At 70.2% G+C, this 56002-nt stretch carries 55 protein-coding genes and 1 tRNA gene (1 of these 56 cut by a window edge); 42 read left to right on the forward strand and 14 right to left on the reverse strand.

Features of this window, described 5'->3' with window-relative positions:
- Both galK and galT read right to left on the reverse strand, forming a co-directional pair.
- Positions 1-1017, reverse strand: a 1017-nt coding sequence (gene galK / locus ACTIE9_RS02755; protein WP_439564041.1) for a galactokinase, incomplete at its 3' end; no start/stop codon positions are given.
- On the reverse strand, positions 1010-2119 hold the full coding sequence (gene galT / locus ACTIE9_RS02760) for a galactose-1-phosphate uridylyltransferase (protein WP_439564042.1): 1110 nt from the start codon (positions 2117-2119) through the stop codon (positions 1010-1012). The genes galT and galK, both read right to left, overlap by 8 nt.
- A gap of 80 nt (positions 2120-2199) precedes the next feature.
- Here galT and ACTIE9_RS02765 point away from each other — a divergent pair, with 80 nt between their 5' ends.
- From ACTIE9_RS02765 to ACTIE9_RS02775, 3 genes are all read left to right on the forward strand, one after another.
- Complete coding sequence (locus tag ACTIE9_RS02765) at positions 2200-2997, forward strand: DeoR/GlpR family DNA-binding transcription regulator (RefSeq protein WP_439564043.1); 798 nt, start codon at positions 2200-2202, stop codon at positions 2995-2997.
- A gap of 4 nt (positions 2998-3001) precedes the next feature.
- Positions 3002-3925, forward strand: coding sequence for an aldose 1-epimerase family protein (locus ACTIE9_RS02770; RefSeq protein WP_439564044.1), 924 nt, complete (start codon positions 3002-3004; stop codon positions 3923-3925).
- Between the two features lie 162 nt (positions 3926-4087).
- Entirely contained in the window at positions 4088-4495 is a 408-nt protein-coding gene (locus ACTIE9_RS02775) for a hypothetical protein (RefSeq protein ID WP_439564045.1), read from the forward strand.
- A gap of 115 nt (positions 4496-4610) precedes the next feature.
- Here the strand turns inward: ACTIE9_RS02775 and ACTIE9_RS02780 are convergent.
- Positions 4611-4683: transfer RNA gene (locus tag ACTIE9_RS02780), tRNA-Lys, on the reverse strand.
- Positions 4684-4738: 55 nt separating this feature from the next.
- Between ACTIE9_RS02780 and ACTIE9_RS02785 the strand changes: the two genes are divergently transcribed.
- The 7 genes from ACTIE9_RS02785 (at position 4739) to ACTIE9_RS02815 (ending at position 9054) form a co-directional block, all read left to right on the forward strand.
- Positions 4739-5371 (forward strand): DNA-directed RNA polymerase subunit beta, encoded by a 633-nt coding sequence (locus tag ACTIE9_RS02785; protein ID WP_439564046.1) that lies wholly within the window; start codon positions 4739-4741, stop codon positions 5369-5371.
- Positions 5372-5598: 227 nt separating this feature from the next.
- A complete protein-coding gene (locus ACTIE9_RS02790; RefSeq protein WP_439564047.1) occupies positions 5599-6063 on the forward strand; it encodes a cupredoxin domain-containing protein in 465 nt (154 codons plus the stop codon).
- Between the two features lie 57 nt (positions 6064-6120).
- Positions 6121-6783 carry a hypothetical protein gene (locus ACTIE9_RS02795; protein WP_439564048.1) on the forward strand — a complete coding sequence of 221 codons (663 nt, stop codon included), beginning with the start codon at positions 6121-6123 and terminating at the stop codon, positions 6781-6783.
- Between the two features lie 134 nt (positions 6784-6917).
- On the forward strand, positions 6918-7337 hold the full coding sequence (locus ACTIE9_RS02800) for a hypothetical protein (RefSeq protein WP_439564049.1): 420 nt from the start codon (positions 6918-6920) through the stop codon (positions 7335-7337).
- Positions 7338-7355: 18 nt separating this feature from the next.
- A complete protein-coding gene (sigK, locus tag ACTIE9_RS02805) occupies positions 7356-7964 on the forward strand; it encodes an ECF RNA polymerase sigma factor SigK (protein ID WP_439564050.1) in 609 nt (202 codons plus the stop codon).
- Positions 7961-8683: an anti-sigma factor gene (locus ACTIE9_RS02810; protein ID WP_439564051.1), complete on the forward strand. Its 723-nt coding sequence runs from the start codon at positions 7961-7963 to the stop codon at positions 8681-8683. The genes sigK and ACTIE9_RS02810 overlap by 4 nt, the downstream gene beginning before the upstream one ends.
- 110 nt (positions 8684-8793) lie before the next feature.
- Entirely contained in the window at positions 8794-9054 is a 261-nt protein-coding gene (locus tag ACTIE9_RS02815; RefSeq protein WP_439564052.1) for a helix-turn-helix transcriptional regulator, read from the forward strand.
- 512 nt (positions 9055-9566) lie between these two features.
- Here ACTIE9_RS02815 and ACTIE9_RS02820 read toward each other — a convergent pair.
- Together ACTIE9_RS02820 and ACTIE9_RS02825 are read right to left on the reverse strand one after the other, a co-directional pair.
- Positions 9567-9992 (reverse strand): arsenate reductase ArsC, encoded by a 426-nt coding sequence (locus ACTIE9_RS02820; RefSeq protein ID WP_439564053.1) that lies wholly within the window; start codon positions 9990-9992, stop codon positions 9567-9569.
- A gap of 22 nt (positions 9993-10014) precedes the next feature.
- On the reverse strand, positions 10015-10926 hold the full coding sequence (locus ACTIE9_RS02825) for a metalloregulator ArsR/SmtB family transcription factor (protein WP_439564054.1): 912 nt from the start codon (positions 10924-10926) through the stop codon (positions 10015-10017).
- A gap of 35 nt (positions 10927-10961) precedes the next feature.
- On the opposite strand from ACTIE9_RS02825, the gene ACTIE9_RS02830 reads away from it, so the two are divergent.
- Positions 10962-11660, forward strand: a complete 699-nt coding sequence (locus tag ACTIE9_RS02830; RefSeq protein ID WP_439564055.1) for an aquaporin — start codon at positions 10962-10964, stop codon at positions 11658-11660.
- 10 nt (positions 11661-11670) lie between these two features.
- Here ACTIE9_RS02830 and ACTIE9_RS02835 read toward each other — a convergent pair whose 3' ends face one another.
- Positions 11671-12306 (reverse strand): low molecular weight phosphatase family protein, encoded by a 636-nt coding sequence (locus ACTIE9_RS02835; protein ID WP_439564056.1) that lies wholly within the window; start codon positions 12304-12306, stop codon positions 11671-11673.
- A 131-nt stretch (positions 12307-12437) separates the two neighbouring features.
- Here ACTIE9_RS02835 and ACTIE9_RS02840 point away from each other — a divergent pair, with 131 nt between their 5' ends.
- The 6 genes from ACTIE9_RS02840 (at position 12438) to pstB (ending at position 19817) form a co-directional block, all read left to right on the forward strand.
- A complete protein-coding gene (locus ACTIE9_RS02840; RefSeq protein ID WP_439564057.1) occupies positions 12438-14633 on the forward strand; it encodes an RNA degradosome polyphosphate kinase in 2196 nt (731 codons plus the stop codon).
- Positions 14630-15601: an NUDIX hydrolase gene (locus ACTIE9_RS02845; RefSeq protein WP_439564058.1), complete on the forward strand. Its 972-nt coding sequence runs from the start codon at positions 14630-14632 to the stop codon at positions 15599-15601. Before ACTIE9_RS02840 ends, ACTIE9_RS02845 begins: the two co-directional genes overlap by 4 nt.
- A 133-nt stretch (positions 15602-15734) precedes the next feature.
- A complete protein-coding gene (locus tag ACTIE9_RS02850) occupies positions 15735-16817 on the forward strand; it encodes a phosphate ABC transporter substrate-binding protein PstS (RefSeq protein WP_439564059.1) in 1083 nt (360 codons plus the stop codon).
- Positions 16818-16966: 149 nt separating this feature from the next.
- Positions 16967-17926: a phosphate ABC transporter permease subunit PstC gene (gene pstC, locus ACTIE9_RS02855; RefSeq protein WP_439564060.1), complete on the forward strand. Its 960-nt coding sequence runs from the start codon at positions 16967-16969 to the stop codon at positions 17924-17926.
- A gap of 1 nt (position 17927) precedes the next feature.
- Positions 17928-19007 carry a phosphate ABC transporter permease PstA gene (pstA, locus tag ACTIE9_RS02860; RefSeq protein WP_439564061.1) on the forward strand — a complete coding sequence of 360 codons (1080 nt, stop codon included), beginning with the start codon at positions 17928-17930 and terminating at the stop codon, positions 19005-19007.
- A 30-nt stretch (positions 19008-19037) separates the two neighbouring features.
- Complete coding sequence (gene pstB / locus ACTIE9_RS02865) at positions 19038-19817, forward strand: phosphate ABC transporter ATP-binding protein PstB (protein WP_409647277.1); 780 nt, start codon at positions 19038-19040, stop codon at positions 19815-19817.
- 11 nt (positions 19818-19828) lie between these two features.
- Here the strand turns inward: pstB and ACTIE9_RS02870 are convergent, their stop codons facing one another.
- Entirely contained in the window at positions 19829-20521 is a 693-nt protein-coding gene (locus tag ACTIE9_RS02870; protein ID WP_439564062.1) for a response regulator transcription factor, read from the reverse strand.
- A 50-nt stretch (positions 20522-20571) separates the two neighbouring features.
- On the opposite strand from ACTIE9_RS02870, the gene ACTIE9_RS02875 reads away from it, so the two are divergent.
- The 5 genes from ACTIE9_RS02875 (at position 20572) to ACTIE9_RS02895 (ending at position 24983) form a co-directional block, all read left to right on the forward strand.
- Positions 20572-20835, forward strand: a complete 264-nt coding sequence (locus ACTIE9_RS02875) for a hypothetical protein (protein ID WP_439564063.1) — start codon at positions 20572-20574, stop codon at positions 20833-20835.
- Between the two features lie 161 nt (positions 20836-20996).
- Positions 20997-21593 (forward strand): FABP family protein, encoded by a 597-nt coding sequence (locus ACTIE9_RS02880; RefSeq protein ID WP_439564064.1) that lies wholly within the window; start codon positions 20997-20999, stop codon positions 21591-21593.
- The gene (gene ygfZ, locus ACTIE9_RS02885; RefSeq protein ID WP_439564065.1) at positions 21586-22755 is read left to right on the forward strand and encodes a CAF17-like 4Fe-4S cluster assembly/insertion protein YgfZ; all 1170 of its coding nucleotides are present in this window, start codon (positions 21586-21588) and stop codon (positions 22753-22755) included. Before ACTIE9_RS02880 ends, ygfZ begins: the two co-directional genes overlap by 8 nt.
- A 23-nt stretch (positions 22756-22778) precedes the next feature.
- Positions 22779-23879, forward strand: a complete 1101-nt coding sequence (locus ACTIE9_RS02890; protein WP_439564066.1) for an FUSC family protein — start codon at positions 22779-22781, stop codon at positions 23877-23879.
- Between the two features lie 396 nt (positions 23880-24275).
- On the forward strand, positions 24276-24983 hold the full coding sequence (locus tag ACTIE9_RS02895; RefSeq protein WP_439564101.1) for an endonuclease domain-containing protein: 708 nt from the start codon (positions 24276-24278) through the stop codon (positions 24981-24983).
- A gap of 84 nt (positions 24984-25067) precedes the next feature.
- Here ACTIE9_RS02895 and ACTIE9_RS02900 read toward each other — a convergent pair whose 3' ends face one another.
- Complete coding sequence (locus ACTIE9_RS02900; protein WP_439564067.1) at positions 25068-25853, reverse strand: class I SAM-dependent methyltransferase; 786 nt, start codon at positions 25851-25853, stop codon at positions 25068-25070.
- A 44-nt stretch (positions 25854-25897) separates the two neighbouring features.
- Here ACTIE9_RS02900 and ACTIE9_RS02905 point away from each other — a divergent pair, with 44 nt between their 5' ends.
- The gene (locus ACTIE9_RS02905) at positions 25898-26641 is read left to right on the forward strand and encodes a phosphoglyceromutase (protein WP_439564068.1); all 744 of its coding nucleotides are present in this window, start codon (positions 25898-25900) and stop codon (positions 26639-26641) included.
- Between the two features lie 11 nt (positions 26642-26652).
- Here ACTIE9_RS02905 and phoU read toward each other — a convergent pair whose 3' ends face one another.
- A complete protein-coding gene (gene phoU, locus ACTIE9_RS02910) occupies positions 26653-27303 on the reverse strand; it encodes a phosphate signaling complex protein PhoU (protein ID WP_439564069.1) in 651 nt (216 codons plus the stop codon).
- 160 nt (positions 27304-27463) lie between these two features.
- On the opposite strand from phoU, the gene ACTIE9_RS02915 reads away from it, so the two are divergent.
- Positions 27464-28618, forward strand: a complete 1155-nt coding sequence (locus ACTIE9_RS02915; protein WP_439564070.1) for a sensor histidine kinase — start codon at positions 27464-27466, stop codon at positions 28616-28618.
- Positions 28615-29295 carry a winged helix-turn-helix domain-containing protein gene (locus ACTIE9_RS02920; protein WP_439564071.1) on the forward strand — a complete coding sequence of 227 codons (681 nt, stop codon included), beginning with the start codon at positions 28615-28617 and terminating at the stop codon, positions 29293-29295. The genes ACTIE9_RS02915 and ACTIE9_RS02920 overlap by 4 nt, the downstream gene beginning before the upstream one ends.
- A gap of 121 nt (positions 29296-29416) precedes the next feature.
- Here ACTIE9_RS02920 and ACTIE9_RS02925 read toward each other — a convergent pair whose 3' ends face one another.
- The 3 genes from ACTIE9_RS02925 to ACTIE9_RS02935 form a co-directional block, all read right to left on the reverse strand.
- The gene (locus tag ACTIE9_RS02925; RefSeq protein ID WP_439564072.1) at positions 29417-31393 is read right to left on the reverse strand and encodes a cell wall-binding repeat-containing protein; all 1977 of its coding nucleotides are present in this window, start codon (positions 31391-31393) and stop codon (positions 29417-29419) included.
- A 50-nt stretch (positions 31394-31443) separates the two neighbouring features.
- A complete protein-coding gene (locus tag ACTIE9_RS02930; protein ID WP_439564073.1) occupies positions 31444-33321 on the reverse strand; it encodes a cell wall-binding repeat-containing protein in 1878 nt (625 codons plus the stop codon).
- Between the two features lie 160 nt (positions 33322-33481).
- A complete protein-coding gene (locus tag ACTIE9_RS02935) occupies positions 33482-33952 on the reverse strand; it encodes a hypothetical protein (RefSeq protein ID WP_439564074.1) in 471 nt (156 codons plus the stop codon).
- A 186-nt stretch (positions 33953-34138) separates the two neighbouring features.
- Here ACTIE9_RS02935 and ACTIE9_RS02940 point away from each other — a divergent pair, with 186 nt between their 5' ends.
- The 8 genes from ACTIE9_RS02940 (at position 34139) to ACTIE9_RS02975 (ending at position 42632) form a co-directional block, all read left to right on the forward strand.
- Positions 34139-34621: a CarD family transcriptional regulator gene (locus ACTIE9_RS02940; RefSeq protein WP_047565183.1), complete on the forward strand. Its 483-nt coding sequence runs from the start codon at positions 34139-34141 to the stop codon at positions 34619-34621.
- Positions 34622-34629: 8 nt separating this feature from the next.
- Positions 34630-35799 (forward strand): 2-C-methyl-D-erythritol 4-phosphate cytidylyltransferase, encoded by a 1170-nt coding sequence (gene ispD, locus ACTIE9_RS02945; RefSeq protein WP_439564075.1) that lies wholly within the window; start codon positions 34630-34632, stop codon positions 35797-35799.
- A 21-nt stretch (positions 35800-35820) separates the two neighbouring features.
- Positions 35821-37227: a cysteine--tRNA ligase gene (gene cysS, locus ACTIE9_RS02950; RefSeq protein WP_439564076.1), complete on the forward strand. Its 1407-nt coding sequence runs from the start codon at positions 35821-35823 to the stop codon at positions 37225-37227.
- The gene (gene rlmB / locus ACTIE9_RS02955) at positions 37220-38212 is read left to right on the forward strand and encodes a 23S rRNA (guanosine(2251)-2'-O)-methyltransferase RlmB (RefSeq protein WP_439564077.1); all 993 of its coding nucleotides are present in this window, start codon (positions 37220-37222) and stop codon (positions 38210-38212) included. The genes cysS and rlmB overlap by 8 nt, the downstream gene beginning before the upstream one ends.
- Positions 38213-38275: 63 nt before the next feature.
- Positions 38276-39319 carry a ketopantoate reductase family protein gene (locus ACTIE9_RS02960; protein ID WP_439564078.1) on the forward strand — a complete coding sequence of 348 codons (1044 nt, stop codon included), beginning with the start codon at positions 38276-38278 and terminating at the stop codon, positions 39317-39319.
- A 111-nt stretch (positions 39320-39430) separates the two neighbouring features.
- Entirely contained in the window at positions 39431-40324 is an 894-nt protein-coding gene (locus tag ACTIE9_RS02965) for a cupin domain-containing protein (RefSeq protein WP_439564079.1), read from the forward strand.
- Positions 40325-40366: 42 nt separating this feature from the next.
- On the forward strand, positions 40367-41071 hold the full coding sequence (locus ACTIE9_RS02970) for an SDR family NAD(P)-dependent oxidoreductase (protein ID WP_439564080.1): 705 nt from the start codon (positions 40367-40369) through the stop codon (positions 41069-41071).
- A gap of 112 nt (positions 41072-41183) precedes the next feature.
- The gene (locus ACTIE9_RS02975; RefSeq protein ID WP_439564081.1) at positions 41184-42632 is read left to right on the forward strand and encodes an amidohydrolase family protein; all 1449 of its coding nucleotides are present in this window, start codon (positions 41184-41186) and stop codon (positions 42630-42632) included.
- 66 nt (positions 42633-42698) lie between these two features.
- Here the strand turns inward: ACTIE9_RS02975 and ACTIE9_RS02980 are convergent, their stop codons facing one another.
- Positions 42699-43148 (reverse strand): VOC family protein, encoded by a 450-nt coding sequence (locus tag ACTIE9_RS02980; protein ID WP_439564082.1) that lies wholly within the window; start codon positions 43146-43148, stop codon positions 42699-42701.
- A gap of 333 nt (positions 43149-43481) precedes the next feature.
- On the opposite strand from ACTIE9_RS02980, the gene ACTIE9_RS02985 reads away from it, so the two are divergent.
- From ACTIE9_RS02985 to ACTIE9_RS03005, 5 genes are read left to right on the forward strand one after another with little or no spacing between them, the layout of a single operon-like run.
- The gene (locus tag ACTIE9_RS02985) at positions 43482-44261 is read left to right on the forward strand and encodes an SDR family NAD(P)-dependent oxidoreductase (protein ID WP_439564083.1); all 780 of its coding nucleotides are present in this window, start codon (positions 43482-43484) and stop codon (positions 44259-44261) included.
- A gap of 40 nt (positions 44262-44301) precedes the next feature.
- Positions 44302-45684, forward strand: a complete 1383-nt coding sequence (locus ACTIE9_RS02990) for a M24 family metallopeptidase (RefSeq protein ID WP_439564084.1) — start codon at positions 44302-44304, stop codon at positions 45682-45684.
- Positions 45685-45694: 10 nt separating this feature from the next.
- Complete coding sequence (locus ACTIE9_RS02995; RefSeq protein ID WP_439564085.1) at positions 45695-46777, forward strand: zinc-dependent alcohol dehydrogenase; 1083 nt, start codon at positions 45695-45697, stop codon at positions 46775-46777.
- A gap of 47 nt (positions 46778-46824) precedes the next feature.
- Complete coding sequence (locus tag ACTIE9_RS03000) at positions 46825-47883, forward strand: 2,3-butanediol dehydrogenase (RefSeq protein ID WP_439564086.1); 1059 nt, start codon at positions 46825-46827, stop codon at positions 47881-47883.
- A 32-nt stretch (positions 47884-47915) separates the two neighbouring features.
- Positions 47916-48890 (forward strand): zinc-dependent alcohol dehydrogenase, encoded by a 975-nt coding sequence (locus ACTIE9_RS03005; RefSeq protein ID WP_439564087.1) that lies wholly within the window; start codon positions 47916-47918, stop codon positions 48888-48890.
- A gap of 93 nt (positions 48891-48983) precedes the next feature.
- On the opposite strand, the gene ACTIE9_RS03010 is transcribed toward ACTIE9_RS03005, so the two are convergent.
- Positions 48984-50063, reverse strand: a complete 1080-nt coding sequence (locus ACTIE9_RS03010) for an SDR family oxidoreductase (RefSeq protein ID WP_439564088.1) — start codon at positions 50061-50063, stop codon at positions 48984-48986.
- Positions 50064-50538: 475 nt separating this feature from the next.
- Between ACTIE9_RS03010 and ACTIE9_RS03015 the strand changes: the two genes are divergently transcribed.
- The 4 genes from ACTIE9_RS03015 to ACTIE9_RS03030 all read left to right on the forward strand — a co-directional run.
- The gene (locus ACTIE9_RS03015) at positions 50539-51558 is read left to right on the forward strand and encodes an ABC transporter permease (RefSeq protein WP_439564089.1); all 1020 of its coding nucleotides are present in this window, start codon (positions 50539-50541) and stop codon (positions 51556-51558) included.
- A 93-nt stretch (positions 51559-51651) separates the two neighbouring features.
- Positions 51652-52746, forward strand: coding sequence for a substrate-binding domain-containing protein (locus tag ACTIE9_RS03020; protein ID WP_255160242.1), 1095 nt, complete (start codon positions 51652-51654; stop codon positions 52744-52746).
- Positions 52747-52850: 104 nt separating this feature from the next.
- Positions 52851-55382, forward strand: a complete 2532-nt coding sequence (locus ACTIE9_RS03025) for an ATP-binding cassette domain-containing protein (protein ID WP_439564090.1) — start codon at positions 52851-52853, stop codon at positions 55380-55382.
- A gap of 31 nt (positions 55383-55413) precedes the next feature.
- A protein-coding gene (locus tag ACTIE9_RS03030; protein ID WP_439564091.1) for a ketopantoate reductase family protein crosses the window boundary here: on the forward strand, positions 55414-56002 show its 5' portion. It continues 434 nt past the right edge of the window; the window shows 589 of its 1023 coding nt (coding positions 1-589); it begins with the start codon at positions 55414-55416; its stop codon lies off the right edge, out of view.

Raw genomic sequence — 56002 nt, forward strand, 5'->3', positions numbered from 1 at the left:
GAATCCGCCCCCCGTCATGCGGGCACCGATCGCGCCCGCGCCGACGGCCGTCTCGACCGCGAGGTCGAGCTCAGGCACCGAGATCTCGAAGTCGTCGCGCATGCTGCGGTGCGAGGCATCCAGCAGGTCACCGATCGCCGAAGCGCCCTGCGCCTTCAGCACCGCGACGGTGTCGAGCACACGCTGGTTCTCGGTGATGACGTGGCGGATGCGCCGGAAGGTCACATCGTCGAGGAGTTGTTGCGCGCGCGGCAGGTCGTCGACCGTCAGGTCGCGCAGTGAGGATGCGCCCATCGCCGCGGCCCCGCGCTCGCACGCGGCACGGCGCTCGCCGTACCCACCCGTGGCGTGGCTGTGCTTGACCCCGGTGTCGATCACAAGAATCGCGAGTCCGGCCTCGGCGAGCCCGAGCGGCACGAGCTCGCTCTCGAGCGTGCGGCAGTCGAGGAAGACCGCGTGGTCGACCTGGCCGAGCAGTGATGCCGACTGGTCCATGATGCCCGTGGGTGCGCCGACGGCGACGTTCTCGGCGCGCTGGCCGACGCGAGCGAGGGTGCGGCGGTCGAGGCCCAGACGCCAGACGTCGTTGAGCGCGAGCGCGACCGCGCTCTCGATCGCGGCCGAGCTCGACAGCCCGGCCCCGACGGGAACGTCGGAGTCGATGAACAGGTCGACGCCGGGCACAGCCGCGAGGTCGGCGCCGAACTCGCTGAACGCCCATGCGACACCCAGGGGGTAGGCCGACCAGCCGCCGAGGGCGTCGGGGGCGAGCGCATCGAGGTCGATCTCGGCGAGCTCGTCGGCGAAGGTGCTCGCCACGCGCACGCGGCGGTCGTCGCGCACCCCGAGGGCCACGACCGTGCGGCGGTCGATCGCGAACGGCAGAACGAAACCCTCGTTGTAGTCCGTGTGCTCGCCAATGAGGTTGACGCGGCCGGGGGCCGACCAGAGACCGTCGGGCGCGTGTCCGAAGACAGCTTCGAAGCCGTCGCGCGCGTCGTCACGGATGTCAGTCATTGCCGGTCTTCTCGATTCCCTCGCGGATGAATGCGGCCTGGGCTTCGGGGGCGACGTCGCCGATGAAGGCGCCCATCGCGGCCTCCGAGCCGGCCAGGTACTTCAGTCTGTCAGCGCCGCGGCGCGGGCTCGTCACCTGCAGCATGAGGCGCACGGTCTCGCGCCCGACGTGCACGGGGGCCTGGTGCCAGGCGGCGATGTACGGCGTCGGCGTCGGGTAGAGCGCGTCGATGCCGCGCAGCAGGCGGCGGTAGAACGGCGCCAGTTCGTCCTTCTCCGCCTCGGTGAGCCCGGCGAAGTCGGGCACGTGGCGGTGGGGCAGCACGTGCACCTCGATGGGCCAGCGGGCGGCGAAGGGCACGAAGGCCGTGAAGTGCTCGCCGCGCAGCACGACCCGGTCGCTCGCCCGCTCGTGCTCGAGCACGCGCGCGAAGAGGTCGGGGCCGACCGCGTCGATCGACCGCAGCAGCGTGTTCGTGCGCGGGGTGACGAAGGGGTAGGCGTAGATCTGCCCGTGCGGGTGCGGCAGGGTCACGCCGATCTCGGCACCGCGGTTCTCGAAGGGGAAGACCTGCTGGATTCCCGGCAGCGCGCTCAGCGCGGCCGTGCGGTGGGCCCACGTCTCGATGACGGTGCGCGCACGGCTCACGGTCTGCGAGCCGAACGAGCCCTCGTGGTCGGGGGAGAAGCACACGACCTCGCAGCGGCCCACGCTCGTTCGGCTGCGCCCGATGCCGATCTCGGCGAGGTCGTCGAGCCCGGCGGGCGCGTTCTCGTGCTCGAGGGCCGGGCCGAAGCTCGGGGAGCGGTTCTCGAAGACCGCGACGTCGTAGGTGCTGGGGATCTCGCTGGGGTTGTTCTCGCTCGCCGGCGCGAGCGGGTCTTGATCTGGCGGCGGCATGAAGACGCGGTTCTGCCGGTTGCTCGCGATCGAGACCCACTCGCCGGTCAAGACGTCTTGCCGCATGCTGGCGGTCTCGGGTCGCGGGTCGAGAACGCGACGGTCGATCGAGCGCTCGGGCCCGAGCGTGGTGTCGGCGTCGTCGACGTAGATGAGCTCGCGGCCGTCGGCGAGCGTCGTGGAATGGAAGCGGATCGTCACCTCACGATGCTACGGCCGGATGCTTGCGGAAACGCAAGCAGTACTCTTTCGATATCGACAGATTGCGAAAGGGGCCGATCATGGACGCCGCGCCCGTCCGCCGCGACCGCATGGCGGCATCCGTCGCTCGACGCGGGTTCGCCCGCGTCGCCGATCTCGCCCGCGAGCTCGGGGTGAGCGAGGTGACGGTGCGCACCGACCTCGCGGCCCTCGAGAGCGAGGAGCGCGTGACGCGCGTGCACGGCGGCGCCATGCCGCGCGGCCTCGTGGGCGAGCGGGAGAGCAGTCTCGAGCAGTCGCGCACGCGGCTCACGCGGGCCAAGCGCGCGATCGCGGCCGAGACGGCGACGCGCGTGCGGTCGGGGGAGAGCATCCTGCTCGATGTCGGCTCGACGACGCTCGCCGTCGCCCAGGCCCTCGTCGATCGCACCGATCTCGACGAGGTCGTCATCGTGACGAACGGCCTCGCGATCGCTCTCGCGCTCGAGCCGGCCATTCCGCGCTTCACGGTCGTCGTCACGGGCGGCACGGTGCGCTCGCTGCAGCACTCGCTCGTCAACCCGCTCGCGACCACCCTGCTCGACGACGTGCGCGTCGACCTCGCCATCCTCGGCGCGACGGGCATCGACGTCGCTGCGGGGGCCACCAACGTCAACCTGCCTGAGGCCGAGGTCAAGCGCCGCATGGTCGCGAGCGCGGCTCGGCGCGTGCTCGCCGCCGACTCGAGCAAGATCGGCCAGGTGCACCTCGGTCGTGTCGCGACGCTCGCTGAGCTCGACGAGCTGATCACCGATGAGGCGGCGACGGATGCTGTGCTCGCGCCCCTGCGCGCAGCCGGTCTTTCGGTCACAACGGTGGCCCTCTCGCGCGTACAGTGACGGCATGAGCACTCCCCCCACGGGCCATCAGTACGCCCTGCACCACGACGGCGCGCACGGCCGGGTCGAGGCCGTCATCACCTCGGTGGCCGCCGCGCTGCGGCACCTGACCGTCGACGGGCACGATCTCGTGCAGGGCTTCGACGAGACCGTGTCGCCGCCGTTCGGGTGCGGCATCGTGCTCGTGCCCTGGCCCAACCGCGTGCGCGACGGGCGATGGGTTCACGAGGGCACCGCCCTGCAGCTCGATCTCACCGAGGTCGACCGCATGAACGCCATCCACGGCCTGCTGCGCAACACCGCGTACCAGCTCGTCGAGAAGAGCGACGATGCCGTCACGCTCGGGGCCGCGGTCGTTCCCCAGCACGGCTATCCCTTCCACCTCTGGACGACGGTCGAGTACCGGCTCACCGGCAACGGCATCACCACGACGCACGCCGTCACGAACCTCGGTGATCGGCCCGCGCCGTACGCCGTCGGCACGCACCCCTTCATCCGCGTCGGCGCGCATCACGTCGACGAGCTCACGATCACGGCGCGCACGGTCGAGCACGTCATGGTCGACGACCGCCTCAACCCGGTCGGGTTCGAGCCGGCGGTCGGCCCGTGGGATCTCCGGGAGGGCCGCGTCGTGGGCGAGCTCGCGCTCGACGACGCGTTCCGGGTCGAGCCCGACGATGACGGCATCGTGCGCACGGTGCTGTCAGCCGCCGACGGCAGCGAGACCGAGGTCTGGCAGAACGGCGACTGGCAGTGGCTGCAGCTCTTCATCACGCGCAGCTTCCCGACCGCCGACGGGCCCGTCACGGCCATCGCCGTCGAGCCCATGACCGCGCCCGCCGATGCCCTCAACTCGGGGCTCGGCCTGCGCTGGATCGAGCCCGGCGCCTCGTGGTCGGGCAGCTGGGGAATCTGCCGGCCGGCCTGAGCGCGGCATCCGGATCGCCGTCGCTGTTCGCGGAGCGAACGCCCGCGAACGGGGGGTGGCGGGTGGTCTAGGCGACGCCTGATTCTGCTGGTTTGATGGCAGAGGGGGCTGGGTTGCACGCCCCGCGTGCGAGTCGCACGGCAGTCGACGGGGGAGTCGAGCATGGCCATTGCACCGAAGACCATCGCCATGATCGTCGGCGGGGTGGTCCTCGTCGGGGGAGGCTTCGTCGCCGCGCCGGTTCTGGGCGATCTCTTCACCCAGTCGGTGGCGCCCTCGACGGCGATCATCGGCGAGCCGGTGGAGTTCGCGGTGAACGAGAACGGTGAGACGTACGGCAGCCCGATCAACGACCGGGTTCCCGAGCTGATCGTCACGCGTGCCGAGGGCGGCAAGACCGGCTATGTGCGCGTCAGCGAGCTCGATCTCGCCCGAAACGCCAGCCGCTCCAACCCCGACCCCAACGCCGTCTACAACATCGACGTCTACGAGTCCGACGGCACGACGACGGTCGGAACCTTCCGGGTGACGGACGACACCCCCGGCCCGCGCGACGGCTTCAATAACTAGGGAGTAGGCCCCCGCGAGAGCACGGTGTGCTCTCGCGCCAGACCGAGCACGAGTAGGCCCCGTCGGGCTCGAACCCCGCGAGCGTGCAGCGCACGGTCGCGCGTGTGCGTGGAAGTAGGCCCCGTGGGGCTCGAACCCACGACCCGCGGATTAAAAGTCCGCTGCTCTACCAACTGAGCTAGAGGCCCGTGCCCCTAATCTATCGCGCCTCGGCGATCGGCGCGCCGGGCTAGCGTGGAGCCCATGGCCGATCGCCCCCGCCGCCCCGTGCGTCTGCCGAGCGACGCCTTCGACATCCACGAGGGCGGGCTCGACCCCGCCGTCACCCTGCGCATCGCGCACGATTCGGCCCGAGCGCTCGTGCACCGCGTGCGCGCGAGCGACGACCCCGACCTCGTCGAGCGCATGGTCGCGTACACCGACGAGCACGGGCTCGAGACGCTCGCCGAGCTCTGGTCGCGCGCGGGAGCCCGCACGCTCCCCGGCGCTCTGTGGCGCCTCTCGCTGCTGCGCGCGCTCATCCGCACCGACCCGGCGGGTGTCGCCCTGCTGTTCCAGCGCGGCAGCGAGGTGCTGTCGACGGCCGACGTGGTCGTGGCGGGCGCCGAGAGACCGACCGGGCCTGACGAGATCCGCGTGCTCGCCGACGCCGTGCTGCGCGGTGCCTATGTGGGCGACGTGGCGGTCGCGCTCGACCGTGCGGCCGCGTTCTGCCGTACGGCTGCGGCGGGTGCCGCCGATCTCGCCGACGACGCGGATGCCGCAGCCGACGACGCCCGCGCCGGCGAGCTCACCGCGCGCGCCGCCCGCCTCGCGTCGAGCGCCCGCGACTTCACGGCCTGCGCCGCCCTCGAGCGCGCGGGGTCCCTCGACTGAGCGCGAGCATCCCGAACCCCGGGGAATGCCGCGCGGGGTGACCCGGTTACACTGCTGTAGCCGGGCCGCAGTAACCCCGGGCTCCATTTTTCGCCGCTACGAGCGGCCACTCGCCGAGAGGCGTTCTGCGGCCCGGCTTCCTCGTTCGCGGGTGCCCTCACCCTGAGAGTCCGCTGGGCAGAACAGCCCGGGCCAAACCTCGCGCGGGGGTGCGCCGAACACGAGGCATGTCACCGACCGCACGCACTCTCCGCTCGAGCATCGCGCTCGCGGCTCTTCCGGCACTGCTCGCCGTTCTCGTGGGATGCACCGGCAACACGCCGGCCATCATCGCGACCTCGACGGGGCTGCCGCAGACCGACGAGCAGTCGACGGAGGCGGGCCCGAACGAGGTCATCACGATCGGACTCCGGTTCATGCCGGAGGACATCACGGTGCCCGTCGGAACCACCGTGACCTGGCGCAACGGCGAGACCATCGGGCACACGATCACTTCGGGTGCCTGGGGCGACGTCAACGAGAGCACCGGGTTGCGCGGAACGCAGTCGGCCGACGGCCTGTTCGATCACGCGCTCGCGCCGATGGGGCAGGAGGGGGACACGTTCTCGTTCACCTTCACCGAGCCGGGGGAGTACCTGTACTTCTGCATGCCGCACCTCACGATGAACGCTCGCGTCATCGTCGAGGGCTAGGCCGCGCCCGGTACCGCTTCACACACCGCACCATCACCAACAAAGGGGAATCACATCATGCGCAAGACCTTCGCATTCGCCGGCCTCGGCCTGGCTGCCGCTCTCGTCCTTTCGGGATGCTCGACCGCCGCTGAGGCGGAGGCTCCCATGGAGGAGGCCGTCGTCATCGACACCGTCAACAGCGACGGAGCGGGCCTCCGCGCCCAGCTCACCGCACTGCTCGCCGACCACGTGTACCTCGCCGGTGCCGCGATCGACCAGGCGCTGCAGGATGGCGGCGACCTGACCACCGCCAACGTGCAGGCCGCTGTCGCCGCTCTCGACGAGAACTCCGTCGAGGTCGCCGCCCTCGTGGGCTCGGCGTACCCCGACGCGGAGCAGCCGTTCCTCGACTCGTGGCGCTCGCACATCCCGTTCTTCGTCAACTACACGCTCGGCAAGGCGACCGGCGACCAGGCTCTGGCCGACCAGGCTGTCGCCGACCTCGGCGCCTACGCGGTGTCGTTCGGTCAGCTCATCAACTCGGTCGTTCCCGAGCTGCCCGCCGAGGCGGTTCAGGGCGAGCTCGAGATGCACGCCACGACTCTGCTCGCGGCGATCGACGCGAACATCGCGAACGACCCGGCGTACTTCGACCTCCTCAAGGAGGCCGCGAGCCACATGCCGATGACCGCGACCGCGCTCGCCGGCGGCATCGCGACCAACCTGGGTATCCAGTAGTCGCCAGCATGATCCAGCGTGCAGCTCGATGAGCGAGCGCTGACCACCGGCCGGTGGGGAGGGGACCCGAGCCCCACCCCACCGGCCGTACTCGTTGCCCCGCACCGTCACCGCCCCTCGAGAGGATCCGGCTCATGCGCGCACTCCGCATCGCCCTGCTGCTGCTGACCGCCGCCGCGCTCGTCGTCAACGCCGTCATCCACCTCCGGCTCGCCGGCCCGTTCGATGGCATCGCGGGAGCGCTCGTGAGCCAGGGAACGCTGTTCCGCATCCAGGCCGCCGCGAACCTCGCCGCCGCCGCGCTGCTGCTCACCCGCACCCGCTGGGCGGTCGCTCTCGCCGCGATCATCGCCGCCGGCGGCCTCGCCCTGGTCGTCATCACGACGCTCGTGCCGCTCGATCTCTCGCCGATCGGTCTGCCGTTCCTCTTCGAGCCCGTCTGGTACGCCGACAAGGTCGTCTCGGCCGTCGCGCAGGCCGTCGCGCTGGTCGCGGCGCTCTCTGCCGCCGCCGCCGCGCTGCGCCGACGACCCGCAGAGCCCGTTCAGCCGTAGATCAGCCCGAGTCCTGCGATGCTTGTACTCGTGCCCCCAGAGATAGCGCTCGACGACGTCGCCCCTGCCGCCGACGTGACCGTCGAGACCACGAACGCCCTGCTGCTGCGCGTCGCCACGGGCGACCAGCGCGCCTTCAGCGAGCTGTACGACCTCATCGCCCCGCGCATGCTCGGTCTCGTGCGCCACGTGCTGAAAGACCACGCCCAGTCGGAGGAGGTGGTTCAGGAGGTGCTTCTCGAGGTGTGGCAAACCGCTCCCCGCTTCGATCCGAATAAGGGGAAAGCGGTGACCTGGATGCTGACCATGGCCCACCGGAGAGCGATCGATCGCGTACGCAGTGCGCAGTCGTCCCGCGATCGGGACACCAGGATCGGCATCCGCGATCTCGACCGGGAGTACGACTCGGTCGCGGAGAGCGTCGAGATCCGCATCGAACACGATCGAGTGGAGAAGGCCTTGAGCCGGTTGACCGAGCTGCAGAGACAAGCGGTGGAGCTCGCCTACTACGGCGGCTACAGCCACAGCGAGGTCTCGGAGATGCTCGGGGTTCCGATGGGCACGGTCAAGACTCGACTGCGCGACGGCATGATGCGGTTGCGCGAAGAACTGGGGGTGGCGTCATGAGTCGATACGACGATGACGTGAACGGCGATGCCATTAACGACACCGATGAGATGAGCGACGAGCGGTTCGCTGACGTGCGCGCGGCTCTGGGCCTCGCGGTGGCGCCGGTGGTGCCGTCGGCGGGCATGAAGGACGCGGTCATGGTGGCGATCGCCGCAACGCCGCAGCTCGCGCCGCTGACGGCGGTCGCTCCGGTCGCCGCTGATCAGGATGCGGTGGCCGAGGCCCCGCGCGGTGCCGCGCAGACGCGCGCCGAGGCCCGCTGGTTCTCGCGGCCCGCGCTGATCGTCACGGCGGCCGCCGCCGCGGTCGCCCTGTTCTTCGGGGGCGTGGCCGCCGCGGGGCTCGTGAACCCGACCGCGCCGACCGCGTCGGACCAGCTGGCCGCGATCGTCGCCGCGCCGGATGTCTCGACCGTCGTCGCACCCGTCGCGGGCGGCGCCACGGCGACGCTCGTCTCGAGCGAGTCGGTGGGCCTCTCGGCCATGGTCTTCGACGGTCTGCAGCCGTTGAGCGACGACGAGCGCTACGCCCTCTGGTACATCACCGACGGTGTGCCGACTCCGGCCGGGCTGTTCGCGGTCGACGGTGACGGCGCGGTCGTGCAGGTGCTCGAGGGCACGTTCGAGGCGGGAACGATCGTCGGGGTGTCGGTCGAGCCGGCCTCGGGCAGCCCTGCGCCCACGACGGAGCCGATCGTGGCGATCGCCACCGCCTGACCTCGTCTCGTCCGAAGGGGCTTCGCGCGTGCGCGGAGCCCCTTCGGCGTTCCCGCGCCCTGGGTCCGCATCCTGTTGCATTATTACTATGTAGTAGTTATGCTACGAGCATGGGACGCAAACCGAAGTCGGAAGACCCGGTCTACACCCGCATCGAGGAGCACCGGATGCGGGCCGGGCTGAGCCGGCAAGAACTCGCCGATGCCGTCGGCGTGCACTACCAGACCGTCGGGTACCTCGAGCGGGGCGAGTACGCGCCCTCGCTCGCTCTCGCGCTGCGCATCGCGCAGCTCGTCGGGGTGCCCGTCGAGCAGCTGTTCTCTCTCACGCCGTTCGCCGGCGCCGACACCCCCGAGGAGGAATCCGCATGACCGAGAGGAAGCTCTCCGCCCGCGAGCGCAACGAGCGGGCCGTCGCCGAGATGGCCGACGCCGTGATGCGCGACACGCGATGGGACGTGATGCGCACGCGCCGGGCGCGGCGCGGCATCGTCGCGCTCATGATCGCCCTGCTCGTCGCGGTGCCGATCGCCTGGCTCACGCTGCCCGCTCTCGCCGCGCTCGGCGTGATCGGCCTCGCCGCGATCGTGTGGTGGGCGTTGCGCATGTCGGTGCGCGTCGTGGCCGACCTGCCCGACGAGTACCTCGATGAGCGGCAGTCCCGCTTACGCGACCGCGCCTACGTGGAGGCGTACCGCTGGTTCGCGGGTCTCACTCTGCTCGCCGCGACGATCGCGCTCATCGCGTTCGTCGTCGTGAGCGACGACGACCTCGTGACCATCGAGCTCAGCTGGGGCGCCGTGATGGCGATCTTCTGGGCTTTCGAGGGCCTCGCGCTCGCGCTGCCCTCGATTGTGCTCGCCCTGCGCGAGCCCGACCGCACCCTAGCGGGCGGGCGCGATCTCGGCGACGAGCGCCTCGACGCGGCTCTTGATGTCGTCGCGGATCACGCGCACCGACTCGATGCCCTGACCAGCCGGGTCTTCGAGCTCCCAGTCCTCGTAGCGCTTGCCCGGGAAGATCGGGCACGCGTCGCCGCAGCCCATCGTGATGACGACGTCGGAGTCGACCACCGACTGCACGGTGAGGATCTTCGGCACGTTGTTCGCGATATCGATGCCCTCCTCGGCCATGGCCTCGATCGCGACGGGGTTGATCTGATCCTTCGGCTCCGAGCCGGCGGAGAGCACGGTCACGCGGTCGCCCGCGAGGTGCTGCAGATAGCCGGCGGCCATCTGCGAGCGGCCGGCATTGTGCACGCACACGAAGAGCACGGTGGGCTTGGGGGTGGTCTCGACTGACTTCCTCATGGCCCTAAGTATAGACACACATCTATATATTGCGCGAGGTGATCTCATCGAGCAGGCCGCGAACCCGCCCGTCGATGTCGTCGCGGATCTCGCGCACACGGGTGAGCGGCTGACCCGCCGGATCGGCGACCGACCAGTCGAGATACCGCCGACCGGGGAACACGGGGCATGCGTCGCCGCAGCCCATCGTCACGACGACGTCGGCGGCGCGCACGACGTCGTCGGTGAGCGGCTTGGGGAACTCGCCGCCGAGCGGCACCCCGATCTCGTCGAGGGCGGTGACCACGGCGGGTCGGATCGCGTCGATCGGCGCCGAGCCCGCGGTGCGCACCCTGACCCGGTCGCCGCCCAGGTGGCGCATGATCGCCGCCGCGAGCTGCGACCGCCCGGCGTTCTGCACGCACACGAACAGCACCTCGACCGGTCCGTCGGGCATCCGGCTCCGCTCCGTGCCCGCGGACTCCTGCGCGCTCAGGCGCTCGGCGGCGAACTGTGCCGTCGCCGACGGCAGCGCCCGGGAGCCGCCCTCGCGCGCGCGCAACAGGTCGTAGCTGTCGAGAACGACGCGCTGCACCGTCTCGCGCGAGAAGGTGCCGGCGAAGCGCGTGCCCAGGTCATCGATGATGCGCCCCAGCAGTCCGGGGTCGATCGACTCGTCGCCGGTCGGCGGCACCCACTCCTCGAGGCGGGCGGCGACCGTCTCGGGCAGCGAGTACCACACCTCGCGGCCCCGGGGCTCGCGCGCGACCAGGCCGGCCTCGTGCAGCACCCGCAGGTGGTGCGACACGGTCGGTTGACGCAGCGCCAGGGCCTCGGTGAGCCGACCGACCGTGAGCGCGTGGTCGTCGGCCTCGAGCAGCAGGCGCGCGATCTCCCCCCGGGTGGCATCGCCCAGCGCGGCGAGCTCCGGGGCCACCGTGCCGCGGTCTCTCATAGACCCGAGTCTATGCGAACCCGTACAGTGGCACCGTGACCGATGAGCGCCCCGCCCCCGCCGTTCCGCGCCCGCTTCCGATCCGGATGCTCGCCGAAGCCGTCGGAAGCGCCGGCCTCATCACCGCGGTCGTCGGCTCGGGCATCATGGCCACCCGCCTCACCGACGATGTCGGCGTGCAGCTGCTCATCAACGCCGTCGCGACGGCGGCCGCGCTCGTCGTGCTCATTGTCGTGCTCGGGCCGGTGAGCGGCGCCCACCTCAACCCCGTCGTGACCGCCGCGCTCGCGGTGCAGCGCCTCGTGCCCGCCCGAGAGATCGTGCCGACCGTGCTCGCGCAGGTGCTCGGCTTCGCGGCGGGCGCTGTGCTGGCCAACCTCATGTACGGCGGTGCAGCCGTCTCGATCAGCACCACCGTGCGCGCCGAGCCCGCGCTGCTGCTGGGCGAGATCGTGGCCACGGCGGGGCTCGTGGCGGTCATCCTGACCCTCGTGCTCCGCGGCCAGTCGGGCTGGGTGCCGGCCGCGGTCGGCCTCTCCATCGGCAGCGCCTACTTCGTGACGAGCTCGACGAGCTTCGCCAACCCGGGCATCACGCTCGGGCGCATGCTGAGCGACAGCTTCGCGGGCATCGCCCCCGAGAGCGTCGCCGGCTTCATCGCCGCGCAGCTCGTCGGTGCGGCGTTGGGCCTGCTCGCGGTGCGGTTCGTGATCGTGCCGCGCCGCATCGAGTAGCACCCGGGGTTCAGGCGCCGGAGATGCCCAGCTCGCGGGCGAGGGCGCCCACATGCTCGGCGATCTGATCGCGCGTGTGGCGCATGCCCGGCCGCCCGCTCGTGCTCTCGAGCATGATGCTCCAGGTGCGGAACGCGCGGCCGTCGAGCGACTCGAGCCGGTCGTCGCAGTTGAGCACGATGATGTGGTCGGCGGCCGCCACGAACTCGGGGGTCACGGGCTTCGGGTATTCGCCGAACGACGGGATGCCCAGCTCGTCGAGAGTGTCGGTGACGGCCGGCAGCACGCGAGCGGCGGGGTTCTCCCCCGCGCTCATGACGCGGGCCGCGCGGGGTGCGGTCGCGCGCAGGAGCGCCGCGGCGAGCTGCGAGCGCCCGGCGTTGCCCGAGCACACGAAGAGGAACGACGGCGGGAGAGGCCGGCCGCGCCGGGCCGCCCAGCGCAGGGCCTCGAGCCGATCGCTCGCGAGCTGCGCGGCGAGCGCCCGCCCGTGCGTCGACGGATGATCGAGGTGGCGGTAGCGCCGGAAGCTGTCGAGCACGAGTGCGCGCACGGTCGGCTCACTGATCTCCGGAGCGTGCTGGGCCGCCAGCCGACGCGTGACCTGATCGATGATCTCGAGGGCCTGGGGCGCGTACAGCGTCACAGCGCCCGCCGTGCGCGTCGAATGCTCCGCCCCCCAGTCACGAGACCAGGGAACGGGGTGCGCGTGAACGGCCGGTGAACGCATCACGGCCTCGACAAGGCCGGCGGGCGATTCCTGTCACAATGGGCCGCATGCACGACGACGGGCTGACGGATGCTGGGTACCAGGTCGATGGCGGCGTGGGCGGCGACTTCCTCGACGACTACGACGAGTCGACGAGCATCGATGACGGCACCCTGCCGGCCGACCGCTACCTCGATCGCGAGTTGAGCTGGCTGCGGTTCAACCAGCGCGTGCTCGAGCTCGCGGAGGACGAGTCCGTCCCCCTCCTCGAGCGCGTCAACTTCCTCGCCATCTTCGCCAGCAACCTCGACGAGTTCTTCATGGTGCGGGTGGCCGGTCTCAAGCGGCGCATCGTCACCGGTCTCGCCGTGCCGACCAACACGGGCCGGGCCCCGACCGACGTGCTCGCCGACATCAACGCGCTCGCGCTCGAGCTGCAGCTGCGGCACGCGCGCGCCTTCCACGACCACGTCACGCCCGCCCTCGATGCGGCGGGCATCCACATCGAATCGTGGGCCGATCTGAGCGAGACCGACCGGTCGCGGGTCGACGAGATCTTCTCGGCGCAGATCTTCCCCGTCCTCATGCCGCTCGCCGTCGACCCCGCGCACCCCTTTCCCTACATCTCGGGGCTGTCGCTCAACCTCTCGGTCCGCGTGCGCAACCCCAAGAGCGATCGCGTCGAGTTCGCCCGCCTCAAGGTGCCGCAGGTGCTGCCGCGCTTCGTGCAGCTTCCCGATGACGGCTCGGGGCGCGTGCGGTTCCTCACGCTCGAAGACCTCATCTCGAATCACCTCGACGAGTTGTTCCCCGGCATGGAGATCCTCGAGCACCACGAGTTCCGCGTCACGCGCAACGAAGACGTCGAGGTCGATGAAGACGAGACCGAGAACCTCATCCAAGCCCTCGAACGCGAGCTGCTGCGTCGTCGATTCGGCCCGCCGATCCGCCTCGAGATCACCGATGACATGGATGCCGTGACCCTCGGTCTGCTGGTGCGCGAGCTCGGCATCACCGAGCAGGAGGTCTACCGGCTGCGGGCGCCCCTCGATCTCGGCGGACTGTTCGAGATCTCGAAGCTCGACCGGCCGCACCTCAAGCACCCCAAGCACGTGCCGGTCACTCCGGTCGAGCTGCAACCGGCCGAGCCCAACGCGGCCCCCGACGTGTTCGCATCGATCGCGCGCGGCGACATCCTCGTGCACCACCCCTACGAGTCGTTCGCGACGAGCGTGCAGGCCTTCCTCGAGCAGGCGGCACGCGACCCCAATGTGCTCGCCATCAAGCAGACCCTCTACCGCACGAGCGGCGACAGCCCCATCATCGAGGCGCTCATCGACGCCGCCGAAGCGGGCAAGGCCGTGCTCGCGCTCGTCGAGATCAAGGCGCGCTTCGACGAGCAGAACAACATCGAGTGGGCCCGCAAGCTCGAGAAGGCGGGGGTGCACGTCGTCTACGGTCTCGTCGGCCTGAAGACGCACTGCAAGCTCGCGCTCGTCGTGCGCCAGGAGAAGGGCGGCGCGCTCAAGCACTACGCCCACATCGGCACGGGCAACTACAACCCCAAGACGAGCCGCATCTACGAAGACCTGGGCCTCTTCACGGCCGACGACCAGGTCGGCAAAGACCTCACGCGCCTGTTCAACGAGCTCTCGGGCTATGCGATCGAGAAGAAGTTCAAGCGCCTGCTCGTCGCCCCGCGCTACCTGCGGCGCGGGCTGCTGAAGCTCATCCGCACCGAGACCGAGAATGCGCGCGCGGGCCTGCCGGCGGGCATCCGCATCAAGGTCAACTCCCTCGTCGACGAGGCCATCATCGACGCCCTGTACCGCGCGAGCGCGGCCGGCGTGCCCGTCGACATCGTGGTGCGCGGCGTGTGCGCGCTCGTTCCGGGCCGTGAGGGCCTGAGCGAGACCATCCGGGTGCGCAGCGTGCTCGGCCGCTACCTCGAGCACTCGCGCATCTTCGCCTTCCACAACAACGGCGACCCGCAGATCTACATCGGCAGTGCCGACATGATGCACCGCAATCTCGACCGCCGCATCGAGGCGCTCATCCGCCTCGTCGACCCCGCCCATCTCGCCGAGATCGACGAGCTGTTCGAGGTGTCGATGAGCGAGCGCACCGCGTCGTGGCACCTTCAGCCCGACGGCGACTGGCTGCGCGTCCATCGCGATGAGCGCGGTCGGTCGCTCGCCGACCTGCAGAATGTGGTCATGAACGCGATCGCCAGTCGACGGCGTGGGGGCGCTGCCCGCGCATGAGCCCCGCATCCCCGGCCACCGCCACCGCGTCCGACATCGTCGAGGCGGCGGGAGCCGTCGTCTGGAAGATGGTCGACGGCAAGGCGCGCATCCTTCTCGTGCACCGAACGCAGCACAAAGACGTCTCGCTGCCGAAGGGCAAGGTCGACCCGGGCGAGACCCTGCCGCACACGGCGGTGCGCGAGATCGCGGAGGAGACGGGCTTCGACGTCGCGCTCGGCGCCCCCCTCGGCACGGTCGAATACCGTCTGCCGAACGGACGCGACAAGGTCGTGCACTACTGGTCGGCCGAAGTGGATGCGGGCCAGGCCGAGCGGCACAGCTACGAGGCGAACGGCGAGATTCGGGCGCTCGAGTGGGTGCCGCTCGCGAAGGCCGCCAAGCACCTCACCTACGCCCACGACGCCGACGTCGTCGAGCGGTTCGCCGCGCAGGTCGAGGCGGGCAACGCGCGCACGTTCGCCCTCATCGTGCTGCGCCACGGCAAGGCCATGCCGCATGAGCAGTGGGACGGCCCCGATCACACCCGCCCGCTGCTGCACCGCGGGCTCGAGCAGGCGCGGTCGGTCGCCGGCGGCATCGCGGCCTTCGGCCCCGCGGTGCTCGTCACCAGCACCGCGGCGCGCTGCGTCGCGACCATCGCGCCGACGGCCGAGACCGTGGGCCTCGAGATCAAGCAGTCGCGCGGCATCAGTCAAGACGCCTATGCGGGCGACGGCGCGCGCGTGCGGCGCCAGGTCGAGAAACGCCTGCTGCGGCGCACGACCGCGGTGCTGTGCAGCCACGGACCGGTGATCCCGCAGATCATCGCCGCGGCGGCCGAGATCGCGGGAGCCGCGGTCACCCCGCACCTGCGGCGCAGCGCAGCTCTCGCCACGGGGGAGTACACCGTGCTGCACTTCTCCCACGACACCGAGCGCCCCGCGCTCGTCGCGATCGAGACGCACGAGCCCGCTCTGCTCGCGTGAGCGGGTTCCCGGCGCGTTAACCTGCCGTTCACCCGGGGGGCGGAACCTAGACACTGTCGCTCCTTAGCGTGGCATCGCCCGGCCTCCTGCGCCGTGCATGCACTCACGACATCCATCCCCGAAGGGAAACACAGTGAACATCACGCGTGTCGGCAGCTTCGCTGCCATCAGCGTCGCCGCAGCACTCGTCCTCAGCGCTTGCGCCACCAACGAGACCCCCGCCGAGGAGTCGCCCAGCGCCCTCGCCGGCACCCTGGTCGGAGCCGGCTCGTCGGCTGTCGGCGCGGCCCAGGAGGTCTGGATCGCCGAGTTCCAGACCGCCAACCCCGAGGTCACCGTGACCTACGACCCCACCGGCTCGGGCGCCGGCCGCGAGACCTTCCTCGGCGGCGGCAGCGACTTCGCCGGCACCGACCGCGCCTTCAACGACGAGGAGGTCGCCGCCGGTGGCTTCGCCTCGTGCGCCGAGGGCTCGGGCATCGTGCAGCTGCCGCTGTACATCTCGCCCATCGCCGTGATCTTCAACCTCGAGGGCATCGACTCGCTCAACATGAGCGCCGACGTCATCGCCAGCATCTTCGCGGGCGCGATCACCAACTGGAACGACCCGGCGATCGCCGCCCTCAACGAGGGTGTCGAGCTGCCCGACCTCGCCATCACGGCCGTGCACCGCTCGGACGACTCGGGCACCACCGAGAACTTCACCGACTACCTCTTCCAGGCCGCTCCGTCGATCTGGACCATCGAGCCCGACGGCGTCTGGCCGTTCGAGTCGGGTGAGGCCGCTCAGGGCACCTCGGGTGTCGTGGACGCCGTCACCAACGGCGTCGGCACCATCGGCTACGCCGACGCCTCACGTGCTGGTGACCTCGGTACCGTCGCGGTGCAGATCGGCGACGAGTTCGTGCCGTTCTCGCCTGAGGCCGCTGCCGCCGTCGTCGACGCCTCGTCGTTCGTCGAGGGCCGCCCCGACTTCGACCTGAGCCTCGAGCTCAACCGCACGCCCGACACGGCCGCCTACCCGATCGTGCTCGTCGCGTACCTGGTCGGCTGCGAGACCTACCTCGACTCGGCTCAGGCCGAGCTCGTGAAGGCCTACTTCACCTACATGGCGAGCGAGGCCGGTCAGGCCGCCTCGGCTGCCGGTGCCGGTTCGGCCCCGATCTCGGCGACGCTCTTCGAGCGCGTCACCGCCGCGATCGACGTCATCAGCTAGTCAGCACCACCCGAACGACGCCGTGGGGTGCGGGAGCAGTTGCCCCCGCACCCCACGGCCGTCAGACTGGGGTCGGGCTTCCTGATCCCGGTCCCCCAGCGTGACCCAGCACCCCCTGACCCACCCCGATCTGCGGAGGAACCGAGTCGATGACCGCGACAGAGCCGAAGGCACGAGCAGTCGCACCCCAGGCGAAGCCGAAGCAGCGGCTCGGCGACATCATCTTCTCCCGCACCTCGCTGATCTCGGGCTCGGCGATCCTCGTGATCCTCGCCGCCGTGGCCGTCTTCCTCATCGGGCAGAGCCTCCCCGCCTTCGTGGCCGACCCCGTCGACTTCATCGGCTCGCCCGCGAGCTTCTGGGACTACGTCTGGCCCCTCGTCTTCGGCACGCTGTGGTCGGCGTTCCTCGCCCTGGTCATGGCACTGCCGCTCGCCGTCGGCATCGCCCTCTTCATCTCGCACTACGCGCCCCGCCGCCTCGCCCAGGTGCTCGGCTACATCGTCGACCTCCTCGCGGCCGTGCCCTCCGTCGTTTTCGGCCTCTGGGGCATCGGCGTGCTGGCCCCGGCCGTTCTGCCCGCCTACACCTGGCTCTCGGAGAACCTCGGGTGGATCCCGCTGTTCGCTCCGCCCGTGTCGGGCACCGGGCGCACCATCCTCACGGCGGCCATCGTGCTCGGGGTCATGATCTTGCCCGTCATGACCGCCATCTGCCGCGAGATCTTCATCCAGACCCCGGTGCTGCACGAGGAAGCCGCGCTCGCGCTCGGTGCGACCCGCTGGGAGATGATCACGATGGCGGTGCTCCCCTTCGGACGGCCGGGCATCATCTCCGGGGCGATGCTCGGCCTGGGCCGCGCCCTCGGCGAGACCATGGCGGTCGCGATGGTGCTCTCGGCGACCGGCGTCATCACGATCAACCTCGTCAGCTCGGGCAACCCGTCGACGATCGCGGCGAACATCGCCCTGAGCTTCCCCGAGGCCTACGGCATCAACGTGAACTTGCTCATCGCCACCGGGTTGATCCTGTTCGCCATCACGCTGATCGTGAACTCGATCGCCCGCTACATCGTGAACCGCCGCAAAGACTTCTCGGGAGCGAACTAACATGACCGCGACCATCGTGCGGGCCCCGATCACCAATTCGCTGACCCAGGGTCAGCTGCACGCGCGCACCCCGTGGGTGACCCTCGGCCTCTCGCTCACCGCGGCCGCGGGCATCGTGTCGCTCATCACGAGCGCCACCGATGCCGAGTTCTCGCTCGTCGGCGCGATCGCTCTCGGGGCGCTCTTCTACCTCGTGGCGATCGTCGTGATCAGCCGCCTCGTCGAGGGCTCCCGCAAGGCGACCGACCGCTTCGTCACGGCCCTCGTGAGCGGCGCCTTCCTTATCGCCATGGCGCCCCTCGTCTCACTGCTGTTCACCGTCGTCGTCAACGGCTCGGCGCGGTTCGACATCGAGTTCTTCAGCAGTTCGATGCGCAACATCGTGGGCGAAGGCGGCGGGGCCGCTCACGCGATCGTGGGCACGCTGCTGATGACGGGCACCGCGGCGATCATCTCGATCCCGATCGGCCTCTTCACGGCGATCTACCTCGTGGAGTACGGCCGCGGCCCCCTGGCGCGGGCGATCACGTTCTTCGTCGACGTCATGACGGGCATCCCCTCGATTGTCGCCGGCCTCTTCGCCTTCGCCCTCTTCGCCATCTTCTTCGGCCCCGGCGTGCGCATGGGCTTCGCCGGCGCGATCGCCCTCGCCGTGCTCATGATCCCCGTCGTCGTGCGCTCGTGCGAGGAGATGCTGCGCGTCGTGCCGAACGAACTGCGCGAGGCCTCGTTCGCCCTCGGTGTGCCCAAGTGGCTGACCATCCTCAACGTCGTGCTGCCCACCTCGGCCGCTGGCATCGCCACAGGTATCATGCTCTCGATCGCCCGAGTCATCGGCGAGACGGCCCCGCTGCTGATCGTCGCGGGCTTCACTGCGAGCATGAACTACAACCTGTTCGCCGACCGCATGCAGTCGCTGCCGGTGTTCGTGTTCACCTCCTACGCCAACCAGGGTGTCGACACGCAGGCGTACCTCGACCGCGCCTGGGCGGGTGCCCTCACCCTCATCCTCATCGTGATGGTGCTCAATCTGGCCGCCCGCCTCATCGCCCGCGCGTTCGCCCCCAAACTCGGCCGCTGAACCCCGATCTGACCGAAGGAACCCCCACACGTGTCCAAGCGCATCGAAGTCAACGACCTCAACGTCTACTACGGCAAGTTCAAGGCCGTCGAGGGTGTCAGCATGGTCATCGAGCCCCGCAGCGTCACGGCCTTCATCGGCCCCTCGGGCTGCGGCAAGTCGACCTTCATCCGCACGCTCAACCGCATGCACGAGGTGATCCCGGGCGCCTACGTCGAGGGCGAGGTGCTCATCGACGGCGACGACCTCTACGGCCCCGGGGTCGACCCGGTGCTCGTGCGCCGTCAGGTAGGCATGGTGTTCCAGCGCCCCAACCCCTTCCCGACGATGTCGATCCGCGACAACGTGCTCGCGGGGGTCAAGCTCAACAACCGCCGCATCAGCAAGACCGACGCCGACGAGCTGGTCGAGAAGTCGCTGCAGGGTGCCAACCTCTGGAACGAGGTCAAAGACCGCCTCGAGCGCCCCGGCTCGAGCATCTCGGGCGGCCAGCAGCAGCGCCTGTGCATCGCGCGGGCGATCGCCGTCGAGCCCGAGGTGATCCTCATGGACGAGCCGTGCTCGGCCCTCGACCCCATCTCGACGCTCGCGATCGAAGACCTGATCGAAGAGCTGAAGAAGGACTACACGATCGTCATCGTGACCCACAACATGCAGCAGGCCAGCCGCGTGAGCGACAAGACGGCCTTCTTCAACATCGCGGGAACCGGCAAGCCCGGCAAGCTCATCGAGTACGACGACACCTCGGTCATCTTCTCGAACCCGAGCGTGAAAGACACCGAAGACTACGTCTCGGGCAAGTTCGGGTAAGCCGCGGAGGCCTAGGCGCTCGAGCGGGCGCCGACCTGCTCGGGGTCGTCCTCGTGCACGGTGAAGCGGTAGCCCACGTTGCGCACCGTGCCGATGAGCGACTCCATGTCGCCGAGCTTCGCGCGCAGGCGCCGCACGTGCACATCGACCGTGCGAGTGCCGCCGAAGTAGTCGTAGCCCCACACCTCGCTCAGCAGCTGCTCGCGCGTGAACACACGGCTCGGGTGGGTGGCGAAGAACCGCAGCAGCTCGAACTCCTTGAACGTGAGGTCGAGCGTGCGGCCGTGCACCTTCGCCGAGTAGCTGGCCTCGTCGATGACGACGCCGGATGCCCGGATCATGCTCGACCCCTCATCGCGCGACTGGCGGCCGATCGCCAGGCGCAGCCGGGCATCCACCTCGGCGGGCCCCGCCGTCTCGAGAAGCACGTCGTCGATGCCCCATTCCGCGTTGACCGCCGTGAGGCCGCCCTCGGTGAGCACCACGATGAGGGGGGAGCCGGCACCCGTGGTCGTCAGGATCTTGCAGAGCGACTTGGCGCTCGCGAGGTCGGCGCGGGCATCCACGATGATGACATCCGCGGGAGGCGCGCCCACGAGGGCCGCCGGTTCCGCCGGAATTCGGCGCACCCGGTGGCTGAGAAGCCCTAGCGCGGGGAGAACGTCGGTGTTCACCTGCGAGGTCAGGATCAACAGCTCCGCCACTTGTCCTCCACGGTGTCCCGCTCAGTGTACAAGCGCCCTAGCATGGGGGCATGTCCCGCACCATCGCGACCGCGCTGCCCGTCTGGCTCGCCGTCGCCAGCGCGGTCGTCATCGTCGCGCTGACCCTGCCCTCGACGCAGTGGTGGGCCGTGCTGCCGGCCATCGCGGGCGGCGCCATGATCATGACCTTCGTCATCCAGGTCAGCCTGCAGTCGAAAGACGGGCTCGTCATGCGCATGCTCGTGACGGTCACCGGCGCCATCCTGCTGCTCATCGCGGCCTCGATCGCGACGCTCGTCGTCACGACCCTCTAGGCGTTCTCCCCGCCCGCGCCGTCGTACACTGGGACCATGCTTCTCGCCCTTGAGATCTTCTTCCTCGGCCTGCTGGGTCTGGCGACGCTCTCGATCGGCTTCGTGTCGGTCGTCGTGCTCGTCAACCTGTACCGCGGCCAGCGCTGATTCCGCGCGGAGCCGTGTTCTCCCTCGACACGAGCCTGCCGGCCGAGCTCGCCCCGCTCGCCTGGCTCATCGGGGTGTGGGACGGCACCGGTGTCGTGCACTACCAAGACGGCGACCGCACACGCCAGCACGAATTCGGCCAGCGCGTCAGCTTCAGCCATGACGGGCTCAACTACCTCAACTACTCCTCGCACAGCTGGCTGCTCGATGAGGCGAACACGCCCCTCAGCGCCGAGGCCGGCTACTGGCGGCTGCATCGCCCTGCGCAGCCCGGCGACCCCGGTCCGGGCATGCTGCCCGGTGAGGGCCCCCGACCCTTCGCGACGGCCGAGCAGGTCGAGCAGCTCCGCGCGCCGCACGGCGGCTTCGACGTCGAGGTCGCGCTCATCCACCCCGGCGGCGTCAGCGAGCTCTACCTCGGCCGCGTCGCCGACGCGCGCATCGACCTGCAGACCGACGCCGTCATGCGCTCGGCGAGCGCCAAGGAGTACGCGGCCGCGACCCGCATCTACGGCCTCGTCGACGGCCGCTTGCTCTGGGCGTGGGACATCGCGGCGCTCGGCAACGACCTGCGCACGCACGCCTCCGGAACCCTGAACCGCGATGCCTGAGTCGCGCCCCGTCAGCTCGCTGCTCGCCCTGCCGGGCGCCGTCGCGATCGCCGTCGACGGCACCGCGGTCGCGGCGGGTGCCGACCAGGCGACGACCGTCGCGGCGCACTACGGCGACCCGGTCGGCGAGCAGCGGATGCTCGTCGCTGGCCGCGCCATCGTCGACCTCAGCGACCGCGGCGTCATCACCGTCTCCGGCCCCGACCGCCTCACCTGGCTCGACTCGCTCACCTCGCAGTCGCTCGCCGCACTCGCGCCGGGCCAGTCGGCCGAGACGCTGCTGCTCGACCCCAACGGGCGGCTCGAGCACAGCATCCGGATCATCGACGACGGCGTGACCGCCTGGCTGCTCGTCGACGCGGCGCAGACGACGGCGCTCGCCGCCTGGCTCGACCGCATGCGCTTCATGCTGCGGGTCGAGGTCGCCGACGCCACGGCCGACTGGGCGACGCTCGGCCAGCTGCTGCCCACGGGCGTCGACCCCCTCGTCGTCCCCGCCGCCCCGAACGGCATGCCGCTGATCTGGCACGATCCGTGGTCGGCCGTGCAGGCCGGGGGCTGGCAGTACGCCGCGGATGACGGGCACCCAGCGGGCGAGTACCCGGCCGTCGAGCTGCTCGTCGAGCGCGCACGCCTCGACGAGATCGCCGCGGCCGCGCGCGCGGGCGACCTGGCCGTGGCCGGCACGTTCGCCCTCGACGCCCTGCGCATCGCCGCCTGGCGGCCCCGCTTCGGCGCCGAGGTCGACGACCGAACGATCCCGCACGAGCTCGACTGGCTGCGCTCGGCGGTGCACCTCAGCAAGGGCTGCTACCGCGGGCAGGAGACGGTCGCGAAGGTGCACAACCTCGGCCACCCCCCGCGCCGGCTCGTCATGCTGCACCTCGACGGCTCCGACGCGCTGCTGCCCGGTCGCGGATCTCCCGTGCTGCACGAGGGAGCCCCCGTCGGCACGATCACCTCGAGCGCGCGGCACCATGAGCTCGGCCCCATCGCGCTCGCCGTCGTCAAGCGCTTGCTCGACCCCGCCGCGGTGCTCGTCGTCGAGGCCGACGGCGTGGCCATCGCCGCGGCGCAGCAGGTCATCGTGCCGCCCGACGCGGGAGCGACCGCGGGCGTGCCGCGCATCCCGCGCCTCGGCGCCGTGCCGCGCACCGGCTGATCCGGGCGGACGGGAGCAGGCGCGTGAGCGAGCAGGGTGCGTCGTTGCGGCGACTGGAGCGCAGCATCCGGCGGCGATTGGATGCCCGCGCCGCGCTCGACCGCGTCGTGCGCTCGCTGCCCGCCGTCGTGCAGATCGTCGTCGCCGCGACCGCGGCGTACCTGCTCGCGCGCGGACTGCTCGGCCATGAGCTTCCGCTCGTCGCCGTGACCGTGACGATCGTCTCGCTCGGGCTCGCGCGCGACGCCACACCGCGGCGCGTCGTCGAAACCGTGATCGGCATGAACATCGGCATCATCGTGGCTGCCCTGCTCGTGCAGGTGATCGGGCAGGGGGCCTGGCAGATCGCGGTCATCCTCGCTCTCACCCTCGTCGTCGCTCGCGCCGTGTCGCCCTCAGCTCCCTTCGCGATCGCGGCGGGCGTGCAATCGATGCTCGTCGCCGTGCTGCCCGCCCCCGACGGCGGCGTGTTCGCGCGCAGCCTCGACGGCCTCATCGGCGGGGCGGTGGCGCTGCTCATCACGGCGCTCATTCCGCGCTTCGACCTCATGCGGCAGCGCGGGGAGGCCACGGCGCTGTTCTCGCTGCTCGACCAGTCGATCGCCGGGTTGCACGAGGCGTTGCGCGCGGGCGACGGTGCTGCGGCCGAGCTCGCGCTCGCCCGCAGCCGCCGCAGCCAGGCGCTCATCGATGACTGGGGCCGTGCCCTCGAGAGCGCCCGCGGCGTCGCGGCCGTCTCGCCCTGGTTGCGCTCGCGACGGGCGCCCCTGGCGGAGGAGGTGCGGCTGCTCGCGGTCGCCGACCTCACGACCCGGCACGTGCGCGCGATCGCGCGCCGGGTCGAGGTGATCGTGCGCGACGGGCAGCCGCGCCCCCTGCTCGCCGAACTGCTCGACTCGGCGGCCGAGGTCGTGCGCCTGCTCGGCCGCAGTCGCGACGACGAGGCGGCGCGCTACGCCGCGCGCGCGGTCGCGGCAGGGCTCGCGGCCCGCTGCGCGCCGACCGCTGTCGACGGGGTGGGCGATCAGGTCGTGATCGTGCTGCTGCGCCCGCTCGCCTTCGATGTGCTCGTGCACCTCGGCACTCCCCCCGACGAGGCTCGCGCCCTGCTGCCACCCCTCTGAGCCGGTCGTCATCCCTCCGCAGCGCGGCCCGGCACCAAATGACGGAACTATGGGCCGCTGAAGCTACCCGCGGCCCGCTCGGTGCATCCTCATCCGTCATTCGGATGACGCACGGGCGTCGACTCCATCACACGGAGCCGTCGGGGTAGCCCACGAACGGAAGGGGCACAGGTCGGGCTGCGCCGGTCAGTCGCCGGTCATCCTGCCCGCATGCGTGACGTCAGAACCCTCGACCACCTCCGTGTCCTCGCGGCTGAGCGCGGCGGGATCATCCCGACCTTCCGCCTCCGCAGCGCCGGTTTCGGCCCCTCGGTGATCTCCGCGCTTCGTCGTCGCGGCATCATCATTCGGGTACGGCAGGGGTGGTATGCGCTGCCTGGGCTTGCCGATGACGCGATGCGAGCCGCTCGCGTCGGCGGGCGGGCAACATGCCACACAGCCCTCCGACACCACGGGGTGTGGGTGCTCCCGGATGTCCGGCTTCACGTCGCTCTGCCCGCACACGCTGTGCGGCCTCGAGATCCCGACGACCACCGACGCCGGCGCCATCCGTCGAGTAAAGAGGTCGCCGTGCACTGGCGCGGTGATTCCTCGGTCGTTGATCGTCCCATCGCGTCGGTTGTGGAGGCGCTCGGAGACCTCGAACGCTGCGGCCCGTTCGAGGCGTTCGCGGTCGCGCTGGATAGTGCTCTCCATCTCGGTCTCGTGACCGACGAGCACGAACTCGCGCAGCGCCACGCTGCGGCAGGGATCACCGGGGTCTGCGAGTCGGGCATCGAGACCCTCTTCTGGCTGCGGCTCCATGCGCTCCGCCGGAGCATCCGACGCCAGGTTCTCATTCCCGGTGTGGGCCGGGTGGACTTCCTGATCGGTCTCCGTCTCGTCGTCGAGGTGGATGGCCGCGAGCACCACGCGAGCCCGGAGTCGTTCGAGAGAGATCGCGCGCGAGACGCCCACCTGGCCCGGCTCGGTTACCGGGTCGTGCGATTCAGCTACCGGCAGATCATCCATGAGTGGGGCACCGTGGAAGCAACGATTCGCGGCCTCGTCGCTCAGGGAGAGCATCGCGCACGTCGAGGATCGCCCCTCGCTCGTGCCGAATGACGGAGTTGTCTGTCCAATCTCCTTGTACCTCGGCCCCAGCCCCCGGATCCTCCGTCATTCGGTGTGGAAGCGCGGGGTTCCCGGTCAGGGGATCGGGGCGACCGCCGACCAGGGCAGGGTGAGCTCGCCGAGCCGCCAGCGCCCGGGGCCGTCGAGCACGGGCCAGCCGGCATCGCGCAGCCCCCGTGCCGCGGCGACGAAGCGCTGGCGCGGCGAGAAGGTCGAGAGCGGCGCGTGGCGGGCCCACTGTGCGTCGAGCTCGCGCAGCAGGGCGTGCACGCTCTCGCCCGGCACATTGCGGTGGATGAGCGCCTTCGGCAGCCGCTCCGCGACGACCGAGGGCCCGCCGAGCTCGTCGAGCGAGGCCAGGTGCAGCGCGATCGTGAGGGACTGTGGGCCAGAGGGGTCGAGCGCGACCCAGCTCGCCACGCGGCCGACCTCGCTGCAGGTGCCTTCGAGCAGCAGCCCGCCCGGCTGCAGGCGAGCCCGCATGAGCGCCCAGGCCGCGGGCACCTCGGCTTCGTCGTACTGCCGCAGCACGTTCGCGGCGCGGATGATCGCGGGCCGGGCATCCCCGTCGAGCGGCACCTCGAAACCGCCCTGCCGGAAGCTCAGTCCTTCACGCGCGAACGCGGTGGCGGCGCGCACGCGCTCGGGATCGATCTCGATGCCGACGACCCGCGCATCCGGCCGCACGCGGCGCAGACGCTCGAGCAGCTCGAGAGAGGTCCAGTGCGCGGCCCCGTATCCGAGGTCGACGATGAGGGGGTCGGATGCTCGCCGCAGCACCGGCTGCGCCGCGAGCCAGCGATCCATGCGTCGCAGGCGGTTGACGCCCGTCGTGCCCCGGGTGACGCGCCCTTCTGCCATGGCCCTATTCTCGCGCCCCGTGCGGCGCTGGATAGGCTGAAGGCATGACGCACACCCTGATCCTGCTCCGCCACGGCCACTCCGTCTGGAACGAGAAGAACATCTTCACGGGCTGGGTCGACGTGGGGCTCACCGAGCAGGGCAAGGCCGAGGCGCGCCGCGCTGGCGAGCTCATCGCCGCTTCGGGGCTCGCCCCGCGAGTGCTGTACACGAGCCTGCTCAAGCGCGCCATCCACACCGCGAACATCGCCCTCGAGGTCGCCGACCTCGACTGGCTGCCGGTGAAGCGCAGCTGGCGCCTCAACGAGCGCCACTACGGCGCCCTGCAGGGCCTCAACAAGGCCGAGACGCTCGCCGCGCACGGTGAGGAGCTCTTCATGACCTGGCGCCGCAGCTTCGACACGCCGCCGCCGCCGCTGGCTGACGACGCCGAGTACAGCCAGGTGCACGATCCGCGCTACGCCGGCATCGACGGCGAGGTGCCCCGAACCGAGAGCCTCAAGCTCGTGATCGACCGCATGCTGCCCTACTGGCACAGCGACATCACGCGCGACCTCGCCGCCGCTCAGACGGTGCTCGTGACGGCCCACGGCAACTCGCTGCGCGCGCTCGTGAAGCACCTCGACGGCATCTCGGATGACGCGATTGCCGAGCTGAACATCCCCACCGGAATCCCGCTCGTGTACGAGCTGGGCGATGACTTCATGCCCGTGAAGCCGGCCGAGTACCTCGACCCGGAGGCCGCCGCGGCCGGTGCGGCTGCGGTCGCCGCGCAGGGCAAGAAGTAGGGCGAACCGACCTAGTCGGCCGGCACCCAGTCGCCGGTCGCCAGGTACTGCACCTTCTTCGAGATCGACACCGCGTGGTCGGCGAACCGCTCGTGGTAGCGCGAGGCGAGCGTGGCGTCGACCGTGTCGATCGCCTCGCCCTTCCAGGTCTCGCCGAGAACCTTGTCGAAGACGCTGAGGTGCAGGGCGTCGATCTTGTCGTCCTCGTTGCGGATGTGCTCGGCGATCGCGACGTCCTCCGTCTCGAGCAGCTCGACGAGCTTGCGGGCGATCTCGACATCGAGAGCACCCATCTCCTTGAACGTGCCGCGCAGGCTCTTCGGAACCACCTTGTCGGGGAACCGGTAGCGAGCGAGCTGGGCGATGTGCTCCGACATGTCTCCCATGCGCTCGAGCGAGGCGCTGATGCGCAGTGCGCTCACGACGACGCGAAGGTCGCGTGCGACGGGCTGCTGGCGAGCGAGGATGTTGATGGCCAGCTCGTCGAGTTCCGCGGCTGCCGCGTCGATCTTCGCGTCATCGGCGATGACCGTCTCGGCGAGCGAGACGTTCGACTCGTTGAAGGCCCGCGTGGCGTTGTCGATCGACACCGCGACCAGCCCCGCGATCTCGACGAGTCGCTCTCGCACCTCTCGCAGCTCCTGCTGGAACACTTCGCGCATCTGGTCACGTCCTCTTGTCTGGGGGGCTGCGGCACAATCTCTCTCACCGTGCCGTTCGGCGGTGAACGGTCGCTGGCCCGCAGGTGAATTCTCGGCGACGTCGGGCTCGCGGGGCCTGCGTCAGGTCGGCGGCGCTCCGTCGGTCACTAATCTAGTCCTCATGGACTCGGCACTGCTCGTGCCCCTCGCGCTCGCCCTCGGGGCACTGCTCGGGGGCGGAGCCGTCGTCACCGTCATCGCGGCCGCGCGGCGCGGGCGCATGGCCGCCGAGGTCGCATCGACGACAGTGCCGGACGGGGTCGATCAGGTGATCGAGGCGCTCGAGTCGGCGGGTGTCGTGCTCGACCCGAGCAACAACGTCATCAAGGCCTCGCCGCGGGCCGTCACGCTCGGGCTCGTCTGGCACCGGACGCTCGTGCACCCTCGACTGGTCGAGCTCGTCGATCGGGTGCGCCGCAGCGGCGAGGCCGTGACGGAGGAGCTCGAGCTCAGCCGGGGCCCGCTTGGCGACGCCGCCCTGCACCTCTCCGTGCGCGTGGCACGCCTCGGCAGCCGGTTCATGCTGCTGCTCGCCGAGGACCGCACCGAGTCGTACCGGCTCGACGCCGTGCGGCGCGACTTCGTCGCGAACATCAGCCACGAGCTCAAGACCCCGATCGGTGCGATCGGTCTGCTCGGCGAGGCGCTGGGTCACGCCGCCGACGACCCCGTGCAGGTGCGCCGCTTCGCCGAGCAGTTGACGAAGGAGTCGTCGCGCCTGGCGAGCATGACCCAAGAGATCATCGAGCTGTCGCGCCTGCAGGCGAAAGACGCCCTCTCGCACCCCGAGATCGTCCAGCTCGACCACGTCGTGTCGGCCGCCATCGACCAGAACCGCGTGCACGCCGACGCGCAGCGCGTCACACTCGCGAGCGGCGGCACGAAGGGCCTGCGGGTCTGGGGCGACGAGGCCATGCTCATCACGGCCGTGCACAACCTCATCCTCAACGCCGTGCAGTACTCGCCGTCGCCCTCGCGCGTCGGTATCGGGGTGACGGCGGCCGACGACGTCATCGAGATCGCGGTCACCGATCAGGGCATCGGCATTCCCGAGGACGAGCTCGACCGCGTGTTCGAACGCTTCTTCCGTGTCGACCAGGCGCGCTCGCGCACCACGGGCGGCACGGGCCTCGGCCTCAGCATCGTCAAGCACGTGGTGCAGAACCACGGCGGCGACGTGCGGGTCTGGTCGCAGCCCGGCCGGGGCTCGACCTTCACCATCCGTCTGCCGCGCGTTCTCGAGCCGGCGGCCTCTCTCTCGAAAGCACGGTCATGACCCGCATCCTCATCGTCGAAGACGAAGCGTCGCTCTCGGAACCGCTCGCCTACCTGCTGACGCGCGAAGGCTACGAGACGACGGTCGCGGCCGACGGGCTCGCGGCCCTCACCGAGTTCGACCGCGCGGGCGCCGACCTGGTGCTGCTCGACCTCATGCTGCCGGGTCTGCCCGGCACCGAGGTGTGCCGCGAGCTGCGGCAGCGATCGGCGGTGCCGATCATCATGCTCACGGCGAAAGACAGCGAGGTCGACATCGTCGTGGGCCTCGAGCTGGGTGCGGACGACTACGTGACCAAGCCGTACTCGACGCGCGAACTGCTCGCGCGCATCCGGGCGGTGCTGCGTCGCCAGACCGATGCCGGAGACCTCGACGAGGCCGTGCTCACAGCGGGCCCCGTGCGCATGGATGTCGAGAAGCACCAGGTGACGGTCGACGGCACGGTCGTCGCGATGCCGTTGAAGGAGTTCGAGCTGCTCGAGCTGCTGCTGCGCAACGCGGGCCGCGTGCTCACGCGCGGGCAGCTCATCGACCGGGTGTGGGGCGCCGACTACTTCGGCGACACGAAGACCCTCGATGTCCATGTCAAGCGCATCCGGTCGAAGATCGAGCCCGACCCCTCGAATCCGCGGATGATCGTCACCGTCCGCGGCCTCGGCTACCGCTTCGAGGCCTGAGGCCTGCGATCGCGGCGCCCGCCGCACCCCGCGTCGACCCGCACGCACGAGTGCCCCGGCGACGATGTCGCCGGGGCACTCGGCCGGTGGCGGGCTCCCCTCCTCGAGCGCCCGCGTCGCGCTACGGGCAGGCGGTGAGGCTCTCCACCGCGGTGCCCAGGGCACCGGTGCCGCCCAGCAGGAACAGGTTCGTGGTGGAGCCGCTGTAGATCGCGTCGATCGCGGCGGCGGGCACGCATCCGTGCTGCACGAGGTACACCGGGATCTGCGCGCGACCGGCGAGCGCCGCCCCCGCGAGGGCGTCGGCGAAGCCGGCGCCGGTGGCGTAGACGACTCCGCTGTTCGCGGGGTACGCATCGAGGTTGATGGCCGCTGAGGTGGCGTAGCGGTCCGCCCCGGAGAGGCGTCGAACACCGGCGCCGAACTCGACTGCCAGCTGGCTCTCGATGCTTCCGCTGACCGCCCCGGTGCCGCCCGCGATGGTGATCTGCGTGGCGCCGAGGTCGCGGATCAGGTCGATCGTCGCCTGCGGCACGCTGCCGAGCGCGCCGTCGACGAGGATGACGGGGATGCCCTCACCCGCCGCGACCGCTCCCGCGCTGAGCGCGTCGGGGTAGTTGCGGCCGGTGGCGATGAATACCTCGGGCACCGTGCTGCCACCCCACACCTCGTCGACGATCGCGGCGCCGGTGCGGTAGCGGTCGGTGCCGGAGAGTCGGATGGTGTTCGGCTGCAGCAGCGTCAGCGCGTTCTCGACCGCGGTCGAGACGGCCCCCGTGCCGCCGATGAGGTAGATCGTGTCGGGGTTGAGTCGGTCGATCTCGTCGCGCACGACGCCGGGCAGCGCACCGGGCTCGGTCAGGAGCAGCGCCGCGTCGAGGGTGCCGGCGGCCGGTCCGGCGGCGAGCGCGTCGGGGAAGGTCAGGCCGCTGGCGACGAAGACGGTGGATGCTCCGCTCGGGAACGCGCGCTTCGAGATCTCCACGGCGGTCGCGAAGCGGTCTGACCCGGCGAGCCGCTCCTGGTCGAAGCCGAGCACCCGCACCTCGTTCTCGTAGTACATCGTCACCAGCGCACGGCCGGAGTTCGGGAGGACGACGAGCTGTCGCGAGTAGCTGCCGTCCGCGGCGATCGTGCCCCGCACGGCGCGCGTCTCGACGTCGATGATGTCGACTCCGTTGTCGTGCGACAGCAGCATGTTCTCGCCGTCGGGTGCGATCTCGAGGTCGAGAGGGGCGGTGCTCGTGCCGAACGTCGCGATCGTGCTGAGATCCGCGGGGTTCAGCACCGAGATGGTGTCGCTGGAGTTGTTGACGACCCAGAGCTGATCGCCGGCCGGCGTGAGCTGCCCGTCCACCGGGAACGACCCGAGCGGGGTGTACGACGTCGAGTCGTCGGTGAGGTCGACGCGGCTGATGCCACTCGAGGTCACGATCACGTCGAGCGTCAGCCCGTCATCGCTGATGATCGCCTGCTGCGGGAACGAGAACCCCGTGATGGTCCGCTGCACCGACCGAGACGCGGTGTCGACGACCGCGACGGACTGCCCGTTGTAGTTGACCACGTAGGCCGTCGCGCCGTCGCGGCTGAACGTGACGGAGTAGCTGCCGTCGCCCGCGCTGATCGTCTCGACGACACTGAGCGTGCCGACGTCGATGACCGTCACCGAGTTGCCCGACCAGGTCGACACCCAGGCCTCGGTGCCGTCGGGGGTGAAGGCCACGCCGGTCGGCTCGCCCCCGACCGTGATGGTGTCGATGACGGATACCGGGCCGGAGACATCGAGGACGCTCACGGTGCCGTCGCCGGCGTTGGTGACCATCGCCAGTGCGCCGTCCGGGCTCACGGCGACGTCGAGGGGGTTGACGCCGACGGAGAGTTCACCGAGCGAGCCGAGGGCGGAGGCGGGAGTCGTGCTCGCGTCGAGGGCGGTCAGGGTGCCGATGGCGAGCGCACCGGCGGCGAGCGAGGCGAGCAGTCGTGCTGCTCGCGATCGAGCGGGGGTGGGGGGACATAGCGTGCTCCAGGGGTGAGGAGGGGGATGCCGACCCGGTCGGGCCGACTCCTCCACGCTAGGAACACCGGTCTCCGGCACCACTACTCAAACCCGCCCGGGATTGCTCACCCTCGGCGGCGCATTGCTCAGCCTCAGCAGCGCGTGAGGTTCTCGACGGCGGTCGAGACCACCCCGGTTCCTCCGAGGATCCCGATGCGGTCGGCGTTGTGCCGCCACGCCCCGTGCAGCACGTCGGAGGGCAGGCAGCCGGGGCGCACCAGGTAGATCGGGGCCTGATCCGGCGCCGCCAGGGTGATGCCGGCGAGCGCGTCGGGGAAGTTCGCTCCGGTCGCCCAGTACGAGGCGGGTGAGGGGCGGAAGTCGAAGCCGAGCTCCGTCACGGCGACCGATGTCGCGTAGCGATCGGTGCCGGCCGCGCGCACGATGTCGCGTCCGCCTAGCCCGACGAGCTGGTTCTGGATGCCCTGGCTCATCACCCCCGTGCCTCCCACGAGGATCACCCGGTCGGGGTCGAGCTGCCCGATGCGCGTGATGACGCCGGCCGGCAGGGAGTTCGCACTCCCGTCGACGAGCAGCATCGGCACGCCGGCCGCGGCGGCCGCGGCTCCGGCGCTCAGCGCGTCGGGGAAGTCGCGGCCCGTGACGAGGTAGAGGTCGGCGAAGGGGTCGCCGGGTTCGAAGAACTCCTGGATCACCTGCAGCGAGGTCGCGTACCGGGTGTCGCCCGAGAGTCTGAGCACGCCGGCGCCGGTCGCTTCGATCTGCGCTTCGACGGCCTCCGAGATCACCCCGGTGCCTCCCGCGATGATGACGATGGTCGGGTCGAGGCGCTGGATCTCGGCGAGCACATCCGCGCGCAGGGTGTTCTGCGGGTTCAGCAGCAGCGGCCCGTTCCGCACCCCGATCGCGGGGGCGAGGGCGAGGGCATCGGGGAAGGACGTGCCGCTCGCCAGGTACACCGTGCCGTGCGTTCCGGGGTACGCCTCCTGCGACATCTGGATCGCCGTCTGATAGCGGTCGCTGCCCGCGAACCGGTCGATCTCGAGCCGGGCGACCGAGACGGCGTCGCTGCCGAAGCTGGTCGAGTACACGGTGCGGCCGTTCGGGGCCATGACGACGTCGTTCGTGAAGGTCGGGGTCGTGTACCGCGTGCGCTCCTGGGTGGTCTCGAGGTCGATGGTGACGACGGAGTTGCCGGCGGCGAGCAGGAGGAGTCGGTTGTCGAAGGTCGGCCGCATCCTGTTCGGCTGGCCTCCGACGGAGAGATACCCGATCAGCGTGTCCGTCGTGAGATCGATCCGCGCCACGAAACCCAACCCGAACATCGAGACATAGGCGCGGTCACGAGCGGCGTCGACGTGCACGCCGGTGGCGTCTGCGGCGAGCGCAAGCGACGTGACGGCTCCGGTGCTGAGGTTCACGAAGGTGACGCGGTCGCCGGTCGCGGTGCTGCCGCCGGAGGCGACGATGAGGCGATTGCGCTCGGCGTCGACGGCGATGCCTTGCGGCACGTCTCCGACGTCGTAGGTCGTGACCACAGCGCGCGTCGTCGTGTCGAAGACCTTCACTTGGTCGGTGTTCGGGAAGGTGACGTAGGCGCGGCTGCCGTTGGCCGAGAAGGCGATGTCTTGCGGCGAGCCGGCCGTGCCGAAGGAGGTGGTCTCGGTGAACGTGAGCGTGTTGACGATCGAGATGGTGCCGCTCGCGAAGTTCGTCACCCACAGCTCGTTCGTGCCGGGGCGCACGCGCAGGTCTGCGGGGGCGAAGCCGACGGAGATCGACGTCGTGGTCTGCGTCGCCAGCGTGACGGCGGTCACGGTCGCCGCTTGGCTGTTCGCGACGAACGCGACCGCGTTGTCGCTGCGCAGGGCGATCGCGGTGGGTCCGTCGCCGACCGGGATGGAGCCGAGTGAGGAGATCGCGGCCGCCGGCGGAGCATCCGCCGGGAGCAGGAGCGAGGCGACCAGGGTCACCGTCAGGGCGGGGATGACAGCTCGACGAACGCGCACGGGCGATCCTCTCGGGTGCGGGATGCGGCCCTTCTCTAGCAGGCAGCTTCTCGCACCGTATCCCGGCCGTGACGGCGCAGGGGAGAGCAGTTCTTACTCAGCCGCTCTCGGCCGTCGCGCCACCCGCTCGGAGGGTCTGAGCCGCGCCGAGGGTGATCGGCTACGGGATGTAGAGCTCGTACTCCGGCAGCGCTCCGTCGAGCACGGGCACGAGCACCTCGACGCCTTCGGCGCCGCTGTAGGCGAAGAACACCGGCACGAGCCCGCCGATCGTCGCGCCGCTGCCCGAGATGATGATCTGGTTCTCATCGTCGGGCCCGCCGACGCGCGTGCGATCGCCCGCGGTGACGACGAGAGCCTCGGTGACGCGCTCGCCGTCGGCCTCCCACTGCACGGTGAGGCGGCGGTCGACGTCGGCGGCGCTGGCGATCGTCATCACGAGGTTGAGCTCATCGCCCGTCTCACCGATGAGCAGCGCGTTGCGGATCGCGAGCTCGCCGACCTCGGCGCCGACGCCGTCACTCGGGTCGTACTCCTTCTCGGTCGCGATCACCGCCCCGAAGGTGCAACCCGTCGTCCCGACCAGCAGTGCCGCGGACAGGGCGATCGCCGCCACAACACGAGATTTCACGAATCGTCTCCTTCAGACCGTCGGCAGAGCCGCCAGGGCGCTATCGGACATGCCCGCAAGAGCCCGCCCAAGTCTAGTCTAGCGAGCGTCGCGGGGCCCTCCGGTGCTCGGTCCGGAGCCCGCCCGCCCCGAAATTCTGTGAGATCGCTGTGGTAGACTGGCAGTTCTGCGGAAGGACCACCATCCATGCTTTTCCAGGTCGGCGAGACGGTCGTTTACCCCCACCACGGTGCGGCGACGATCATCGAAGTAAAGAACCGAATCATCAAGGGCGAAGAGAAGCTCTACCTCAAGCTCAACGTCACCCAGGGCGATCTGACCATCGAGGTTCCGGCGGAGAACGTCGACCTCGTGGGCGTTCGCGACGTGATCGGCCAGGAGGGTCTCGACAAGGTCTTCGAGGTGCTGCGCGCCCCGTTCACCGAAGAGCCCACCAACTGGTCGCGCCGCTACAAGGCCAACCTCGAGAAGCTCGCTTCGGGTGACGTCATCAAGGTCTCCGAGGTCGTGCGCGACCTCTGGCGCCGCGATCAGGACCGCGGCCTGAGCGCCGGCGAGAAGCGCATGCTCGCCAAGGCCCGTCAGATCCTCATCAGCGAGCTCGCGCTCGCCGAGAAGACCGACGAGGAGAAGGCCTCGACCGTGCTCGACGAGGTCCTCGCCTCCTGAGCGCGCCGGTGGTCGACGCCCCGCGCCTCGCGATCGTCGTCGTCGCGGCCGGCAGCGGCACGCGGCTCGGTCTCGCGCAGCCGAAAGCGTTCGTGCCGGTCGGCGGCCGCCCTCTGCTCGAGCACGCTCTCGAGGGGGTCTTCGCTCAGCCCGAGAACGCGCAGGTCGTCGTCGTCGCGCCCGCCAGTCATCGCGCCGAGGCGGCCGCCATCGGACATCGGGTCGCCGGTGCGGCGAAGGATGCCCTGACCGTCGTGACGGGAGGCGACAGCCGTGCGGCCTCCGTCGCGGCCGGGCTCGCCGCCGTCGCCGCAGGGGTCGAGGTCGTGCTGATCCACGACGCGGCACGCGCCCTGACTCCGCCCGACGTCTTCACGCGCGTCGTGCAGCGCGTGCGCGCCGAGCGGGTCGGCGTGATCCCCGCCCTGCCCGTCGTCGACACGATCGCTCGACGCGACGCCGCCGGAGCCGTGCTCGGTCAGGTCGATCGCAGCGAGCTCGCGGCGATCCAGACTCCGCAGGGCTTCCCGCTCGCTGCGTACCGCGCCGCCGTCGCGGCGATCGCCCCCGGCGCCGAGCACACCGATGACGCCAGCGTGTTCGCGGCGGCCGGGCATCCCGTGGTGACGGTGCTCGGCGACGACCGCGCCTTCAAGGTGACCACCCCGTGGGATCTGCGCCGGGCCGAGCAGCTCGTCGCGGGCGATCGCCCTGCCCTGCGCACCGGCATCGGCATCGATGTGCACGCCTACGATGACAGGCGGCCGCTCTGGCTGGGCGGCCTGTATTGGCCCGACGAGGCGGGGCTCGCCGGGCACAGCGACGGCGATGCGATCAGCCACGCGGTGTGCGATGCGCTGCTCTCCGCGGCCGGGCTCGGCGACATCGGCTCGCGCTTCGGCGTCGACGACCCGCGGTTCGCCGAGGCGCGCGGCGAGGTCTTCCTCACGGCGACGCTCGAGCTCGTGCGCGACGCCGGCTTCGACGTCGTCAACGTCGCCGTGCAGGTCGTCGCGCAGCGCCCGCGGTTCGCGGCTCGACGGCACGAGGTCGAGGCGCTGCTGACCCGCACGCTGGGCGCCCCGGTGAGCGTCGCCGCGACGACGAGCGACGGCCTGGGCTTCACCGGCCGCGCCGAGGGTGTGGCGGCCGTGGCAACAGCACTGCTTCGGTCCTAGACCCCCCGGTAGGCTGGGCCGGTGACCGTGCGCCTCTACGACAGCCTCCAGGCGGCCGTCGTCGACCTCGAACCGCGGGTCGAGGGCCGCATCGGCATGTACGTCTGCGGGCCCACGGTGCAGTCGGCGCCGCACATCGGGCACCTGCGCAGCGCCCTCGTCTACGACCTGTGGCGGCGCTGGTTGACCGCGCGGGGCTACGACGTGACCTTCGTGCGCAACGTCACCGACATCGACGACAAGGTGCTGGCCAGCGCCACCGAGCACGAGCCGTGGTTCGCCGTCGCCTATCGCGTCGAGCTCGAGTTCACCGCCGCGTACCGGGCCCTGGGCATCCTGCCCCCGACCTATGAGCCGCGCGCGACGGCGAGCATCCCGCAGATGCACGCCCTCATCGAGCGCCTCATCGCCGCCGGTCACGCCTATGCGGCGCCGGATGCCTCGGGAGACGTGTACTTCGACGTGCGCAGCTGGAGCCGCTACGGCGAGCTCACTCGCCAGAGCCCCGACGACATGGCGGAGGCGGGCGACGCCCCAGCGCGGGCCAAGCGCGATGCGCGCGACTTCGCCCTCTGGAAGGGCGCGAAGGCCGACGAGCCCGCGACGGCGCAGTGGGAATCCCCGTGGGGTGCGGGTCGGCCCGGCTGGCACATCGAGTGCTCGGCGATGGCGGCACGGTACCTCGGCCCGGCCTTCGACATCCACGGCGGGGGGCTCGACCTGCGGTTTCCGCACCACGAGAACGAGCTCGCCCAATCGGCGGCCGCGGGCGACGCCTTCGCGCGGCACTGGGTGCACAACGGGCTCGTGAACGTCGGCGGCCAGAAGATGTCGAAGTCGCTCGGCAACTCGGTCTTCGCCGCCGATCTGCTCGCGAGCCATCGGCCCGCCGTCGTGCGCTACTGGCTGGGCTCGGCGCACTACCGCTCGACGATCGACTACACACCGGGGTCGCTCGACGAGGCGCAGGCCGCGCTCGAGCGCATCGAGGGCTTCCTCGCCCGGGCGATGCGCCGCGTCGCCGGCACCCGCTTCGCCGAGATCGAGGCCGATCTGCCCGGCGAGTTCGCCGCCGCGATGGACGACGACCTGGCGGTGCCGCAGGCTCTCGCCGTGCTGCACGACCGCGTGCGCTCGGGCAACGCCGCGCTCGACGCCGACGACCCCGCCGCCGCCGCGCAGGCCCGAGCCGAGGTCGCCCTCATGGTGAGCGTGCTCGGGTTCGACGCGGCCGAGGGGGATGCTCGACCGGACGACCCCGCCCGTCGAGCCCTCGCGACCCTCGTCGACCGCCTCATCGGCGAACGCCGCGCGGCCCGCGACGCTCGCGACTTCGCCGCTGCCGACCGCATCCGCGACGATCTCGCCGCGGCCGGCATCGTGCTCGAAGACTCACCGACCGCAACCGACTGGAGTATCGATGGCTAAGCCCGGGCGCCCTGGCGCGAGCAAGAAGAGGAAAGGCCCCACGGTCGGATCGGGAGGGCAGGGCCGTCAGGCGCTCGAGGGCCGCGGCCCCACGCCCAAGGCCGAGGACCGCACCTGGCACCCCGCGGGCAAGCGCAAGGCCGCCAACGACCGCCTCGCGGCGGCGAAGAGCCGGGCGGGCGGGGGCAACGGCGGCGGGCAGCAGTCCTCCCGCTCACGCGCCCCGAAGAAGAGTGCCGATGCCGAGATCGTGAGCGGCCGCAACTCGGTGCTCGAGGCGCTGCGCGCCAAGATCCCCGCCAGCACGCTGTACATCGCCTCGCGCGTCGAGATGGATGATCGGGTCAAGGAGGCGCTGTCGCTCGCCACCAAGCGCGGAATCCCCGTGCTCGAGGTCATGCGTCCCGAACTCGATCGCATGACCGGGGAGAACTCGGTGAACCAGGGCATCGCGATCACTGTTCCCGCCTACGAGTACGCGCACCCGATGGATCTCGTCTCGCGCGCGGTCGACCGCGGCCAGACGCCGCTGCTCGTCGCGCTCGACGGGGTGACCGATCCGCGCAATCTCGGGGCGATCATCCGGTCGACCGCCGCGTTCGGCGGGCACGGCGTCATCGTGCCGCAGCGCCGCTCGGTCGGCGTGACGGCCGCCGCGTGGAAGACCTCGGCAGGGGCAGCGGCGCGCACGCCTGTGGCGATGGCGGCGAACCTCACCCAGACGCTCAAGGCGATGAAGGCGGAGGGCGTCTTCGTGCTCGGGCTCGACGGCGACGGCGACATGCAGCTGCCAGCGCTCGAGCTCGCCGACCGCCCGATCGTGATCGTCGTCGGCAGCGAGGGCAAGGGTCTCTCGCGGCTCGTCACGGAGACGTGCGACGCGATCGTGTCGATCCCGATCTCAGCCGCGACCGAGTCGCTCAACGCGGGCATCGCGGCGAGCGTGGCGCTGTATGAGGTGGCCCGGAGGCGCTCGGCGTTGTAGCGCGGGGGCGCACGTGTGTAGTCTCGCGGTGTTCATTTTTACTGAACGCGCGAGGAGGCGGCGATGGAGCTGCAGCACCTGAAGATCGCCGTCGTCGGCACGGGCGCCGTGGGCGCCTCGGTCAGTGCCGACCTGGTTCGGGCGGGGCTCGACGTGGCCCTCATCGATCAGTGGCCCGCGCACGTCGAGGCGATGCGGGCGAACGGGCTCACGGTCGACACTCTCGGCGACGTGCAGGTGACCGAGGTCAGGGCGCACCACCTCTGCGAGGTGGCCGAGCTCCGCGAGCCGTTCGACATCGTGTTCACCGGGGTCAAAACCTACGACACCCGCTGGGTCGCCGAGCTCATGCGACCCCTTCTGCGCCCCGACTCGGTCTTCGTCGGCCTGCAGAACGGCATGACGATCGATCAGAGCGCCGAGATCGTCGGATCGGATCGGACGATCGGGTGCGCCATGGGCATCGCCGCCAACATGCCCGAGCCTGGTCTGATCCGGCGTCAGGTCCGGCCCGCCGACACCTGGTTCGCGATCGGGACGCTCTCGGGTGAGCACACCCAGCGGCTCGACGAGGTCGCGGCCGTGCTGGCGTGCGCCGCGCGGATCGACGTGACCGACGACATCCGCTCGGCGAAGTGGATGAAGCTGATCGCCAATATCCCGGAGATGCTGCCCTCTGCACTGCTCGGCGTCCCGCTCCTCGAGGCCGCCACCATGCCCGGCGTGCGTCCGGTGATGGATGCGATGTCGCGCGAGGCCTACGCTCTCGCGATCGATCTCGGCATCACGATGCGGCCGAGCCTCGGCATCGCCGCCGCCGACATGCCCACGGACGATCAGTACGCGCTCGACCTGCTCGATCGCGTGCTGTCGCACTTCTCTCAACCCGACACCCGGGTGGCCGTGCTGCAGGACTGGGAGAAGGGTCGCCGCGGCGAGCTCGACGCGTTCAGCGGCTACATCGTCGACAAGCGCGCGGAGCTCGGCGGCCGGGCACCGGTGAACGAGGCCGTGCTGCGGCTCGCGGAGCGCGTCGAGCGCGGCGAGCTCGTGCCCGCGCCCGAGAACTCGGCGCTGCTCATCGCGGCCCTCGACGCGACCGCGTAGGGGTCCGCGCGGCTCGGGCCGCGCTTGACACCGGACCATGCGATCGCATTGACTGTGTTCACCTCGGCTGAACGCGGAGGAGCGTCTGGATCGTGTGCTGAGGAGTCGATAATGACCAACCGCTATGTGGTGCGAACGGCCGAGGAGGCCGACTACCGCGACCCGGGGGCCCTCGCCCCCGAATCCTCCGGCTTCAGCCGCTGGTGCGCCGTCGGCTTCGACGACGGCGCCGCCCACACCGACTTCGGGATGTCGCGGCTCGAGCCGGGCGGCGTCGTGCCCACGCACGTGCACTCGGTCGAGGAGTCGTTCCACCTCGTCGAGGGAGAGGTGCTGCTCGTGACCCCCGAGGCCACGGTGCACCTCGTCGCCGGCGACTACGGCGTCATCCCGCTCGGGGTGCCGCACTCGTGGCACGCGGTCGGCGACGAGCCCGCGGTGTGGAGCGACATCTACTCGCCGCCCCCTCGTGCGCAGCACGGATACGACACGTACCGCGTGCCCGACATCGCGCCCGGCACCCCGGTCGCCGTCGACCCGCGCGACCCGCGCACGCGCTCCTACGGTGCGATCACGACCGAGCAGATGAACCCGGGCAAGCAGTCGCAAGAGTTGCTCGCCCAGTCGGCGAGCATGCGCACCGCGCTGCTCGTCTACAGCGGCATCTCTCTCAAGATGATGGTCGACAGCGACCTCGGATCGGTGCTGCACACAATGTTCATGGTGCAGTACGAGCCCGATGGCGTCGCCGGCCCGCACGACCACCCCCTCGAGGAGGCCTACCTGATCCTCGACGGCGAGGTCGACGCGACCTTCGACGGCTACGAGGTGCGCATGAAGCCCGGCGATATCGCCTGGGCCGGTGTCGGCTGCGTGCACTCGTTCCGTGCCGTCGGCAAGCCCGTGCGGTGGCTCGAGACCCAGTCGCCCCAGATGCCCGCGCGCCACGCGTACCGCTTTGCGCGCGACTGGACCTATCTGACGGACAAGCTCGGCTCGCAGTAGCCCGGCTGCATCGCACCAGACCGAAACGCTCAAGGAGGAGCAGTGACTCAGCGCACCATCGTCGTCGTCGGCGGAACATCCGGAATCGGCCTCGAGATCGCGAAGGAGGTCGTCGCCCGCGGTGACCGCGTGATCCTCACGGGTCGCGATCAGGAGCGGGCCGAGGGCATCGCCGCCTCGATCGGCGAGAACGCCACGGGCCTCGGGGTCGACATCTCCGAGCCCGAGACCATCGCGGCGAGCCTCGCGAGCATCGGGCCGGTGCACGGTCTCGTGCTCGCCGCCATCGAGCGCGACGCGAACACCGTGCGCGAGTACGACATCGCCCGCGCCCGCCGCCTCGTGACTCTCAAGCTCGTCGGCTACACCGAGACCGTGCACGCGCTACTAGACCGCCTCGAGCCGAGCGTCGATACGGGCATCGTGCTCTTCGGCGGCCGCGCGAAGGATGCGCCGTACCCCGGCTCGACCACGGTCGCGACGATCAACGGGGGCGTCGAGGGCCTCGTGCACTCGATGGCGCTCGAGCTCGCTCCGATGCGCGTCAACGGCCTGCACCCCGGCATCATCGGCGACAGCCCGTTCTGGGCCGACAAGACCGCCGCGCTCGAGGGCTATCAGTCGCGCACGCCGGGCGGCAAGCTCGCCACGATGGCCGACATCGTCGGTGCCACGATGTTCCTGCTCGACAACCGCGGCGTCTCCGGCATCAGCCTCAACGTCGATCGCGGCTGGCGCCTCACCTGACTCTCGGTCGACCCCGGCGTCGCAGGCTAGATATATCCATTCGCATAGACCTAGGATGTCAGCGAAGCTGAACACGTACAGCTGCAGTGAATTGCTCAACGAGGAGGAACTCATGACTGACGCCGCGCCCCGCGCCGGGGACTTCACCCCAGGCCGGCCGATCGTCTTCCGCAACGCCACCGTCATCACCGTCGACTCGACGGGGGTGCTCGAGAACGCGGACGTGCTGATCACCGATGACACGATCGCCGGCGTCGGCCATCATCTCGAGGTGCCCGCCGGGACGCTCGAGATCGATGCTCAGGGCGGCATTCTCATGCCGGGCATGATCGACACCCACCGCCACATGTGGCAGACCGCCCTGCGCGGCTACGGCGGTGACTGGGCACTCAGCCAGTACTTCGTCTTCTACTACCTCACGTGGGGCCACGTCTTCCGTGCGGAAGACATCGCCGCGGGCAATCAGCTCAGCGCGCTCGAGTCGATCGACGAGGGCGTCACCACGACGGTGGACTGGTCGCACGCCCTGCGCACGCCGGACTACGCCGACGCCGCTGTGGAGGCTCTGAAGAGCATCCCGGGCCGGTTCGTGCTCGCCTATGGCAACTACCTGGGCGCACCGTGGGAGTGGATGAACGAGCCCGGCTTCCAACAGTGGGTCAAGAACTTCAAGACCGACGACATGATGGGCCTGCAGGTGGCCTTCGACGTCAACTCGGGCCCCGACTTCCACGAGAAGGGCGCCTTCGAGGCTGCGCGCGAGCTGGGCCTGCGGGTCACCACCCACGCCGGTGTGTGGGGCGTCAACGGCGACCCGAACATCGAGTACATGTACAACAACGGCTTCATGGACGACACCGTTACGTACGTGCACGCGAGCTCGCTCGGGCCCGACAGCTACCACAAGATCGCCGCGACCGGCGGCACGATCTCGATCGCGACGGAGAGCGAGCAGAGCGCCGGCCAGGGCTACCCCTCGGCCTGGGTGGCCAAGAAGTACGGCATCACCGCCTCGCTCTCGATGGACACGAGCGTGTGGTGGAGCGCCGACTTCTTCTCGGCGATGCGCGCCACGCTCAGCTCGTTCCGCTCGCGCGACCACCTCGAGGCGCACGCCAAGGGCGAGACGGTCAACGTCAACCGCATGAAGGCGGAAGACGCCGTGTGGCAGGCGACCATGGGTGGCGCGCACACCCTCGGCATGGCCGACAAGCTCGGCTCGATCACCGTGGGCAAGAAGGCCGACCTCGTGCTGCTGAAGAACGATGAGTCGCCCGCCATGACGCCGATCCTCAACCCCTATGCCCACGTCGTGTACCAGGCCGGCACGGCTGACGTGCACACCGTCGTGGTGAACGGGAAGGTCGTGAAGTACGACGGAGAGCGCATCGGGCTGCCCCTCAAGCCGGTCGCCGACCGCGTCGCGGCCTCGGTCGAGTACGTGCGCGGCGAGCTCGGCGAGGACGCCTGGAAGGAGTGGATGAACCCCGCTCTGCCCGAGGACGAGCCCATCGCCAACCCGTACATGTACCTCTCGGAGGACGACGGGCACAAGCACTAGTCAGGCCTCTGCACCGCTGACGGCGGGCGCCCACGTCGGGCGCCCGCCGTCAGGGCGTCGTGCTGGTCAGATCGTCGGGTACTGCCAGATCTCGAGCTGGATGCCGTCAAGGTCGCGCAGATACGCCCACTGCGAGCCGGCGAGGTCGCCGTCGGTGAGCGTCACGGGCGGGCCGTTGAACACGGCTCCGCGCGCGATGAGCTCGGCGTAGGCCGCGTTCATGTCGTCGACCTCGAGGCAGATGTGCGCCGAGCCGACATCGCCGTTCGTGCGATCCCAATCCTTGCCCTCGGGCTGGTGGTACTGCAGGAACTCGATGTTGACGTTGCCGATGCGGATCATCGAGAACGAGAGCTCTGCGCCCGGCACCTGCACCCCGCGCTCGAGGTCCGGGCCCGAGCCGTGGTTGACCGGTCCGGGCTCGACGCCGAACATGCGGGTGTACCACTCGAACGACCGCTGCATGTCGCGCACGGTGATGCCCACGTGGTGCACCCCGGTGACGGTGAATGCCATTGTCCACTCCTTCGTGTCGATCGCCGTGCAGAAGAGGCGCACGGGGCGGCGACGGGGGCTGCACGACTTGTACCCAGACTCAACACCACAGCAGGGCCTCGCGGCAACCCCGCGTCCGCGCCCGATGGGCCGCAATCGCCCGGAAAACCCGGTCAGAGGGGCCGTGGAGCGAGGCGCGGGGCGCGCGTGGGGGAGCGCATCCGGTGTCGATCTGTTCACTTGATTTGGATGACATGGGGCAGTAAGTTCACCTATAGTGAACACGTGGCGCCGCGCCCTCCCGCTCGCGCGCCGGGCATCGAGGCACGATCACGGACGCAAAGGAGCTTCCTCATGACGGGACGACTGCACGGTCGCACGATCGTCGTGACCGGGGGCGCGTCGGGCATCGGCGCCGCCCTGTGCGAGGGCTTCGCCGCCGAGGGCGCGAACGCGGTGATCGCCGATCTGAACCTCGAGGCGGGCCAGGCGCTCGCCGATCGCATCACCGCGGCGGGCGGCAGCGCGAGCGCCGTGCGCGTCGACGTCACCGACCGCAAGTCGGTGCGCGCGGGCATCGCCGCCGCCGTCGAGCGCCACGGCCGCCTCGATGCGTACTTCAACAACGCGGGCATGAACTCACCCATGAAGTACCTCGATGTCACCGAGGCCAACTTCGATCTGATCATGAAGGTCAACGTGCTGGGCGTGCTCATCGGGGCCCAGGAGGCCGCACGGCAGTTCATCGCCCAGGGCACTCCTGGCAAGATCGTCAACACTGCTTCGATCGCCGGCCGCACGGGCTTCTCGAGCTTCGCGCCCTACAGTGCCGCGAAGGCCGCCGTCATCTCCCTCACCCAGTCGGGCGCCCGCGCTCTCGCCGAGCACGGCATCACGGTCAACGGCTTCGCGCCCGGGGTCGTTGCGACCCCGCTGTGGACGAAGCTCGACAAAGAGCTCGACGAGATCGGCGAGGGCCAGAACGGCTTCGACTCGATGTCGAGCTCGATCCTGCTCGGCCGCCCGGCCGACCCGAGCGACATCGTGCCCACCGGCATCTTCCTCGCCGGGCCCGACAGCGACTACATCACCGGCCAGATCATCCCCATCGAGGGCGGGATGATCCTCGTCTGAGCGACGAGGCCGTCACCGCAGCCAAGAGAGAGCAACCATCATGAAGAACACGGGAACCACGGGCACGAACGGCGTCGACTGGGAGGCGCGCATCGATTTCGATCGCCTGCGCGACGAGCGGCTCGCCCGCCTCAAGGCGCAGCTCGATCGATCCGACGTCGGGGCGCTGCTGGCGTTCGACTTCTCGAACATCCGGTACATGACCGCGACCCACATCGGTACGTGGGCGATGGACAAGCTCATCCGCTTCAGCCTGCTGACGCGCAACACCGACCCCATCTCGTGGGACTTCGGCTCGGCGGCGAAGCATCACAAGCTCTACAACCCGTGGCTCGACGTCACGACCTCCGAGATGGACGCCGATCCGCACTCGCCGCACGAGGGCGCCAAGCGCCCGCGCCTCGAGAGCGGCGCGCGCGCCGGCATCTCGACGCTGCGCGGGGCGTTCCCGCCCGACGCCGGAATCGCCGAGGAGGTCGCCCGCAAGATCAAGCGCGAGTTGGAGAAGTTCGGGGTCGCCGACCAGCCGCTCGGCGTCGACGTGATCGAGTTGCCCATCCTGTTCGCGCTGCAGCAGCAGGGCATCCAGGTCGTCGACGGCCAGCAGATCTTCCTCGAGGCCCGCCGCATCAAGACCCACGACGAGATCCGGCTGTTGACGCAGGCGGCGTCGATGGTGGATGCGGCCTACGAGAACCTCTACGAGTTCCTGCGGCCCGGCGTGCGCGAGAACGAGGCTGTCGGCCTCGTCGCGAAGACGCTCTACGACCTCGGCTCGGAGTACGTCGAGGGCGTCAATGCGATCTCGGGCGAGCGCTGCTCGCCGCACCCGCACGTGTTCAGCGACCGGCTCATTCGCCCGGGCGACCCGGCGTTCTTCGACATCCTGCACAGCTACAACGGCTACCGCACCTGCTACTACCGCACCTTCGCGGTGGGTTCGGCGAGCATGGCCCAGAGAGACGCCTACACGCGGGCGCGCGAGTACATGGACCGCGCGATCGCGCTCGTGAAGCCGGGCGCCACGACGGCCGACATCGTCGCGGTGTGGCCGACGGCGCAGGAGTTCGGGTTCCCCGACGAGGAGGCCGCGTTCGCCCTGCAGTACGGGCACGGTGTGGGGCTCTCGATCTGGGAGAAGCCGATCTTCTCGCGCCTGACCTCGTTCGACCACCCCGAGGTGCTCGAGGAGGGCATGGTGTTCGCGCTGGAGACCTACTGGCCGGCGGCTGACGGGTGGGGCGCCGCGCGCATCGAGGAGGAGGTCGTCGTAACCGCCACCGGGTGCGAGGTCATCACGAAGTTCCCGGCGGAGGAGCTGCTGGTGGCGGGCAAGCGCTACTACGCGGTGGGCGGCGAGCTGAGCACGCTGCGCGACTCGCAGTCGCACCTCAACACGTTCGACGGCCGCGGCGGCAAGTGATCCCGAGCTGATGCCCGCTCTCACCGGAACCATGCGCGCCGCCGTGTACCACGGTCGTGGCGACGTGCGCATCGAGACCCTGCCCGTGCCAATCGCGGTCGAGGGCCAGGCCCTCATCAAGGTGCTGCGCAGCGGCATCTGCGGCACCGACGCCACCGAGTACAAGGCCGGGCCGATTATGTTCCCGATCGACGCCCCGCACCCAAAGAGCGGCCACCAGGGCCCGCTCGTCATCGGCCACGAGTTCGTCGGCGAGATCGTCGACCTGCCGGGAGGGCCGGTCGAGGGCCTCGCGGTGGGCGACCACGTCGCCTCGGGCGCGGGGGTCGCGTGCGGTGAGTGCCAGCGCTGCCGCCAGGGCCGCACCAACCTCTGCGAGCGCTACGTCACGCACGGCCTCAACATCCACGGCGGCCTCGCCGAGTACGTCGCGGTCGCCACCTCGACCCTCGTGCGCATCCCCGACGACTGCGCGCTCGACGCCGCGGGGGTCGCGCAACCGCTCGCGGTCGGGCTGCACGCCGCTCGCCGCTCGCAAGTCGCCGACGGCGACCGCGTCGTGCTGTTCGGTGCGGGGGCCATCGGCACGTTCATCCTCGCCGGGCTCATCTCGCTCGCCGACGCCGACATCACGGTCGTCGACTTCGCGGGCGAGCGCCTCGATCGCGCCCTGCGCCTCGGGGCCACGCGCGTCGTGCCGGTCGACGACCAGTTGCAGGATGCCCTGCGCGCGATCGTCGGACCGACGGGTGCCGACGTGGTCATCGAAGCCACCGGGGCGCCCGGGCAGCTCGACGTCGCCCTGCGCCTCGTGCGCCAGGGCGGGACCATCCTCGAGGTGGGCCTGCCGTCGAAGCCGCAGGAGCTCGACGTGCACAAGCTCGTGCTGAGCGAGGTGACGATCGCGACGACCGTCGCGCACGTGTGCGGCGACGACCTCGCGCCCTCGCTCGAGATTCTCGCCCGCACCGACCTCGGTGACGAGCTCGTCGAGGCCGTGTTCGGACTCGACGAGGTGCCGACCCAGCTCGCCCGCCTCGCGGCAGGGGAGATCCGCGGCAAGGTGCTGTTCGACCCGACCCGCACCGCCTGACCGCAGCAGCAGCATCCCGATCAATCAAGAAAGGTGGCGACAGAGCCATGAGAGCAGCCGTCTTCCACGATGCCAAAGACATCCGGGTCGAAGAGGTCGCCGAGCCGGGAGCCCTCGGGCCGCACGACGTTCGGCTCAAGCCGTTCTGGTGCGGCATCTGCGGCACCGACCTGCACGAGTACGCCGTCGGGCCCATCGTGATCCCGACCCAGCCCCACAAGCTCAACGGCTCGACCGCCCCGCAGATCCTGGGCCACGAGTTCTCGGCCGAGGTGCTCGAGGTCGGCAGGGAGGTGCGCAGCGTGCGCGCGGGCGACCGCGTCTCGGTCATGCCCCTGCTGTTCTGCGGCGCCTGCTACTTCTGCCAGCGCGGCCTCAACCACCTCTGCACCTCGATGGCCTGCGTCGGCCTGAGCGACAGCTGGGGCGGCATCGCCGAGCAGGCGGTCGTGCACGAGTCGAAGGTGGCCAAGCTGCCCGACTCGATGTCCGACATCCAGGGTGCGCTCGTCGAGCCCACCGCCGTCGCCGCCTACGGTGTCGACAAGGCGCAGGTGCGCCCCGGCGACACCGTGCTCGTGACGGGGCTCGGCCCGATCGGCGCGCTCGCCTCGCTCTACGCCGCATCCCTCGGCGCCACCGTCTACATGTCGGAGGTCAACCCCAAGCGTCAGGAGCTCGCGCGCTCGCTCGACGTGGGCGAGCTGCTCGACCCGCGCTCGACCGACGTAGCCGCCGAGCTGCGCGACCGCACGGGCGGCATCGGCGTCGATGCGGTCATCGAGTGCTCGGGCAACGAGATCGCGCTGCAGACCGCCCTGGCCTCGGTGCGGGCTTCGGGCAACATCTCGCAGACGGGCCTGCACACGAAGCCTGCCGCGATCGACCCCATGGTGCTCTCGGAGCGCGACATCACGCTGCGCGGCACGTGGTGCTACCCCGTGACCGACTGGCCGCGCATCATCGACCTCATCGGCCGCGGCCGCATGGATGTCGAGAAGGTCGTGAGCGCGAAGATCGACATGGCCGACATCGTCGAGAAGGGCTTCGAGACCCTGCTGTCGCCGACCGGCGACCAGGTCAAGGTCCTTGTCCGCGCCTTCTGATCACCCCTACGAGTTCAAGGAGCACCACTCTCATGAAGGCACTGCAGTACGTCTCGGTCGACACCCCGCAGGTCGACGAGCTACCCATTCCCGAGATCGCCGACGACGAAGTGCTCGTGGCCGCGCGCTCGGTCGGGGTCTGCCACAGCGACATCGAGCTGCTCGAGGGGCGCTACATCATCCCCTTCCAGTACCCGATCATCCCCGGCCACGAGTGGTCGGGCGAGGTCATGGCCGTCGGCTCGAAGGTCACCGGCCTGACGAAGGGCGACGGAGTCGTCGGCGAGTGCGTCATCGGCGACGACCACTTCGGCTTCTCGATCAGCGGCGCGGCCGCCGAGTTCTTCGTGGCGAAGGAGTCGTGGCTCCACAAGCTGCCCGAGGGCGTCTCGTGGACGAACGCCGCGCTCGTCGAGCCGTTCAGCGTCGCCTACTACGCGCTCATGCGCGTGGGCAATGTCAACGCGAGTGACACCCTCGTCGTGCTCGGTGCCGGCCCGATCGGCCTGTGCGTCACGGCCGCGTCGGCCAAGCTCGGCGCCAAGACGATCGTCGTCGAGCCGAGCGAGCACCGCCGCGAGAAGGCTCTGTCGCTGGGGGCCCACTTCGCGGTCTCGCCCGACGAGCTGGCCGCGGTGCTCGACCGCGAGTCGGGGGGCCGCGGCGCGAGCGTCGTGATCGAGGCGACGGGTCGCCCCGAGGTCATGGCGCAGGCGCTCGAGATCGCCGCCTTCAAGGGCCGCGTCGGCTACATCGGCATCGACGTGGGCCGCGAGGCGCCCGCGAAGCTGGGGCTGATCCAGTCCAAGGAGCTCACGATCACGGGCTCGATCGGCTCGCCGGGCGTCTGGCCCGACACGCTGCGCTTCATGGCGCAGGCGGGCATCGACCTCACCTCGCTCGTGACGCAGCGCTTCGACGTCGACTCGGCGACCGAGGCCGTCGCGGCGGCGCGCAACCCGGCGCAGACGATCAAGGCGCACATCGAGTTCGACGCGTCGCTGTAGAACGGTCGCGCGCGGCCGTTCGGGTCGGCCGCGCGCGAACCGGAAGGGGGCGGATGCTGTGCGCATCCGCCCCCTTCGTCGTGCCGGTCCGCCCTACGGCAGCAACTTCGCCTCGCGGTAGCGCGCGACGGTGTCGAAGAAGCTCGTGCGCGTCGACCGGAAGTTGAGGAACCCGGCCTCGCGGCTCTTCGTCATGTCGGTGATGCACTCGACCTCGCGGCCGAGGTCGCTGTCGCTGTGCCACCACGACGCGAGCTTGCTCACGTCGCTCTCGACGAGGCCCTCGCGCTCGGCGATGCGCGTCCAGACCTCGGGGGCGACATCCGTCATCGAGGCGACGAGGGTGCGCGGCGTGCCCGTCGGGCCCTCCCACTCCACACCGAAGTGCTCGGCGATCTGCGGCCACAGCCACCGCCAGCGGAAGACGTCGCCGTTGGCAATGTTGAACGCCTCGTTCGCGCCCTCTTCGTGGGTCGAAGCCCACACGAGCTGCTCGCCGAGCAGCTCGGCGTCGGTGACGTCGGTCACGAAGTTCCACTGCTCGACCGAGCCGGGGTAGATGAACTTCTGGCCGAGCTCCTTGCAGATGGTCGCGTAGACCGACAGCGTCAGCACCATGTTCATAGCGTTGTCGACCGCGAAGCCGAAGACGGTGTGCGAGCGGTGCACGCTCCAGGTGAAGCCCATGCGCTCGGCGGCCGCGAACAGCTCATCCTCCTGCGCGTAGTAGAAGTTGGGGCTCGGCAGGCGGGGCTCCGACTCCTTGAAGGGGGTCTCGGCCTTGACGCCGGTCGCGTAGTCCTCGAAGGGGCCGAGGTAGTGCTTCAGCCCCGTGAGCAGGGCGACGTGCCGCACGCCGCCGTCGGGCTCGAGCGCCGCGAAGAGGTTGCGCAGGGTCGCGCTGTTGACCGCGATGTTCTCGGCCTCGGTGTCCTTGCGGATCCAGGCCGTGATGATCACGATCTCGGGGCGCAGGCCCGCGAGGGCCGCGGCGGTCGCCTCGGCGTCGAGCAGGTCGGCCTGGATCGGGACGACGCCCTCGACCATCGAGTTGCCGCGACGCGCGAGGCCGTGCACCTCCCACCCCGCCTCGACGAGCTGACGGCTGACCGTCTGGCCGGCGATGCCGGTCGCGCCCACGACGAGCGCGCGCCGGGTGTGTGCAGTGTTCATCAAAGAGCCGCCTTTCGAACGACGATGTTCAGTTGCGATAAACGGTAGCGCACCGCGCGCGCCGCGTCGATGCCGAGCGGCCGGTGCGGCAGCGGCCCTCGAGCACGGGATGCTCGTTCCCGGCCGGGCGCGGTCTGGGCATCCCGCGCCTCACGACAGGCCCGCGCACCCAAAGAACATCCAGAAACATAGAGAATTCGCGGAATGCGGGACGTTGGTCCCTGTCGGAGGGGGCTGGTCAGGAGCATGATGCGAGCCGGACCGGCCGCTGCGGACGGTCGCGCACGGGCTGCGCGGCACTCTCGACGCGAGCGACTGCACCCGGATTCACCCGCGGAAAAGGAACGGCAATAGCGCGGGAAGCGGAATTGTTATGAACAACGCTTGTGAACACCAGCGCTTTTCCATAAAGTGTGACTCAACACCCCGTCCAGCGTGAGCGGCCGGGAGCACCGACTCTTTCAAAGGGGAAAGCATGGCCGACGCCACGTCATCGCCGCGACTGCTCACGAGCGCCCGCTTCGGCATCTCGAAGGGCCTGCTGACGGTGCTCATCTCGACGGTCGCCCTCATCATGCTCAGCGGCCTCCTCGCGCCGAGCTCCGTCTCGCAGGGCGCCGTGCTCGGCATGCTGCCCTTCGCGGCCGTGCTGGCGATCGTCGGCCTCGGCCAGATGCTGGTCGTGCAGCAGGGCGGCATCGACCTGTCGGTGCCCGGCTCGGTCTCGCTCGCCGTCGTCATCGTCACCCACATGCCCAACGAGGACGACGCGCTGCTGCTGCCCGCCGTGCTCGTGGCCTTCGCGTGGGCGATCGGAGCGGGGCTGCTCAACGGATTCATGGTCGGGCGCCTCGGGCTCAACCCCATCATCGCCACTCTCGGCACCAACGCCCTGCTGTTCGGGGCCGTGCTCGGCATCTCCGGCGGCATCCCCCGCACGACGACGAACCTCCTCAGCGAAATCGCCGGCGGTCGCACGGTCGGCATCCCGAACGCAGTGCTCTTCGCGATCGGCTTCCTCGTGCTCGTGACGATCATGGTGAAGAAGACGGTCGTCGGCCGGCGCTTCGAGGCCGTCGGCGCGAGCCCGGCCGCGGCGCGCGCGACGGGGCTGCGATACCGCACGCACCAGGGCGCCGCCTACGTGTGGGCCCAGCTGCTCTTCGCGAGCGCGGGCATCCTGCTCGCCGGCATCACGAACCAGCCCACCGCCTTCCAGGGCAACAGCTACCTGCTCACCTCGGTCGCCGTCGTGGTGCTGGGAGGCACCTCGCTGCTCGGCGGTCGAGGCTTCCCCGCGGCCACCGTGGTGGCCGCCCTGTTCCTCAGCCAGCTCGACCAGTTCGTGCTCGCTCTGGGCGTGCCGTTCGCGGTGCGCACCCTCGTCCAGGCCGCCGCTCTCGCGATCGGCGTCGCGATCTACACGGTCAACTGGGCCGCTCTCCGTCAGCGGTTCGCCCCTCGGGGCGAGCCCGCTGTTCCTGCAACCCCCTGAGCCACCAGCAACACCCCGAACCACCCGCTCCACCGGAGCGGGTGCACCAAGAGATGTGCGACAAGGCCGTCGCGCTCAACAATGGAGGAAACCATGATTCACCGCAGAATCTCCGCGGCCATCGCCGCAGCGGGACTGACGGCGCTCGTCCTCGCGGGCTGTGCCGCTCCGTCCGAGGAGCCGGCTGAGCCGGGCGCGCCGGTCGAGGGCGCACCCGACTGGTGCGGCCCCGAGGAGGCCGTCGTCGGTCTGCTCGACGGCTTCGGCGGCAACAGCTGGCGCCTGGTCACCACGGCCGCCGGTGCTGACGAGGTCGCCAAGTGCCCGAGCGTCGTCGAGTACCTCTACGCCGACGGCCAGGGCGACACGCAGAAGTCGATCTCCGACATCCAGGGCATGGTCGCGTCGGGTGCCGACGCCATCGTCGTTTTCCCGGACGCCGGCGAGGCCATGCTCCCCGCGCTCCGCAGCGCGTACGAGGCGGGCGTCGTGACGGTTCCTTACCGCGTCAACCCGAACGGCGTCGACGGCGAGGACTACGACCTCTGGGTCGGCGCCGACTTCGTCGCTGACGGTGTCGCGTGGGGCAACTGGATCCTGGAGAACTTCCCGGACGGCGCCAACATCCTGTTCCTCTCGGGCCCGGCCGGCAACAGCCAGGGCATCGACGAGCGCACGGGCTTCGAGTCGGTGCTGACCGACCCGAAGTACCAGTACATCGGCGAGCAGCCCTACGAGGTCACCAACTGGGACCCGGCTCTGACGCAGCAGGTGCTCACCGCGGCCATCGCGAAGTACGACCAGATCGACGTGATCGTGTCTGACTTCGGCCCGTCGCTCGTCGGCGCGCTGCCCGAGTTCGAGAAGAGCGGTCGCTCGATCCCCGCGCTCGTCACCTCCGACGGCAACGTGCTCAGCTGCTTCTGGGAGGAGAAGAACGCGTCGAACCCGGACTTCAAGCTCTTCACCGTCGCCACGGGCAACGACAACGTTCGCCTCGCCGTGCAGCACGCCGTGGCTCGCGCCACGGGTGGTGTGATCCCCAGCGAGACCGCGTTCGCCGCTCCGGTGTTCGAGGACTCGGTGAGCGGTTCGCCGAACCCCGTGACCTGCCGCGACGACCTGCCGGGTGACATCTACCTGTCGGCCCAGATGTCGCCGGACGACCAGGCTGCGCTCCTGCAGTAACAGCTGTACTGCGATCCCGGCCCCCGGCTCGTAGAACTCGATTCTGCGGGCCGGGGGACCGGCCGCTCCACACCCGCTCGCACGCACCGATTGAGGGTTCAACCGTGAACAACCAGGCCACCGCCGCGCCGACGACCGTCGCGACGCTCACCATGACCGGCATCTCCAAGAGCTTCGGCGGCGTCGCAGCACTGACCGACGTCTCGCTCGAGGTGCTCCCCGGCGAGGTGCATGCGCTGCTCGGCGAGAACGGCGCCGGCAAGTCGACCCTCATGAACGTCGCGACGGGCACCATCCGCCCCGACACGGGCACCCTGACCTTCCGCGGCGAGGCGCTCGACGACCTCGACCCGCGCGCCGCCGCCCGCCGCGGCATCGCCTTCGTGCACCAGCACCCCGCCGTCATGCCCGACATGACCGTGCTCGAGAACCTGCTCGTCGCCCTGCCGAAGTCGGTATTCGCCGGTGGGCGCGTCGACGACATCGCGCGCGGGCTGCTCGAGACCGCTGGCCTGCGCGTTCACCTGAGCGACCGCGTCGAGAACCTCTCCGTGGCCCAGAAGCACCTGCTCGAGATCGCCAAGGCCCTCGCGGTCAAGCCCGCGTTGCTGGTGCTTGACGAGCCGACGGCCCCCCTCGGCCAGGAGTCGGTCGACATGCTCTTCGCCCTCGTGCGCGACTTCGTCGCCCAGGGCACCTCGGTCGTCTACATCACCCACCGCCTCGCCGAGGTCCGCGAGCTCGCCGACCGCGTCACCGTGCTGCGTGACGGCAAGCTGCGCGCGACGGCGGTCGTCGACGAGATCTCCGACAAGGAACTGCTCTCGCTCATCGTCGGCCGCCAGCTCGACTCGACCTTCCCGCCCAAGTACGAGGGGTCGGACGAGGCGCCGAACTTCGTCATCGACTCGGTCACCGGCCCCGGCTTCAACTCCGTCTCGGTCAGTGCCCGCCGCGGCGAGATCATCGGTGTCGCGGGCGTCGTTGGCAACGGTCAGAGCGAGCTGCTGCGCGCGCTCGCGGGCCTCGTGCCCCTCGACGGCGCTGTGAGCATCAACGGCAGCGCCATGACGGCGCGCGAGCTTCTCAGCAAGGCCGCCTACCTCCCCGCCGACCGCATCACCGAGGGCCTCATGATGCGCCTCTCGGTGCGCGAGAACGCCGCCGTCTCGGCGCTGCGCCGCTTCCGCGGCCGCGCGCTCATGAGCCGCAAGCGCGAACTGGGCATGGTGGGGGAGACCCTCGGGTCGCTCTCGGTCAAGGCTGCCTCGCTCGATGCCACGGTCTCCTCCCTCTCGGGCGGCAACCAGCAGAAGGTCATGGTCGCGCGGGCGCTGCTCTCCGAGCCCGTGCTCGTGCTCGCCGATGAGCCCACGCAGGGCGTCGACGTCGGCGCGCGCGCCGAGATCTACCAGATCCTGCGCGATGTCTCGGCATCGGGCATCCCGGTCGTCATCGCCTCCTCCGACGCGAAAGAGCTCGAGGGCCTGTGCGACACGGTCATCGTGATGTCGCGCGGCCACGTCGTCGACACCCTCCGCGGTGACGAGCTCACGGAAGAGCGCATGATCCACGCGGCCGTCAGCTCGACGACGCAGACGGTCAGTGTCGACGAGATCGCCGAGGCCGAGAGCGACGAGCGCACGGCAGCCCGTGCCGCGAAGCTGCGCCGGTTCCTGCAGGGCGACTACGCCCCCACGGTGCTGCTCGTGGCCGTCATGCTCGGCCTCGGGGCGTTCATCTTCGCCCAGAACGACCGCTACCTCGGCGACTTCAACATCTCGTCGATGCTGCTGCTCGTGTCGGCCCTCGGCTTCATCGCGATGGGGCAGACGATCGCGCTGCTCACCGGGGGCATCGACCTCTCCGTCGGCCCGCTCGTCGGGTTCCTCGTCGTGGTCGGCTCGTTCTTCATCCTCGATGAGGCCCCCGTCACCTCCATCGTGCTCGGCTTCGCCGCCATGCTCGGTGCCTCGATCATCGTCGGTCTTCTCAACGGCTCGTTGATCCGGTACGCGAAGTTCACCGCGATCGCTGCGACCCTGACGGTGTACATCGCGCTGCAGGGCATGAGTTTCATCCTGCGGCCGACCGCCGAAGGCTTCATCAATCGCGAGATCTCGAGCATCATCACGACCAAGCTCGGCCCCGTGCCGGTCGCGTTCATCGTGCTCGTGCTCGTCGTGCTCGGTCTCGAGTACGCGCTGCGCAAGACCCCGTGGGGCTGGCGCCTCCGGGCGGCGGGCTCCGACGAGGAGTCGGCGCGCCGCGTCGGTGTCGAGATCAACCGCACGGTTGTGCTCGGCTACGTCGCGACCTCGGCGCTCACCTTCCTCGGTGCGATCATGCTCATGACGCAGATCGGCGTCGGCGACCCCGCACAGGGCGTCGCGTACACGCTCTCGAGCATCACGGCTGTGGTGCTCGGCGGCACGAGCCTGCTCGGTGGTCGCGGCACCTTCGTCGGCACTTTGCTGGGCTCGATGCTCCTTATCCAGGTGCTCAACGCGACGGTGTTCCTGCGGCTCGACCAGATGTGGCAATACATCCTGCAGGGCGTGCTGATCCTCGCGGCGGCCATCCTGTACGCGATCGCGCGCTCGAAGCGCCGTCGTCGCAGCGCGCCCCGCGCATGACCGGGCGGGCGATCGTGACAGGATGCCGCGCATGAGCACGCCGCGCGTCGCGGTGCTCGGTACCGGCGCGAACGGTGCCGGCATCGGCGCGGACCTCGTGCGAGCGGGCCACGACGTGACCTTCATCGAGCAGTGGCCCGCGCACGTCGAGGCGATGCGGCGGCACGGTGTGCGCGTCGAGATGCCCCACGCGACGATCACGACGCCGGTCACGGTCAAGCACCTGTGCGAGGTCGCCGAGCTGCGCGATCCCTTCGACCTGGTCTTCGTGCTCGTCAAGGCGTACGACACGCGCTGGGCGAGCGAGCTGATCCGCCCGCTCGTGGCCCACGACGGCCTCGTGGTGGGGCTGCAGAACGGCATGCAGCTCGATGACATGGCCGAGATCATCGGCCTCGAGCGGACGCTCGGCGCTGTGATCGAGGTCACATCGAACATGTTCGAACCGGGCGTCGTCGAGCGGCAGAGCACGCCGGAGAGGTCGTGGTTCGCGATCGGCAGCATGCATCCCTCGACCATCGGGCGCGAAGAGGAGGCGGCCTCAGTGCTGCGTGCCGCGGGCACGGTCGAGATCTCGCCCAATATTCGCTCGTCGAAGTGGATGAAGCTCGTCGCCAATG

It is taken from the genome of Microcella sp., assembly GCF_051860105.1.
Lineage (GTDB): Bacteria > Actinomycetota > Actinomycetes > Actinomycetales > Microbacteriaceae > Microcella.

Coding starts and splice junctions, on each gene's coding strand:
- ACTIE9_RS02765 (WP_439564043.1), top strand. CDS start 2,200: ATGGACGCCGCGCCCGTCCGCCGCGACCGCATGGCGGCATCCGTCGCT.
- ACTIE9_RS02770 (WP_439564044.1), top strand. CDS start 3,002: ATGAGCACTCCCCCCACGGGCCATCAGTACGCCCTGCACCACGACGGC.
- ACTIE9_RS02775 (WP_439564045.1), top strand. CDS start 4,088: ATGGCCATTGCACCGAAGACCATCGCCATGATCGTCGGCGGGGTGGTC.
- ACTIE9_RS02785 (WP_439564046.1), top strand. CDS start 4,739: ATGGCCGATCGCCCCCGCCGCCCCGTGCGTCTGCCGAGCGACGCCTTC.
- ACTIE9_RS02790 (WP_439564047.1), top strand. CDS start 5,599: ATGTCACCGACCGCACGCACTCTCCGCTCGAGCATCGCGCTCGCGGCT.
- ACTIE9_RS02795 (WP_439564048.1), top strand. CDS start 6,121: ATGCGCAAGACCTTCGCATTCGCCGGCCTCGGCCTGGCTGCCGCTCTC.
- ACTIE9_RS02800 (WP_439564049.1), top strand. CDS start 6,918: ATGCGCGCACTCCGCATCGCCCTGCTGCTGCTGACCGCCGCCGCGCTC.
- sigK (WP_439564050.1), top strand. CDS start 7,356: ATGCTTGTACTCGTGCCCCCAGAGATAGCGCTCGACGACGTCGCCCCT.
- ACTIE9_RS02810 (WP_439564051.1), top strand. CDS start 7,961: ATGAGTCGATACGACGATGACGTGAACGGCGATGCCATTAACGACACC.
- ACTIE9_RS02815 (WP_439564052.1), top strand. CDS start 8,794: ATGGGACGCAAACCGAAGTCGGAAGACCCGGTCTACACCCGCATCGAG.
- ACTIE9_RS02820 (WP_439564053.1), bottom strand. CDS start 9,992: ATGAGGAAGTCAGTCGAGACCACCCCCAAGCCCACCGTGCTCTTCGTG.
- ACTIE9_RS02825 (WP_439564054.1), bottom strand. CDS start 10,926: ATGAGAGACCGCGGCACGGTGGCCCCGGAGCTCGCCGCGCTGGGCGAT.
- ACTIE9_RS02840 (WP_439564057.1), top strand. CDS start 12,438: ATGCACGACGACGGGCTGACGGATGCTGGGTACCAGGTCGATGGCGGC.
- ACTIE9_RS02845 (WP_439564058.1), top strand. CDS start 14,630: ATGAGCCCCGCATCCCCGGCCACCGCCACCGCGTCCGACATCGTCGAG.
- pstC (WP_439564060.1), top strand. CDS start 16,967: ATGACCGCGACAGAGCCGAAGGCACGAGCAGTCGCACCCCAGGCGAAG.
- pstA (WP_439564061.1), top strand. CDS start 17,928: ATGACCGCGACCATCGTGCGGGCCCCGATCACCAATTCGCTGACCCAG.
- ACTIE9_RS02875 (WP_439564063.1), top strand. CDS start 20,572: ATGTCCCGCACCATCGCGACCGCGCTGCCCGTCTGGCTCGCCGTCGCC.
- ygfZ (WP_439564065.1), top strand. CDS start 21,586: ATGCCTGAGTCGCGCCCCGTCAGCTCGCTGCTCGCCCTGCCGGGCGCC.
- ACTIE9_RS02895 (WP_439564101.1), top strand. CDS start 24,276: ATGCGAGCCGCTCGCGTCGGCGGGCGGGCAACATGCCACACAGCCCTC.
- ACTIE9_RS02900 (WP_439564067.1), bottom strand. CDS start 25,853: ATGGCAGAAGGGCGCGTCACCCGGGGCACGACGGGCGTCAACCGCCTG.
- ACTIE9_RS02905 (WP_439564068.1), top strand. CDS start 25,898: ATGACGCACACCCTGATCCTGCTCCGCCACGGCCACTCCGTCTGGAAC.
- phoU (WP_439564069.1), bottom strand. CDS start 27,303: ATGCGCGAAGTGTTCCAGCAGGAGCTGCGAGAGGTGCGAGAGCGACTC.
- ACTIE9_RS02915 (WP_439564070.1), top strand. CDS start 27,464: ATGGACTCGGCACTGCTCGTGCCCCTCGCGCTCGCCCTCGGGGCACTG.
- ACTIE9_RS02920 (WP_439564071.1), top strand. CDS start 28,615: ATGACCCGCATCCTCATCGTCGAAGACGAAGCGTCGCTCTCGGAACCG.
- ACTIE9_RS02940 (WP_047565183.1), top strand. CDS start 34,139: ATGCTTTTCCAGGTCGGCGAGACGGTCGTTTACCCCCACCACGGTGCG.
- rlmB (WP_439564077.1), top strand. CDS start 37,220: ATGGCTAAGCCCGGGCGCCCTGGCGCGAGCAAGAAGAGGAAAGGCCCC.
- ACTIE9_RS02960 (WP_439564078.1), top strand. CDS start 38,276: ATGGAGCTGCAGCACCTGAAGATCGCCGTCGTCGGCACGGGCGCCGTG.
- ACTIE9_RS02965 (WP_439564079.1), top strand. CDS start 39,431: ATGACCAACCGCTATGTGGTGCGAACGGCCGAGGAGGCCGACTACCGC.
- ACTIE9_RS02975 (WP_439564081.1), top strand. CDS start 41,184: ATGACTGACGCCGCGCCCCGCGCCGGGGACTTCACCCCAGGCCGGCCG.
- ACTIE9_RS02980 (WP_439564082.1), bottom strand. CDS start 43,148: ATGGCATTCACCGTCACCGGGGTGCACCACGTGGGCATCACCGTGCGC.
- ACTIE9_RS02985 (WP_439564083.1), top strand. CDS start 43,482: ATGACGGGACGACTGCACGGTCGCACGATCGTCGTGACCGGGGGCGCG.
- ACTIE9_RS02990 (WP_439564084.1), top strand. CDS start 44,302: ATGAAGAACACGGGAACCACGGGCACGAACGGCGTCGACTGGGAGGCG.
- ACTIE9_RS02995 (WP_439564085.1), top strand. CDS start 45,695: ATGCCCGCTCTCACCGGAACCATGCGCGCCGCCGTGTACCACGGTCGT.
- ACTIE9_RS03000 (WP_439564086.1), top strand. CDS start 46,825: ATGAGAGCAGCCGTCTTCCACGATGCCAAAGACATCCGGGTCGAAGAG.
- ACTIE9_RS03005 (WP_439564087.1), top strand. CDS start 47,916: ATGAAGGCACTGCAGTACGTCTCGGTCGACACCCCGCAGGTCGACGAG.
- ACTIE9_RS03010 (WP_439564088.1), bottom strand. CDS start 50,063: ATGAACACTGCACACACCCGGCGCGCGCTCGTCGTGGGCGCGACCGGC.
- ACTIE9_RS03015 (WP_439564089.1), top strand. CDS start 50,539: ATGGCCGACGCCACGTCATCGCCGCGACTGCTCACGAGCGCCCGCTTC.
- ACTIE9_RS03020 (WP_255160242.1), top strand. CDS start 51,652: ATGATTCACCGCAGAATCTCCGCGGCCATCGCCGCAGCGGGACTGACG.